Origin of the sequence: Brevundimonas pishanensis, assembly GCF_022750635.1 — a bacterium.
Taxonomy (GTDB): Bacteria; Pseudomonadota; Alphaproteobacteria; order Caulobacterales; family Caulobacteraceae; genus Brevundimonas; species Brevundimonas pishanensis.
In genome coordinates this window covers 280,850-338,520 of record NZ_JAJKBG010000004.1, presented here as the reverse complement: position 1 = coordinate 338,520, position 57,671 = coordinate 280,850, and the positions used below count along the sequence as shown (strand labels likewise).

Sequence of the window (57,671 nt, the reverse complement as noted above, 5' to 3'; positions counted from 1 at the left end):
CTCGTCGCTTTACGGGGGCTATGGCCTGCGCCGCGTCTATTACTCGGCCTTCAGCCCCATTCCCGATAGTTCGGCGATTTTGCCCGTCTCGCGTCCGCCCCTGATGCGCGAGCACCGCCTTTATCAGGCGGACTGGCTGATGCGTTTCTATGGTTTCACCGCCCCCGAGATTGCCGAGGGAGCCGAAGGCGGCATGCTGGATCTGGCTATCGATCCCAAGCTGGCGTGGGCGCTTAAGAAGCGGGAAGTCTATCCCGTGGACGTGAACACGGCCCAGCGCGAAGACTTGCTGCGGGTACCTGGTCTGGGCGTGAAGGCTATCGACCGCATCATTTCGGTGCGGCGCTACCGGACGCTAAGGCTGGAAGATGTGGCGCGACTGACGCGGTCCATCGATAAGGTCAGGCCGTGGATTACGGCGCTGGATTGGTCGCCGGGCGGGCTGACAGACGCCATCGATCTTCGCGCGCGATTGGTGCCGGAAAAACAACCCCAGCAGTTGAGCCTGTTCTGATGCGGACCGTCCATCTGGCGGGGGAAACCGATTTCGACAGCTGGCGTGACGCGGCGCGCAATCTGAGACTGGAGGGTGTCGAGCCGGCCCGGGTCAGGTTCGTCGTCGGCAATGGACGGGATGGCCTGTTCGGTGACGAACCCATACCGCCGAGGTCTAGCAATCGCTCGTTCACAGTGTCGAAGGCGTTTGTCGATCTGGCGCGCGAAGTGATGCTGCATCGGGATGCAGATCGATATGACCTGCTTTACCGACTGCTGTGGCGACTTCAGGATGAGCCGAACCTGATCAAGGTCACCTCGGATCGGGACGTGGCCCGCGCCGTCGAAATGGCCAAGAATGTCAGCCGCGCCTCGCACAAGATGAAGGCCTTCGTGCGTTTTCGCCAGCAGGGCGAGGGCGACAACGAGCACTGGATCGCCTGGTTCGAGCCCGCGCACCGCGTGCTGGAAAAGACCGCGCCTTTCTTTGCGCGCCGCTACGCCAATATGCGCTGGAGCATTCTGACGCCTGACGGTGCAGCGCACTGGGATTTGAAGACCCTCACCTTTGGGCCGCCCGCCCGAAAGGAGGACGCGCCTCAGGAAGACGAGATCGAAGACTTCTGGAAAACCTATTACGCCTCGACCTTTAATCCCGCACGGCTGCGTAGCAAGGCGATGCAGGCCGAGATGCCCAAATCCTATTGGAAGAACCTGCCCGAGGCCGACCTTATCGCCGGAATGATCGCCGATGCGACCGGACGCACCGAGCAGATGGTCAATGCCCCCGCGCCAGAGCCCAATCGACGCTTCGATCAGGTCAAGGCGGCAGTCGTCGATCGTGCTGTCACCGATGATGTGGTGCCCGAAAATCTGGATGACCTGAATGCTGCGCTTGCGGGGTGCCGCCGCTGCCCGCTGTGGCGCGACGCAACGCAGCCTGTATGCGGGCGGGGGCCTAAACGTTCGCGTCTTATGATTGTGGGCGAGCAGCCCGGAGATCAGGAAGATATCGCAGGCACGCCCTTTATCGGGCCAGCAGGCAAGGTGTTGGACAAGGCAATGCTCGAAGCGGGACTGGAGCGCGACACCGTCTATCTGACCAATGCGGTCAAACATTTCAAACACACGGTGCGTGGCCGACAGAGACTGCACAAGTCGCCGTCAGCCGCAGAGATCGATCATTGTCGCTGGTGGCTGGATCACGAGCGCGCCCTGGTTCAGCCCGAGTTGATCGTCGCAATGGGGGCTAGCGCCGCGCGCGGCATTCTGGGCCATACCGTCAGCGTCAACGACCTGCGCGGACGCATCGAAGAGAGGCCTCAGGGCGCGCTGCTGTTAACCTATCACCCGGCGTATATCTTGCGGCACCCTGACCCTAACGAACGGATACGGGCGCAGAAAGCGTTCTCGACCGATCTGTCGCTGGCGGCCGCGTATTTGAAGAGTACCGGTAAGGTCCTCTCCTAGCGTACACCTTCCCACTGACAGGGAAGGGCGGCGATAACCTCCTTCACCGCTTCGTGCAGGGCAGGATAGCCGGATTGATCGGCTGTGACGCCGCTCACAGCCAGACGCCTGGCAGGGATGTAATAGGTAACCGTGCCCCAGAAGCCGGAATGCCAAAATCCCTTGTTTCGCCAGTCCGGCTGTTCCGGTGTTGCCATGATTCCCAGCCGGTATGACGCTCCGCCATCATGTGGCAGGAACCGCGTCATCTCCGACAGGGTGCGCGGGTGGTCGAAGACCTGATCCTCGAACAGTGCTGCAAAGAAGATGGCCAGATCGCGGGCGGACATAATCAGACCGCCTCCGCCGTACATGTCGAGCGAGCCGTGAAGGCGGTCGATATCGTGACCCTTCCAGAGCTGACGCGCCTTGGGTTGGCTCGTCGAGGGCGCGGTTTCGGCGACCTCCCACCACGTGCTGTTAAGGCCGAACTGTTCCAGCTTTAGCTGTTCGCGAACCGCCTGATGAAGAGGCTGGCCCGTAATCTGCTCGATGATGTCACCAAGTATGATGTAGCCGGTATCGGCATAGGCAAAGCGCGTTCCCGGCGAATGCAATGGTCCGCTGAAAGAAGCAGACAGCTCCACCTGTTCCTGACGGGTCCAGTGGTGGTCAGGATTGTCCAGCCACATCTGCTGATATCGGGTATCGGACGCATGGTCGTATAGACCGGAGGTGTGGTTCAATAGGTGGCGAACTGTGATGGCGTCCACGTCGTATCCAGCCTTCACCAGCGGAGCCATCAAACTGGCCGACGCCAGTTCGGACATTGGCGCATCCAAATCGAGCCGCTGTTGCTCCCACAGCCGCATTATCGTGGCGGCGGTGAACGTCTTGGTGATGCTGGCGGTCCGAACGGGGCTGTTCTCGTTGAGGGGAGCGGTCTGGGCCGTTGGGTGCGTTCCAGCGGCAGTGAGGGCAAGGCCTTCGGGTACGCAGCCGCCAATGACGTAAACGACGGATGGCTGGGGCAGGTAGGCGACGGCGGCATTCAACGCCGTCATATCCAGACCCGTCGTAAAGTTGCCAAAGGCCAAGGCCGTCAGGGCGAGTGGGGTACCGCTCATTTGTCGGCTCTCGAGGTGTCAGGTGTCAGTTGTTCAAAGACCAGTCGCCATCCGTTATCGGTGCGCTGGAATAGGTTTACGCCCTGGCCGCCGCCGCTGAGGGCGCGGCCGTCGGCCATTGTGCCGCGATAGGTGTAGATGAAGGTGCAGGCGGCATGTTCATCATCCGAGAACAGCCACCGCTCGTGGGTCATCGAATAGGTTTCGTCCGGCAAAACTATCCACGTCTGGCGAAAAGCCGCTCGCACCGCGTCCAGCCCGTCGTGCCGCTTGTCTGCAAAGACAAACACAGGGTGGGGGCCCATCACCGTCTCGGCCAGCAACTCGAAATCATGCCGATTGATCAGGTCGCGATAGGCTTCGAAGGCCGCCTGCGGGCTGGGCAGTGCCATGGCCGGTGACGCCGCCACAACCAGTGCTGACGGCATAATCGCCATACTACGTTTGGCGGGATCAAGCCATGGCATAGTCACGTACCCGCCGGACTTCAGTGGGGAGATTGGCGAGGCGGACCATCTCCATGCGTTGAATGCGCGGGCTGGCACCGAAGCGCTTGAACGCTTTGGCGACAGGCGAGTTGGAAGGCTCGTCGCCCAGACTGATGCGGCGGCCACGGCTGCGGGCCGCCAGAGAAGACACCAGTCCTTCGGCTGACGATGCACACTCCGCCACCGCGTCAACCAAGTGGGTCAGGCCCGAGCGGTTTTGTTCAACCGCATAGGCAGCGATACCGTTCGGACCGCGCCAACCCAGAATGGTCAGGTGATCGCGTTCAACGGCGCGCATGACGCCCGGCAGTTCCCGCTGCCACGGTGCGGCGCTGACACCCACATGAAGTCTTTGATGCAGGGCGGGCAGGTCCTCCAGCGGCACCACCTCCAGTGGGTCCGCAGAGTTGCCCACGGCTGGACTGTTGAAGCTGTGGAGGCGACGGCGATCCACATAGCCCGAGTTCGCATACAGACGGCGGGCGCGGTTGGTGGTGATCACTTCCAGTCGGCTGTTGCGGATACCGCGTTGGTCAAACTCGCGCGTTTGCGAGCGGAGCATGGCAAGTCCGATCCCGCAGCGGCGATGCAAAGACGCTATGCCAAAGCCGCCGATCCAAGCTGTATCACCGTCGCTGCCTGCCAAGGAGAGCCCCACCGGCTGGTCGTCGGCGAGCGCGATTTGGGAGAGATCGAGGCAAATGCCGGACATGCGGATGAAGCGATCCAGTTCGTCCTCGGTGAAGGGCAGCGGCACGGGATAGTTGGAATAAACATCTCGCCACAGCAGCGTCAGTTTGCTCATCAGCAACGACGAGGCAGGCTGAAAGGCAAGGATGGGGCTTCTCACGGCGGGCTCCGTTCAATCAGGGGAAATATTCGATTGAGCGCGTCGGTATACTCCGACGATCACCGTTATATCCTAGTTGCAAACGGAACTAGGAAAAGTGAATTCGCTGTAACGGCCAAGCCATAATTATATGATTACGCTTAAGTAATGTTCTGTCAGGCGAAAGAAACACCAGCATACTGAACGCCTCGCGCTACTTGTGCGCACACATTGTCGTCCCGCAACCTCCATCGCGTCAGACGTCTTCGATCAAAGCGTTCAGACGGCTGTGCAACTGATTTATCGACGGAAAATCCGGGACGCTCCTTCCTGAGCGGATCAGGCCTATCGTGCGCTCGAAGTCATATCCGACAATGCCGATCTGGCGCATTTTAGGGGTCATCAACGACAGGGGGGCGGTCGTGATGCCCAACCCGGCCTCGACCATCCCAAGGCACAGGGCGTCGTTATCGGAGCGTAGGGCAAAGCGCGGACGAACTCCGGATCGGGTGAAGAAGCGGCTGGTATCCTGAAGCCTTTCGCAAGCGCGACGGGCAATCATGACTTCACCGGCCAATGCTTCGGGATGCACCACGCTGTCGGCCAGATGGTGCCCGTGGGCGGCCAGCATCACATAGGGTTCGGTGAAAAGTGTTCGGGAGAGCTCCGTATGGTCATCTGGTTTGAGAAGAGTGATCGCAGCATCAAGGCGTCCGCCGGACAGGCCGGTCCTCAGTTCGTGACCTGATCCTTCAACCAGTTCCAGATCGCAGTCCGACCGGAGCGTTTCGACGGCAATCTTGACCATCTCGGGGGCTAGGGTACGCAGGACACCCAGCCGCATAAGGCGAGAGCCTCCGCGCGCGGGGGCGTTCAGGCTCTCGGCGGCGCGAAAGCCCTGTTCCAATTGTCGGGCGATGGGAAGCAGCCGCGCTCCCGCCTCGGTCAGTCGCACGTGTTTTCGGTCGCGGATGAACAGCTTGGCCCCGACCGTCTTTTCCATCTCTGCGATGCCGACGGACAAGGTGGGCTGGGTGATGCGAACGCGCGCGGCGGCGGCGGTAAAGCTGCCGCTGTCGACAACAGCAAGGAATTGGCGAACGTGTGAGCGCTTCAGCATAGAAAATACCTATCTGAATCTTCACGAACTTTCCATTTATCGAAAGCTGAGCGGCGTCGTACCCTTCGCGCAACGAGGAAACGCATCCCAGAACAAGGACAAAGTCCAATGCGCGCTACGCCTGATTTCGATTTCCGTCTGACTGAATCCGCCAACATGATCCGCGAAAGCGCGGCCCGCTTTGCCGACGAGCAGATCGCGCCGCTGGCGGCCAAGGTGGACGCGGAGGACTGGTTCCCGCGCGACCTGTGGCCGGCCATGGGCGAGCTGGGCCTTCACGGCATCACGGTCGAGGAAGAGTGGGGCGGTCTGGGTCTTGGCTATCTGGACCATGTGATCGCGGTCGAAGAAGTCTCCCGCGCCTCGGCATCCGTGGGTCTGTCCTATGGGGCGCACTCCAACCTGTGTGTGAACCAGATCCGCCGCTGGGGCACCCAAGAGCAAAAAGACAAATACCTCCCCAAGCTGGTGTCGGGCGAGCACGTTGGCTCGTTGGCCATGTCGGAAGTGAACGCAGGCTCTGACGTTGTCAGTATGAAGCTGCGCGCCGAGAAGGTGGACGGCGGCTATCGCCTGAACGGCACGAAGTTCTGGATCACCAACTCGGCCTATGCCGACACTCTGGTGGTCTATGCCAAGACCGACATGGACGCAGGCAGCCGCGGCATCACCGCCTTCATCATCGAGAAGGACTTCGCCGGTTTCTCCATCGGTCAGAAGATCGACAAGATGGGCATGCGCGGCTCGCCGACGGCGGAGTTGGTGTTCGAGGATTGCTTCGTGCCGGAAGAGAACATCATGGGACCGCTGAACGGCGGCGTCGGTGTTCTGATGTCGGGTTTGGACTATGAGCGTGTGGTGCTGTCGGGCATCCAACTGGGCATCATGCAGGCCTGTCTGGATACCGTGATCCCTTATGTTCGCGAGCGCCAGCAGTTCGGCAAGGCGCTGGGCACCTTCCAGCTGATGCAGGCCAAGGTGGCGGACATGTATGTCGCCCTGCAGTCGGCGCGTGCCTACTCCTATGCCGTGGCGCGGGCCTGCGATGCGGGCCAGACCACCCGTTATGATGCTGCTGGCTGTGTGCTGCTGGCGTCCGAGAATGCCTTCCGCACGGCAGCCGAGGCTGTCCAGGCGCTGGGCGGTGCCGGTTACACCAAGGACTGGCCGGTCGAGCGTTATCTGCGCGATGCCAAGCTGATGGATATCGGCGCGGGCACCAATGAAATCCGTCGCATGCTGATCGGCCGCGAGCTGATCGGCGCACGCTGAGGATAGGCTTATGACGGCTCCTGTTCTGACCTCCATGGTCAATGTCGATAGCGCCGAGGCCAAGGCGCGGGCGGCGTTCAACCGCCAGCTTGCCGAAGAGCTTCGTGCCAAGGTCGCCAAGGCGGCGCTGGGCGGTGACGAAAAGTCCCGCGAGCGCCACGTGGCCCGCGAAAAGCTGTTGCCGCGCGAGCGGGTCGAGCGCCTGCTGGACCCCGGCTCGTCCTTCCTCGAGATCGGCCAACTGGTCGCCAACGGCCTCTATAATGACGAGGTGCCGGGTGCAGGCATGATCTGCGGTATTGGCCGTGTGTCGGGCCGTCAGGTCATGATCGTGTGCAACGATGCCACCGTTAAAGGCGGCACTTACTTCCCGATGACGGTGAAGAAGCACCTGCGCGCCCAAGAGATCGCGCTCGAGAACCATCTGCCGTGCGTCTATCTGGTCGATAGCGGTGGGGCGAACCTGCCCAATCAGGCCGAGGTCTTCCCGGACCGCGACCACTTTGGCCGCATCTTCTTCAATCAGGCCCAGATGTCCGCAAAGGGCATCGCCCAGATCGCCTGTGTGATGGGCAGCTGTACGGCAGGTGGGGCCTATGTTCCGGCCATGTCGGACGAGACTGTGATCGTGCGCGGCAAGGGGACCATCTTCCTTGCCGGCCCGCCGCTGGTTCAGGCCGCAACGGGCGAGGTCATCAGCGCCGAGGATCTCGGTGGTGCCGAGGTCCACGGTCGCAAGTCCGGCGTGGTCGACCACGTCGCCGACAATGACGAACACGCCCTGACCGTCGTGCGCGACATCGTCGCCACCTTGCCGCCGCCGGTGTTCGCCAATGTGAACCTGCAAGAGCCGGTTGAGCCGAAATATGCGGCCGAGGACCTCTATGCCATCGTGCCGGAGGACGTCCGTGCGCCCTACGATGTGCATGAGGTGATCGCGCGCATCGTGGATGCCTCAGAATTCCACGAGTTCAAATCGCTTTACGGCACCACGCTGGTTTGCGGCTTCGCTCACATCCACGGGATGCCGGTCGCTATTTTGGCTAACAACGGCGTGCTGTTCAGCGAAAGCGCCCAGAAGGGTGCGCACTTCATCGAACTGGCCTGCCAGCGCAAAATTCCGCTGCTGTTCCTTCAGAACATTTCCGGCTTCATGGTCGGCGGTAAGTACGAGTCTGAGGGCATCGCCAAGCATGGTGCCAAGCTGGTGACGGCAGTGGCTACGGCCAATGTGCCCAAGATCACCGTCCTGATCGGCGGCAGCTTTGGCGCGGGCAACTATGGCATGTGTGGCCGGGCCTATTCCCCGCGCTTCCTGTTCACCTGGCCCAACAGCCGCATCAGCGTGATGGGCGGCGAACAGGCGGCCAGCGTTCTGGCGACTGTGCACCGCGACGCCGCCAAATGGACGCCGGAAGAGGCGGAAGCCTTCAAGGCTCCGGTGCGCCAGAAATACGAGGACGAGGGCAATCCCTATTACGCTACGGCCCGCCTGTGGGACGACGGGGTGATCGACCCTGTGCAGACCCGCGACGTGCTGGGTCTGGCTCTGGAGGCCGCGCTACAGGCCCCGATTGCCGATCGTCCTTCCTTTGGCGTGTTCAGGATGTAATGCGATGATGAAATCTGTTCTGATCGCCAATCGTGGCGAAATCGCCTGCCGCGTCATCCGCACCGCCCGCCGTCTGGGTATCCGCACGGTGGCCGTCTATTCGGACGCTGATGCCGATGCGCTGCACATCCGCTTGGCCGACGAGGCTGTGCACATTGGCCCTGCGCCGACGCGCGAATCCTATCTGGTCGGTGACAAGATCATCACCGCCGCCAAACAGACTGGAGCCGAGGCCATCCACCCCGGTTATGGCTTCCTGTCCGAGAACGCCGAGTTTGCTCAGGCCGTTATGGATGCGGGCCTGATCTGGGTCGGGCCGCTGCCGAAATCCATCACGGCGATGGGTCTGAAGGATGCTGCCAAGAAGCTGATGGCCGATGCCGGCGTACCCGTCACGCCGGGCTATATGGGCGAAAATCAGGAACTCGATCACCTGAAGGCGGAAGCCGACAAGATCGGCTATCCGGTGCTCATCAAGGCCGTCGCCGGTGGTGGCGGCAAGGGAATGCGTCTGGTCGAACAGGCGGCGGATTTCCTTGACGCTCTGGCCTCGTGCAAGCGCGAGGCGGCGGCTTCGTTTGGCAATGACCATGTGCTGATCGAGAAATACATCCTGTCGCCCCGCCACATCGAGGTGCAGGTGTTCGGCGACAGCCACGGCAATGTCGTCCACCTGTTCGAGCGTGATTGTTCGCTACAACGCCGCCACCAGAAGGTGGTTGAAGAGGCTCCGGCCCCCGGCATGGACGAGGCGACCCGTGCTGAGCTTTGCGCCGCCGCCGTTCGTGCCGCCAAGGCCGTAGACTATCAGGGCGCTGGCACCATCGAGTTCATCGCCGATGGCTCGGAAGGCCTGCGCGCCGACCGCATCTGGTTCATGGAAATGAACACCCGCCTGCAGGTCGAGCACCCTGTGACCGAAGAGATCACGGGCGTTGATCTGGTGGAATGGCAACTGCGTGCCGCCTCGGGCGAGCCGCTGCCCAAGCGTCAGGACGAACTGTCGATCAACGGCTGGGCCATGGAGGTTCGCCTCTATGCCGAGGACCCGACTAAGGGCTTCCTGCCGTCGATTGGTCGTCTCGATGTGTTCGACTATCCGGACCATCTGGTGCGCGTCGATACCGGTGTGGAAGAGGGCGCGGAAATCAGCCCCCACTATGACCCGATGATCGCCAAGCTGATCGTCCACGGCGATACGCGCGAAGAGGCGATTGCCGACCTGCGCTTTGCGCTGGATGAAGGGGAGTGCGGCCCGCTTATCACCAACGCGGGTTTCCTCTATCGCGTGCTGGGCGACGAACAATTTGCCGCGGGCACGGTTGATACCGGCCTGATCGGTCGCAAGCTGGAAGAACTGACCACGCGACCCGAGCCGTCGGTCGAAGGTCTGGAAATGGCTGCCGCTGCGCTTATCGGCGGTGGTCGCGGACCGTGGGCGTCGTCTGCGGGTCTTCGTCTGAACGCACCCGGAAAACGCCAGATGCGTCTGGCCGATCAGTTCGGCCGCGATTTCACCGTTGAACTGGGCGAGCCTATGGACGGCCCGCCGCGTCGCGAGATCGCTCTGAACGAAGGCGGCGAGCGCTTGGTGCTGAAGCCGTGGCGTGCGGTCGGTGGTGCAGACGGTGGTGTCGGCTCTGGCTCCATCCTCGCCCCCATGCCGGGTAAGGTGATCGCGGTTGAAGTCGCTGCGGGCGAAACCGTCACCAAGGGCCAGAAGCTGCTGACGCTCGAAGCCATGAAGATGGAACACAGCCTGACCGCACCGTTCGACGGCGTGGTTCAGGAGGTGAACTGCACCGCTGGCGATCAGGTTCAGGTCGACGCCCTGCTGGCCAAAATCGACACCGAGTAACTTCGGTCCAGTTTTTGTGAATCAGGAGCCTCTCCGAGAGATTGGAGGGGCTCCTTTTTATGTGCATTCACAACCTAAAAGGGTAATCATTGTGCGGTGCAGCGGAGCAAGTGTCAGTTTTTACGGTGAATCATACCTGTTGACTCAACTGTAGATTGTGGAATCCTTTCATCGACCTCAATCAGAGGTTGTAAGTGGGAGGAAACATTCCATGAAACGCATCATCGCTTCGTTCGCAGCTATCGCTGCCATCGCTGTTGGCGCTCCGGCCTTTGCTGGCGACCAGAACTTCCAGCCGCACGGCACCTATCAGAACCTCGTCACGAACTCGCTGACGGGCCAGCTGAATGTCCGTCAGACTGTGAACCTGAACTGCAACGCCGACTTCCAGCTCTATTTCGAGAGCGACGGTAAGAAGGCCTGGCTGACCAGCGCCAGCCTCTCGGGTGGTACTCTCGGCCTGTGCGGCCTGGTCAGCTTCCCCGGTCTGGCTCATGAAGTGCAGATCGTCACCCCGGATGCCAGCAGCTCGGGCGTTGCCACCAAGATCCGCATCATCAATCTGACGGTGAACACCCTGACCAGCACCTGCCAAGGTACGGTCGAAGCGGACTGGGACGATGTGAACAAGATCGCCCTGTTCAACAACGTCGTGCTGCCGGGCGTCGGCAGTGCAGGCGACTGCTACATCAACGGCGACCTGCAAGCCGGTTCGGCTGTCACCATCAGCCGCACCTAAGGCACTGTGCCGCCGGATCCTGCCAGATCCGGCGGCATGAGTCTGACCATGTTGCGATTATCCGACGTCACACATGGCTATGGGCCGGCCCGGTCCAGAACGATGGTTCTGGATCGGGTTAGCCTGTCTATGTCCTCGGGTGAGATGTGGGCCTTAACTGGATCGTCGGGGTCCGGAAAAAGTACGCTATTGAACCTGATCGGTCTTTTGGACCGCGCACAGGAAGGCGAGATCGAGCTGGCGGGCCAGCGGGTTTCCGGTCTGGATGCCTACGAAGCGGCCAAGGTTCGTAACCGCCTCATCGGTTTCGTCTTCCAGTCATTCCATCTGCTTCCCCGTTTAACGGCATGGGAAAACGTCGCTCTGCCCTTGGTCCACCGCGCTGTTGGACGGCGGGAGCGGCGCGATGCCGCGATGGCCCAACTCGAACGCGTGGGGCTGGCCGATCGCATTCACCACCGACCGGACGAACTCTCAGGTGGCCAGCGACAGCGCGTGGCGATCGCCCGCGCTCTGATCACCCAGCCGCGCCTTCTGCTGGCCGACGAGCCGACCGGTAATCTGGACAGCGAGAGTGGAGGCCGGGTGATGGAGTTGTTGCGCGACATAAACCTTCGCAACGGCGTCTCGATATTGATGGTGACGCACGACGAGAATTTGGCCGGTACCTGCGACCACCGTGTGGTCATGCGCGACGGGCGCATCGTTTCCAGCGTGGAGCGGTAAGCTAATGGCGCGCATAGGGGGAGGGGTTTGGATCGAGCTAACCCGCGAGGCGATTTCCAGCCTGCGCGCGCAGGGGCGGCGCTCTTTGCTGGCCCTGCTGGGTGTGATGATCGGATCGGCCTCTATCGTGGCTCTGATGAGCTTTTCACACATCGCCCGCTCCGAGGTGATGGCGCGGTTCCAGCAGGTCGGCGTCGACACCGTTCAAATCAGCCCTGAAAACGCAGCTCAGGATTGGTTGTCTTCCGAAACGCTCGACGCGGTGGTGAGGGCCGATCCGCGTGTTCTCGCCTCCGCGCCAATGGCCGTGGGCCGCTCCACCTTGCGTATCGCGGGTCAGACAATGTCAGTCTCTGTGGCTGCGGTGTCGGTCGACGCTCTGGAGATGTTGAAGCTGCACGCCGAGCGCGGTCGGGACCTGTCGTCCGTCGATGGCTGTAACGGGGCCACCGTTTTGGGCGCACGCGCCGCGAAAGAGACAAGGGCCAAGGTGGGCGATCTGGCCTTTATCGACGGATATGGCTTCAACGTCGTTGGCATTTTGCCGCCTGTATCCACTCAGGCCTTGAACCCAGTGTCTCCGGACGAGGCTGCGCTGATCGGCCTGTCATGCGCTCGCCGGGTGATGACCCGTACGGGTTTCAGCCATGCCCTGGTGAAGGTGAATGCAGATACGGATCCGTCAGACTGGGCCGTCGGCCTTCAGCGCCAGATGCTGTCACGCGGTCAGGCCATTAAGGCACTGACTCCCAAGGAAATGATCGCTGCGATGAAAAGCCAGATGAACCTGATGTCGGCCATTTTGGTCGCCATTGGTTCGGTGTCGCTGTTGGTCGGCGGGGTAGGCGTGATGAATGTCATGCTGATGTCGGTCATGGAGCGTCGTCGCGAGATCGGACTGAGGGCCGCCATAGGGGCGACGCCGTCCGAGATCGTTTTCATCTTCATCGTCGAAGCCGTGGCCCTGTCTGTGGGCGGGGGTCTCCTAGGCGCTCTGGCGGGGGTTGGGTTGACGGCGCTGGGGTGTTTGGTTCTTCCCATCAGCTTTGCGTTCGATCCGATGGTTCTGGTTTGGGGGACGGGTATCGCAGGCGCGGTGGGGCTTGTTTTCGGCATCCATCCGGCGGTTTCGGCTTCGCGAATACTTCCTGTGGAGGCGTTGCGTGCGGATTAGTGTGTTGGCGCTGTTGTTTGCGGGGGTGGCGTTGTGTTGCCCGCCTCATGTGTACGCTCAACCTGTGCCGCCCGACGTCTCGGCGCGGGCAGGGGCGACGCTGGATCTGACGCTGGAAGAGGCAGTCGCGCTGGGTCTGCGTGACAATAGGGATCTGCGTTCGTTACGGATGATGCGCGTAATCGACCGCTTCGATCTGTTCCTCGCCCACCGGTCTTACTGGCCGAGCGGCGGCGTGGCGGTCTCGGCTGTGCAGCGCAAGACAGACGGCAGACCCGTGACCGGAGAACTGAGCATCTCGCCCAGCGTTAACTGGACCAGTCCGGTCGGCACCTCCGTTTCGATGGGGTGGAGCCGGTACGAACCTCTGGACGGGAGCGGCGCGGCTAGCACGGGCTTTTCCCTGAATGCCAGACAGCCACTGTTGCGCGGTGCCGGATGGGACGTGAACACGGCCCCCTTGCGACAGGCCCACATCGGGGCCGAACTGGCCCAGCTTCAGGAAGAGACCGCCGTCGTCGATTTGATCGACCAGATCACCTATGCGTATCGCAATCTTATCCAGACGCAGGAGCGGCTTGAGCTGTCGCGAATGGCGCTGGAGCGCAGTCGCCAGCTTCTGGAGGTCAACCAGTTCCTGATCGACGCTGGAAGGATGGCGGCGGCCGACATTGTCCAGACCCAGTCCGACGTCGCCAATCAAGAGGTAAGCTTGTTGGAGACGGAGCGGGCGCTTACGGCATCGCGGGCCCAACTGCTGACCTTGTTGGCGCTTGATCCCAACACGCCGATCCGCGCCATCGATGCGGTTGAAGTCGAGGCGCTGGATATCGATCCAGATGCGGCAGTGCGTACAGCCATGGCGAACCGCCGCGATATCCGCGCGCAGCAGTTAGGTCTGGAGCAGGTCGAGATGGGCGAGCGGCTGGCCCGCAATGGACGGCTTTGGGATGTCTCGGTGGTCGCTGGGTTTGATCGCTTTACGACCGACGGTATTGCTGGCGACCTGTCATCCCACTCTGTCGGTATCCAGTTGAATGTGCCGATCGGCGACTTTTCGGGGCGACGCAACGTCATGGCTGCAAAGGCGCAGGTCCATAGCGCGCGCCTTCGCTACGAGGGGAATCTGGAGCGTATCGAGCGCTCTGTCCGCGATGCGGTAGCAGAGGTGGGGTCGCGCTGGCGTCAGTTGGAGGCGGCCTTGCGCGCCAAGGAGTTGGCCGCGCGGAGCCTTGAACTTCACAACGAGCGGCTGCAGGCCGGGCGGGCCAGCAATTTCGAGGTGCTATCCCTTCAATCCACCCTGCGCAGTGCGGATGCACAGGCTCTGTCTGCCCGCATCGCCTATGCGAACGCGATTACCGCCTTGGATCAACAGTTAGGTAGGACGCTGGAAACATGGCAAATTTCCTTGGAACACTAAGGCGTCGCCCCAAGTGGTTGTTAGCAGTCGCCGCGGCATTGTTGGTGGGCCTGATGCTGCTGGCGTTCAGCCGCTCCGACGACAAGGCGGCGGTTGACGGGCCGATGGCGACCTATCGCGTCGTCGACGAACCCTTTGTGATCCAGCAGTCCTTTTCCGGCCGGATCGCCCCAGGCGAGCAGGTCGAAGTCTTGTCGCCGACCGACGCCACCGTCTTGGAGATAGGCTTTAACTTTGGGGATCGCGTCGATGCGGGGCAGGTCTTGTTCCGGCTGAACCCCACCGATGTGTGGCGCAAGGGTGCCGAAGCGCAGATTGCCTATTTGCAGGCCCAGGACACCGCGCAGAAAATGGCGAGTTGGTCCAGCGGGCCCGAGGTTCGTCGGGCCGAGCGCGGGGTAGAGGCTGCCCGCCAACTGCTGGAAGATGCCAACAGCCGTCGTGATGAAGGGGCGCGCCTGTTTGCGCGGGGGCTCATTGCCCGCACCGAGATGGAAAGTCTGGAAAGCGCCCTCCGACAAGCGATGCAGGGCGTGACAGTGGCTGAAGAGGAACTGGACGCCACCCGCGCGCGCGGAGTGGGTGTAGAGCGGCGTGTGACCCAAATCCAGAGCGGGCTGGCGGCGACCCGACTGCAGGAGGCAACCGCCGGTGCAGGTGCGATTATCACGGCTCCCCGTTCAGGCGTGATGGTGCGCGTTCAGTCCGGTGGCATGGGGCAGGACAACGGACCCAAGGTCGGCGGCAAGCTGAACACCGGTCAGAGTTTGGGCGTGATCGCCGCGCTGGATGGTTTGGATGTCCTGTTCAAGATCGACGAAGCCGATCTGGCTTTGCTGGCGATAGGCACGCCTGCCACGGTCACGGGGCCTGGATTTACGGGCCGTACTTTGCCGGGACGTTTGATCGGCGTTGCGGGCGAGGCTGACAGCGCATCCTCGGATAAGACCCAGTTTGCGGCGCGTGTCCGCCTTGAAGGCTTGTCGCCCGAGGACGCGGCGCTGGTGCGCATCGGTATGACCGCAAGTGTCAGTCTGAAGCTTTATGAAAAGCCCAAGGCCATATCAGTGCCTGTCGCCGCCTTGGTGAACGGCGGGCCTCAGGTGCAGTTGCGCAAAGGCGATGGCAAGGTCGAGACGCGTCAAATCACATTGGGCCGTGTTGGGCCCGATCGGGCAGAAGTTCTTTCGGGATTACAGGTCGGGGACACGGTCATCTGGCCCCTTGGCGTACCGTCAGCCCGGTGATTTCCAAGTGCCCGTCGCGCTGCCGTCATAGGCGGTGGCTTCATAGACGCCGCGGGCGATGGCGCGGGCCAGCACGTCGGCGGCGATATTGCCGAGGCGACTGACAGCGATGTTGCGCTGGGCCGGATCGTCGATGGTGATCTTGCCTGTGGACAGGACAAAGACCGTATCGCCATCGAACGGCGCATGGGCGGGGCGAATGGCGCGGGACAGGCCGTCCTGCGCCATGATGGCAAGGCGTTGGCACTCCACGCGGCTGAGCGCGACGTCGGTGGCTACGCAGGCGATGGTGGTGTTCTCGCGCGGGCGCGGATTGAATTTGGCGCTACCCCAGTCCTCGTGCGCGGCGGACAGGTCGGCGGTGCCGAGGGCGCCGAACTCGCCGTCAATCTCGAAAGGCGCGGCCCAGAACTGTTTGCTGTCCGGCGCGATGACCGAGCCGACGCTGTTGACCGCGGCGATGGCCCCGACGGTCCAGCCATCAGAGGTTACAGCAGAGGCCGAGCCGATGCCGCCCTTCAGTCCACCCGCCTGTGCGCCGTAGCCTGCGCCTGCGGTGCCGAGGGCGAAAGCATCACCTGCGCCCTCCAGTGCTTCAACGGCCAATTGGCGATAGGGCGGGTCCATGCCCCACTGTTTGTCGCCGCCATTGGCGAGGTCATAGAGGCAGGCGGCGGGCACGATGGGCGAGGGTGGCACGCCCGCTCCTCCGCCCATGCCATAGCCACGACCGCGCATACCCATCCATGCGGCAATGCCGTCCGCCGAGGCAAGGCCGTAAACCGAGCCACCCGACAGGACGATGGCATCCACCTCCTGCACCAGATTTTCGGCTTTCAGTACATCTGTTTCGCGGCCCGCGGGGCCACCGCCGCGCACATCGACGGCGGCGACGGCGGGCTTTTCGCACAGGATGACGGTCACGCCGGTGCGGGCGTTCGCGTCCTGTGCCTGACCGATCTTGATGCCCGCCACATCGGTAATCAGGTTGCGCGGGCCGGTCTTGCCCTTGGGCTTCGCGGCTTTTGCGGAGGCAGTGCTGGCGGTCGCGGCAGCGGCTCCGATCAGGGCGCTGCCGAGGACAGTGCGGCGGTTCATGCGGTCGGCTCCGTAATCAGGCGCGGCGTTGCGGCGACCAGCCTTTGTGTGGCGGGATGAGCGGGATGTGCAAGAACTGTTTCGCTCGGGCCTTGCTCGACGATCTTGCCCGCCTCCATGACGACGACCCGTTCGGTCAGGCGGCGCACGACCTCCAGATCGTGGCTGACGAACAGCAGGGCGATATCGAGCCGCGCCGACAGATCGGCTAGCAGGTCGAGGATGCGGGCACGAACCGTAACGTCGAGCGCGGATACCGCTTCGTCCATGACGATCAGATCGGGCTGGGTGATGATGGCGCGGGCCAGTGCGACGCGCTGTTTCTGGCCGCCCGACATCTGGTGCGGCAGGCGGGTGGCAAAGGTGGCGGGCAGGCCGATCTGTTCCAGAGCCTCGGTAATGCGGGCGTTGGCTTCGGTCGGGCTGAGCGGTGTTTCCAGCAGGTGCAGTGGCTCGGCCAGAGAGCGGGCCACGGTCCAGCGCGGATCAAGGCTGGCCCCCGGATCTTGAAACACGGGCTGCACGCGGCGGCGCATGGCCTTCTTTTGGGCGGTGGGGGCGGTGGCCCAGTTCTGACTGTTCAGCAGAACCTGTCCGCCTTGTATTGGCTCCAGCCCGATCAGGGCGCGCAGCAGGGTGGACTTGCCACAGCCGCTTTCGCCGATCAGGCCGACGCGTTCGCCCTTCCGGATGCTCAAGGTTACGCCATCGACGGCGCGAACGGACGGGGATTTTGCGAACAGACGACGCGGGCCGTCATAGAGGCGGGTAACGTCGATGGCCTCGGCGACGACGAGCACATCGGTGGGTGTGCTTGGCCCATGATCCGGCGCATGGACGGCGTCGCGGATCAGTCCTTGGCCGTATTCGCTGGCGAAGGCACGGGGCAGGTTGTGAGCGGGGACCGTCTCGACCCACTGGCCACCACGGATCAGCACCACGCGGTCGGCGCGTTCTTGTGCCACGGCCAGATCGTGCAGGATCAGCAGCAGACCCATGCCACGCTCGCGCGCCATGCCGCACAGCAGGTCCAGCACCTTGGCCTGATTGACGGGATCGAGCGCGCTGGTGGCCTCGTCGGCGATCAGCAGGCGCGGCTTTAGCGCGGTTGCCATGGCGATGGCGACGCGCTGGCGCTGGCCACCCGATAGCTGGTGCGGATAGAGGCTGAGGCCGAAACGCGGGGCGGGTAGACCTGCCGCATCCAATGCCTTGCGGGCGGCGGCGAGGCCATCCTTGCGCGAGCAGCCGGTGTGGATGCGTACCGTCTCGGCCACCTGATTGCCGATGGTCATAACGGGGTTCAGCGCCGTCAGCGGCTCCTGGAACACCATGCCGATCTTGGCACCGCGCACCTTCTGCATGGCGGTGTCGGACAGCGGGATCAGGTCCTGGTCGTCCAGCAGGATTTGGCCGGAACGTTCGGCTCCATCAGGCTGTAACCCGAGGATACTCATGGCCGTCAGCGACTTGCCCGAGCCGCTTTCGCCAACGAGGGCGACGACCTCGCCCGCATCAACCGACAGGCTGATGTCTTGCAGCAGAGCCGTGCCATCCAGCGTCAGCGACAGGTTGCGGATATCCAGAAGCGGCATCCTCACACCTCCCGCTTCAGGCGCGGATCAAGGCGGTCGCGCAAACCGTCGCCCGTCAGGCTGAGTGCCAGTACGGTGACGAATATGGCAAGGCCGGGGAAGATGGCCAGCCACGGCGCGGTGCCGATCAGGGTCTGGCTCTCGGCCAGCATGCGGCCCCAGCTGGGAGCGGGTGGCTGTGCGGCAAGGCCGAGGTAGGAGAGGCCCGCCTCAGCGGCGACGCCGACCGAGAACTGCACGGCGGCTTGCACCGCGAGCAGGCCGAGCAGATGCGGCAGAATATGCTGGATGGAGATGGCGACGGTGCCACGTCCGGCGGCTCGCGAGGCGGTGACATAGTCGCGCTGCCATAGGCCACGGCCCGCGCCGCGCACCACGCGCATGAAGACGGGGATGTTGAACACTCCCAGCGCAAGAGCGGCGTTGAAGGCGCTTGGTCCTGTCGCGGCGGCCAGCATGACGGCGGTCAGCAGGGACGGGAAGGCAAAGATCAAGTCTCCGCCACGCATGACGACATCGTCGCGCCAGCCGGAACGGCCTGCGGCCCAGAGGCCCAGCGGCACGCCGAGGAACAGGCCCAGCGCGACGGCGCTGCCCGCGACCCACAGGCTATTGGCGGCGGCGGCCATGACGAGCGAGAGCACATCGCGACCCAATGCATCCGTGCCAAACGGATGAGCGAGGGAGGGCGCGAGCAAGCGCTGCGAAAGGTCCTGTGCCAGTGGATCGGCAGGCGTCCAGATCAGCGCCAGCAGGGTAATCGCGCAGACGGTCAGCGTCAGGCCAAGGCCGATTTTCAAAGATAAGGGACGGAGGCGAGCCATTATGAGCGGCCTCCGCTGCGTTGGCGCGGGTCGGCGACGGCATAGGCGATGTCCACGATCAGGCTGACCAGAACGACTACGGCCACCAGAACCATCACCACGCCCTGGACCACGATCAGGTCACGCTGGCTGACGGCTTGGAAGGCCAGTCGGCCAAGGCCTGGCAGGGAAAAGACGTTTTCGATCACCACGCCGCCCGCCAGAAGGAAGGGCGCTTGCAGACCCAGCACCGTCAGCACCGGAATCCACGCATTGGGCAGGGCATGGCGCATCAGGGCGGCATTGCGCGACAGGCCCTTGGCGCGGGCGGTGCGGACGTAGTCGTCGTTCATGGTGTCGAGCAGGGCCGTGCGCAGCACGCGCGCCAGAATGGCCGCTTGCGGGGCGGCCAGAGCGAGGGCGGGCAGGATGAGCGAGGTCCAGCCGCTATACCCGCCCGCCGGAAACCAGCCTAGGGTGACGGCAAAGAGCAGGATGAGCAGCAGGCCCAGCCAGAAGTTCGGGATGGCAATGCCGGTTTGCATCACCGCGATCAGCCCACCGTCCAGCAGCTTTCCGCGATGGCGGGCGGCCAGCACACCGATGGGAATGGCAACCACCACCGACAGGACCAGCGCCGCGATGGCCAGCGGAAGCGACACGGCGAGCCGCTCGGCAATCAGGTCGCTGACGGGAGTTTGATAGGTGTAGCTGGTGCCGAAATCACCGCCCAAGAGGCCGCCGATCCACGCGAAGTAACGCACGACCACGCCGCCATCGAGGCCCAGTTGCTCGCGGAGGGTGGCGATGGCTTCGGGGCTGGCGTTTAAGCCCATCATATATGCGGCAGGGTCACCGGGCAGAACTTGCAGAAGACCGAAGATGACCACCGAAGCGGCCAGCAATGTCAGGGCATGTCCGAACAATTTCTTGGCCGTCCAAGCTGCACCCAGCCGATAGGTGGAGAATGCGAGCAGGGCGATAAGCGCGGCAAAGCCTAACCAGCCCCACGGCAGGCGATTACTGGCACTCGTAGAAGCGGCCGAACTCGCACCATCCAGCCACACGCCCGTCATGTCATTGGCGGCGATGGGCGCGTTTATCCACAGGCCGTGGACGCCCGTCTTGGCGACGCTGACGCGCGAGGACTGGAACAGGAACACATTGACGGCATCGTCGGCGATCAGCCGTTGCAGATCACCCAGACGAGCACTTCGCGTGGCCTCGTCCGTTGCTGCGTTCACCTGTGCCAGTAGGGCGTCGAACGCCGCGCTGTCATAGCCGAAATAGTAGTCCTTGCGGCCATAGATGTCATAGTCCATCGGCTCGACGTGCTCGACGATGGTCAGGTCGAACTGCTTGCGGCCGAATACCTGATCGAGCCACTGCGCCCACTCAAGTGTCTCGACTTTGACGCGCACACCGACCTGCGCCAACTGGCTGACCAGAACCTCGGCGCTGCGGGTGGCATAAGGGCGCGGCGGGATACGCAGGGTCACATCCAGCCCGTTCGGATAGCCTGCATCAGTGAGCAGTTGGCGGGCTTTTTCCACATCGTGTGGATAAACGGCGGTCAGGTCGACATAGCCGTCGGCTTGTCGCGAATAATGGCTGCCGATCGGCTGGCCGAAACCGAACATGGCCCCGTCGATGATGTTTTGGTGGTCGATGGCATAGGACAGGGCGCGGCGCACGCGGATGTCGTTGAACGGCGCGCGGGCGTTGTTCATCGCCATGATGACCTTGCCCTCGGACAGCCCTTGTGTGACGCGCAGCGCCGGATTGCGCTTCAGTTCGCCCACAGTCTCTGGTGCCGGATAGTTAGGGAAGGCATCCACATCGCCTGCGCGAATGGCTGCAAACGCAGCAGCGGGATCACCGATAAAGCGAAACACCACACGGTCGGTGCGCGGGGCGCGGCCCCAGTAGTCTTCGCGGCGGGCCAGCTCCAACTCGCCCCCACGCTGCCAGCGGGCAAGGCGATAGGGGCCGGTGCCGACAGGGGCGGTGCCGTTGGTGGCTGCGCTGGCGGGTGACACCATAGCCGCATCGCCCCAAGCCAGCAGATAGGGCAGGTTGGCCATCGGTCGCGACAGGTGGATGGTGACGGTGTGGTCATCCACCACATCCACGGCGTGGATAGGCGCAAACAGGGCCTTCTGCGCATTGGTCGAACCGTCGGCCACGATGCACATAAGCGAGAAGCGCACGGTGGCGGCGTTGAAAGGGCTACCGTCGCTAAACTTCACATCGGGGTGCAGGCGGAAGGTCCATGACAGGCCGTCAGGCGACGCACTCCAGCTTTCCGCCAACGCAGGCGCAACCGTGCCATTGGGCGTCAGGCGCGTTAGCCCCTCGAACACATTGGCATAGACGATCTCGTCCACCGCCGCCGCCGCCCCCGTCGTCGGGTCCAGATGCGGCGGCTCCAGCGGCACGCCGACGACGATCCGGCTCTGGGGCGCGTCGGCTACGGCCACAGGCGCGACCATCAAGGCCAGCACCGCCACCAATGCTTTGGCCACACGCACCACGCCAGATTTTGCATTGAAAAATGCCAAGCGGACCTTACTGGACTGATTAGTCGTGTAAATTTTGGAAGTGTACGCCCTATTTAGCGCGTGTAGGATACCCTTCTTTGCATCGATTGAAAGAATGTTAATGGAAGTATAATCTTGATTGTTTATAGCAAATCGTAAATGGGCTAAGGGGGGATTGTGCATTGTTTAGAAAATTTATTGGAATATATTTAGGTATTATTGTTATTGCGCTGTCATATGCGTATGCAGGGATTCATTATTTGATTTACGGTATAGTAGACGGTTTAGGATCTATTATATTTGGTATCATATTTTTTATCGGTGCTGCCATTTTTGCTGTGAGCGCTATATATATTGTTTTTAAGTATATTCAAAACGTTGGAACTAAGGCTTCAGGTGCAGTTAAAGTGTTTGGAGAGCGTAAGCAGGCAACGCGTCCGATGTTTGCCGTACAAGCAGGCGTATCAACTGCTGATGAGTTACAAAAATGGGCCGTTCTTTTGGAGAAGGGGCTGATCAGTACCCAAGAGTACGAGAATGCTAGAAAAGAGCTTTTGCGTCCTACTGCGACAGATGCAGGTGTGCAAAAGTAAAAAAGGCGGCCCGCCAAGGCCGCCCTTTCCATTTAAAAATCCACGCTCAACCTCACGCCCACGGTGCGGCCTTGACGGGGGCTGGTGGTGGGGCGGGAGGAGGAGTTGAAGCCGTTGCGGGTTTCTTCGTAATAGGTGTCGAACAGGTTGCGCGACCACAGCGAGACGCGCCAGTTGGCGTCTGACGGGCCTGCGGTCAGGTTGGCGTTGAACAGCCAGTAGTCGTCGATGATCGAGGATGCGGTGACGGAGTAAAGCTCGTCGCGGTAGTTGTAGTTGGTCTCGGCGCGCAGGTCCCAGCCTTTGAACATCCAGTCGTAGGCGACCTGACCGCCATAGTTCAGCTTGGGAAAGCCGAGGCGTTCGCCCGAGCGGTCATTGGTGATGATGATGTCCCACGGGCCGTCCACCGGATTGGCGGCGTCGGTCGCGGTGCCGTCGATGGCGTCATACTTTTCGTATTTGCCGGACTTGTAGCCGAGGTTTTGGGTAATGCTTAGGCCATCGACCGGCACCCACGTCAGCTCGATCTCGCCGCCATAGATGCTGGATTCCGGCACATTGGTGATCTTGCCCAGACGGCCTGTCTCGCGGTCGTATTCCAGACCTTGGACCTGCTGGTCGCGGTAGTCGTAATAGAAGACCGCGCCGTTCAGGCGAAGGCGGTTGTCGAACAGGTCCGACTTGATCCCCGCTTCATAAGCGATGACGGTTTCGGGCTTGAAGGGCGTCGCCGAAGTCGCGTTATAGGTGGTGAAACCGCCCGACTTCACGCCGCGCGAAATGCTGGCGTAGAGCATGGCGCTGTCGGTCAGGTCGTATTCCAGACCGAGGCGGCCCGAGAACTCCGACAGATCGGTTTCATAGCGTGTCGGCGCAGGGGAGATAGCCGGTGCGGTCACCGTGCCGGCGCTCAGCAAGGTGCGCTCTTCGGTTTCCCAGCGCAGGCCCGCGATCAGGTTCAGACGATCCGATACCTGCCAGCTGTTGTGGGTGAACAGGCCAAACGCTTCGACGTCCTGCGCATAGGCCGTGTTGATGAGGCCCCCGATGCTACGGAAGCGGGTGTAGAAACCGCCGTCATTGCTCTCATTGGCATAGTGGGCACCCACCATCCATTGCACGGGCCCGCCGATGTTGGAGGACAGGCGCAGTTCCTGCGAGAGGACTTCGATCTCGTTGTAGAAATAGACGTCGGACTCGGCAAAGCGGGTGCCGTCCCAGTCATTGTATTCGTTGCGCTCGAAGGTCTGATAGGCGCTGATCGAGGTCAGGTCGGCAAACCCGAGGTCGGACTTGATACGCAGCGACAGGTCAAAACCATCGTTGTCGCGTTGCGGCTTGGCATCGAGGCCAAGGCCTGCGACGGCGGCCATGTCCGGCGCGATCTGCCAGGCGGTAATGCGCCATGCGGTATCCGCCGGATAGGTGATCGAGCCATCGGCCACGCGGTACGGGCCCAGCAGGCGGAAGCCGAGGCCGTCGGAGTTGTCCTGTTGCCATGTGGCGGACAGATCGACCGTGGTGTTGTCCGTCGCATCCCACGTCAGGCGGCCACGGATGGCCAGCTTATCGGCTTCGCCCAAGGCTTCGCCCGTGTCACGGTGATACTGCCATGCGCCGCCCTGTTCGGTGGTAGCGACGAGGCGACCCAGCAGCTTTTCGGTGATCGGGCCAGAGACGAAGCCCTCGACCTTATAGCGGTCATAGCTGCCGTATTCGGCGTTGAAACCGCCGGTCAGATAGTAGGTCGGGGCGTTGGTAATGACGTTCACTGCGCCGCCGGTGGTGTTGCGACCATAGAGCGTGCCTTGCGGGCCGCGCAGAACCTCCATGCGGGCCACGTCGAACAGAGCGCCCTGCGTTGTCACCGTATAGGGATGGGCGACTTCATCGACATAGACGCCGACGGTGGAGGCATTGTTGGACGAATATTCACGCGCGCCAATGCCACGGATGCGGAACTGGGGCTGGCCGCCGCCGAACTGGCTGTCGACCTCCATATTCGGCACGGCGTTTTCGAGGTCGTTGACGACGCTGATGGCACGTTCGTCCAGCGTCTGGCCGCCGATGATGCTGAGCGAGACGCCGACGTCCTGACTGGCCTGTTCGCGGCGCTGGGCGGTGACGACGATGTCCCCCACGCGGGTGGCTTGCGGATCATCCAGCGCAACCTCTTCGGCATGGGCGACCCCGCTGAAGGCGAGGGCGATCAGGCTGGCGGTCGAGGCAAGAAAGGCCTTGGTCATGGGCGTCTCGAAAAATTGCACGCAGGCACGATGGAGGTCGGGCGCGCAACGCTGCGCGCGGAGCCATCAGGGCCGAATGAAGGGATTGGATCGGCGTCTAACGGACGGGATGGACCGCGCTCGATCCATCATTGACACAAATGTCAGTATTCGCAATGCACAACCGGACATTGCGGTGCAAAACAGCCGCACGTCAATCCAAGAATTCGCTAACTTTGCTATTAGCCCAGTGCATAGGGAATGACGCCGCGCTGGTGCGGCGGAACGTGGAGCGTGCGGTCGATCGGCGGGAAGGCCCGCTGCTGGCAGTCGGTGCGTTCGCAGATGCGGCAGGAAACGCCCATCCGCGTCGGCGGGCCCTTGAGGTCAAGCCCTGCGGCATAGACGAGTTGGTCGGCGTGTTCGATTTCGCAGCCGAGGCCCAGCGCATAGCGACGGTCAGGCTCAAGGTACGATCCGCCCGGTTTGGACACGCTTTTGGCGATGCAGATGTATTTCGCGCCGTCCGGCATTTCCGACAGGTTCACCAGAATGCGGTCGGGCGAACTGAAGGCTTCATGCACGTTCCACAACGGACAGGCCCCGCCGAAACGGGCGAACTGGAAGCGGGTCGCGCTGTGGCGTTTGGTGATGTTGCCTGCCATGTCCACGCGGGCGAAATAGAAGGGCACGCCGCGCCAACCGGGGCGCTGTAGCGTGGACAGTCGCTGGCACACCTGTTCGAAGCTGGTGTGGAAGCGTTGGCGCATCAGATCGACGTCGTGACGCAGTTCGCGGGCGCTATCGAGGAAGCGACGATAGGGCATCAGGATCGCCCCCGCCGCATAGTTGGCCAATCCAACGCGGCACACATCGGTCGCAGCGGGCGTCTCGAAATTGGCGCGAACGAGTTCGTCCTCGATGGTGTCGGTAAAGACCAACAGCGCCAGTTGGTGCGCCATCTGGAAACTGCGCGTCGCGGCGGGCAGGGCAGGGTCGATATAGAGGATACGCGCCTGCGGATCATACCGCCGCATCAACCCCTCTCCATAGGCCACACGTACCCCGCACAGATCGCCAAGGGCATGTTCCAAAAGGCGTTCCGGGTGGTTGCTGGCACCGATGGCCAGCCTTTCGGCCAATTGCTCTGCGGCCTGATCCAGCGTGTCGATATAGTTGTCGCGATAGTGGAAGAAGTCGCGCACCGCCTCATAGGGGAGGACAGGAGCCGAGACCTGTTTCTCGTCGCGGCCCAGCGTCTCGTTCAGGGTTTTCAGCCGGTCATCAAGGCGACGATAGTTTTGGTGCAGGCTCAGGAACTGACGCGCCAGACGCGGCGCATTGGTCACGGCGTGTTTCAGTTCGGCTGGAGTCGGCACTTCGCCTGATCCGGCGACGTCGCTCACCGCTTCGCGCAGGTCGGCGATCAGGCGGGCATCACCCTCCAGATCGAAAATACTGGCATCCACGTCAAAGGCACGGGTCAGGGAAATCAGCACCCGCGCCGTGGCCGGTCGCTGGTTCGTCTCGATCTGCGAAAGGTAGGAAGGCGACAGCGCCAGACGCGACGCGCAATGGTCCAAAGTCCAGCCCTTGGCCTCGCGCAGTTTACGAACCTTGTTACCGAGAAACAGTTTTTCGCCCATTTTGCAACTTCGCAAAACACCCCTGAACCCTTGGCAAACTCACACAGTTCCGCACGATTTGCAAAGTTGCGATTGCCTTTTTGCAAGGATCGCTGTTTTTTCCTGAAACATTTCGTGAGGGAGTCGTATTTCCATGACCCAGGCCATCCTCGAGGAACTCGAGCGTCGCCGCGCTGCCGCCCGTCTGGGCGGGGGGGAAGCGCGTATTGCGTCGCAGCATGCCAAGGGCAAGCTGACCGCACGCGAGCGTATCGATGTGCTGCTAGATGAAGGCAGCTTCGAAGAGACCGACATGTTCGTGGAGCACCGCTCCCACGACTTCGGCATGGACAAGCAACGCATCCCGGGTGACGGCGTGGTCACCGGTCGCGGCACTATCAACGGCCGTCTGGTCTATGTCTTCTCCAAGGACTTCACCGTCTTTGGTGGTTCGCTGTCGGGCGCGCACGCGGCCAAGATCGTCAAGCTGCAGAAGATGGCACTGACGGCCGGTGCGCCGATCATCGGCCTGTTCGATGCCGGCGGTGCGCGTATTCAGGAAGGCGTTGAATCGCTGGCCGGTTACGCCGACATCTTCCTGCAGAACACGCTGGCTTCGGGCGTTATCCCGCAGATTTCGGTCATCATGGGCCCGTGCGCCGGTGGTGACGTCTATTCGCCCGCCATCACCGACTTCATCTTCATGGTGAAGGACACGTCTTACATGTACGTGACCGGTCCGGACGTGGTGAAGACCGTGACCAACGAGGTCGTAAGCCACGAGGACCTCGGCGGTGCCCGCGTTCACGCTGGCAAGTCGGGCGTTGCTGACGGTGCGTTCGAGAACGACCTTGAGGCCCTGTCCGAAGTTCGTCGCCTGATCGGCTTCCTGCCGCTGTCGAACCGTGAAAAGCCGCCGGTGCGTGAAACCTATGACGAGGCCGACCGCGAGGAATCCTCGCTAGACACCCTCGTTCCGGTGAATCCGAACCAGCCGTATGACATGAAGGAACTGATCCTGAAGGTCGTCGACGAGGCGGACTTCTTCGAGATCGGTGCCGACTTCGCCAAGAACATCATCTGCGGCTTTGGCCGTCTGGATGGCCAGACTGTCGGCATCGTCGGCAACCAGCCGCAGACCCTCGCGGGCGTTCTGGACATCGACTCCAGCCGCAAGGCCTCGCGCTTCGTGCGTTTCTGCGACGCCTTCAACATCCCGCTGGTCACCTTTGTGGACGTTCCGGGCTTCATGCCGGGCACCAAGCAGGAATACGGCGCACTGATCAAACACGGTGCCAAGCTGCTTTTCGCCTATGCCGAAGCCACCGTGCCGAAGCTGACCGTCATCACCCGCAAGGCTTACGGCGGTGCATACGACGTGATGTCGTCCAAGCACCTGCGCGGCGACGTCAACTATGCATGGCCGACCGCTGAAATCGCCGTCATGGGCGCCAAGGGTGCCGTGGAAATTATCTTCCGCAAGGAAGCGGGCGATCCTGAAGCACTGGCCGCGCGTGAAGCCGAATACAAGGAACGCTTCGCCAATCCGTTCGTGGCGGCTGGCCTCGGCTATATCGACGACGTCATCATGCCACACGGCACGCGACGCCGCCTGATCAAGGCCCTCGGCACGCTGAAGAACAAGGTCCAGGAAAACCCCTGGAAGAAGCACGACAACATTCCGCTGTAAGGCCCAGAAACATGTTCGATAAAATTCTGATCGCCAACCGCGGCGAAATCGCTGTTCGTGTCATCAAGACCTGCCGCAAGATGGGCATCAAGACGGTGGTGGTTTACTCCGACGCCGATGCCGGTTCGCTGGCGGTCGAGATGGCGGATGAAACCGTTCACATCGGTCCGTCGCCAGCCAACCAGTCCTATCTGATCCAGGACAAGATCGTGGACGCAGTGAAGCAGACGGGCGCACAGGCTGTGCATCCGGGCTTTGGCTTCCTGTCGGAAAACGCCAGCTTTGCGCGTCGTCTGAAGGAAGAGGGCATCGCCTTCATCGGTCCGAACCCAGAGGCGATCGACGCCATGGGCGACAAGATCACCTCCAAGAAGTTCGCAGCCGAAGCGGGCGTCTCTACCGTTCCGGGTCACATGGGCCTGATCGAAACGACCGACGAGGCCGTGAAGATCGCCCGCGAGATCGGCTATCCGGTCATGATCAAGGCGTCCGCTGGCGGTGGCGGCAAGGGTATCCGCGTCGCCCACTCGGACGAGGACATGGCCGAGGGCTTTGCCGCCGTTAAGGCCGAGGCTCTGAACGCCTTTGGCGACGACCGCGTCTTCCTCGAGAAGTTCATCGTCGATCCGCGCCACATCGAGATTCAGGTGCTGGGCGACAAGCATGGCAACGTCATTCACCTGTTCGAGCGCGAATGCTCGATCCAGCGCCGTAACCAGAAGGTCATCGAAGAGGCCCCGTCGCCGCTGCTGGACGAAGCGACCCGTCAGGCGATGGGCGCACAGGCCGTCGCACTGGCCAAGGCCGTGAACTATGACAGTGCTGGCACCGTCGAGTTCGTGGCCGGTCAGGACAAGTCGTTCTACTTCCTCGAGATGAACACCCGCCTTCAGGTCGAGCATCCGGTGACCGAACTGATCACCGGCGTCGACCTGGTGGAACAGATGATCCGTTCCGCATGGGGCGAGCATCTGAACCTCAAGCAGGATGAGCTGAAGATCAACGGCTGGGCCATCGAGAGCCGAATCTACGCCGAAGACCCGTACCGCGGCTTCCTGCCGTCGATCGGCCGTCTGGTCCGTTACGAGCAGCCGGAAGAGGGCGAGCAGGACGGCTATATCGTGCGTAATGATAGCGGCGTCCGCGAGGGCGACGAGATCAGCATGTTCTACGACCCGATGATCGCCAAGCTGTGCGCGTGGGGCGAAACCCGCGATGCCGCCATCCGTGGCATGGCGCGGGCCTTGGAAGACACCCACCTTGCGGGCCTTGGCCACAACGTGCCCTTCCTGGCGGCGGTTATGGATCAGGAACGTTTCCAGTCGGGCAAGCTGACCACCAACTATATCAAAGACGAGTTCCCCGACGGCTTTGACGGTCTGGCCGCAACGCCGGAACAGGTGAAGCTGATGGTCGCCTCGGCTGTGGCCATGAACGAAGTCATCGCCGAGCAGGATGGTGACCCGTCCGAGCGTTCGGAATGGACGGTTCTGGTCGACAAGGACGCCTACGAGGTCGAGGTCGGCTATGACGAGGCCGAAGACCTGAACGTCATCATCAATGACGAGGTGGTGGTGCTGTCGGAAATCGACTGGCGTCCGGGCCTGTCGCTGTTCCGCGCCGTGATGGACGACGAGGCGTTTACGCTGGAAGTGAAGCGCGCCGCCGATGGCTTCGACATTCGCTCGCGCGCCACCAAGGCCCGTGTGCGTATCGTCCGCCCGGAAGTGGCCGAGCTTTATGCCCTGCTGCCCGAGAAACAGGCCGCCGACACGTCCAAGCTGACGCTTTCGCCGATGCCGGGCCTCGTTGTCGATATTCCCGTCGTCGAAGGTCAGGAAGTTAAGACGGGCGAAACCGTCGCCATCATCGAAGCCATGAAGATGCAAAACATCCTCAAGGCCGAGCGTGACGGCAAGGTGAAGTCCGTGAAGGCCAAGGCCGGTGACCCCGTCGCCGCCGACGACGTTCTGGTGGAGTTCGAGTAATGTCGGCTGAGCTCACGCTCAGCCAGAAGCTGTTTAGCTTTAATGGCCGGATGAGACGCCGAGATTATTGGCTAACCACTATTGGTTTGCAAGTGGTGGTCTTTTTCGGCTTCGACATCGCTATGGGAGCGATTTTTGGCCCAGACTTCTCGCTTTTTACAAGCGGTGGAGCGGGGGTCAGAAATCGCCTCTCGCACACGCCATCAGTCGCTATTGAGGCTGTTCTGAACTTTTGTCTCGTGTGGCCTGCCTGCGCGCTTGCTGCGAAGCGGGCCCATGATCGGGACAAGAACGCGAAACCCATTATCGCTCTCGTGATCATGACATTTGTTCTGGCGTGGGGGCGAAGCCTATTCGGCCTCGGCTATATCGTTGGAAGTGGGGCCTTCTGGACGTTCTATCTGCTTGGGATGGCAATCTCTTTTTATCTGTTCGTGGTCGTCGGCATCCTTGACGGCACCCGCGGTCCAAACCGCTACGGGCCTTCCCCTAAGGGCCTAGAATTTGCGAAGGTCTCCGAATGAGTTCCTCGAGTTTTAAGACCCCGACCCCGCTTGAATGGCGCGATGCCGCGATCAAGGCGCTGAAAGAGCGCCCGCTGGAAAGTCTCGTCCATCTGGATGCGGACCAGTTGGCGACCCGACCGCTGTATGGCACGGCTAATGCGCAGGGCGCGGTGTTCGCACCGCGTCCCAGCGACAGCGAAGGCCGCGCGTGGGACCTGCGCACCATCAACGAGGGCGGGGATGCCGCCGCCATGAACAAGGCGGTGCTGACCGATCTGGAGAACGGGGCCGCGTCGGTCCTGTTGTCCGGTCCGGTGGTGAAGGATGCCTCCGCACTGGCAGCCGCGCTGGAAGGCGTGGCGCTGGAGCTGGCGCCGGTCGCGCTGGATGCCGGTTTTGACGGCGTAAAGGCGGGCGAGGCGCTGGACGCCGTGGCCAAGGCTTCGCCGCGTGCCAAGCTGTCTTTCCACCTCGACCCGATCTCGGCCTATGCCCGTTCGGGCGGTGCGCCGGAGGACTTTGCCAAGATCGTCAGCGAAGCGGCGCAAAAGGCCGCGGGTTGGTCGAACACCTATCCGGAAGCACGCCTGTTCCTCGCATCGGGTCAGGTCGCCCATGAGGCGGGTGCATCGATCGGTCAGGAACTGGCCTTCGCCCTGTCGTCGGCGGTGCTTTACGTCAAGACGCTGGTGACGGCTGGCGTGTCGGTTGAAAAGGCACTGGCCTCGGTGACGCTGGGCGTCGCAGTGGACCAGCAGTATTTCGACAGCCTGTCCAAAATCCGCGCCCTGCGTATCCTTTGGTCGAACGTGTCCAAGGCTTTCGGCTATGAGGTTCAGGCCCAGATCGAGGCCCGTTCGTCGCGCCGTATGCTGGCCTCGCGTGATCCGTGGCCGAACATGCTGCGCCTGACCGCTGCCGGTTTCGCAGGCAGCGTCGGCGGTGCCGATATCGTGGTGCTGGACGGCTTTACCCGCGCCGCAGGTCTGCCCGATGATTTCGCCCGCCGTCAGGCCCGCAATACCCAGCTGATCCTGATGGAAGAGAGCAATCTGGGCCGCGTCGATGATCCGGCCTCGGGTAGCTGGTATCTGGATGCCCGCACGCGCGAGCTGGCCGAGGCGGCATGGACCGAGTTCCAGGCCTATGAGGCCGAGGGCGGCATCGTCGCCTTCCTCGAGGGCGGTCTTGTGCAACAGCGCATCGCCCGCGCGCGAGAGTTTACCGAAAAAGTCTATCAGAACGGCGCGGCGCAGATCGTCGGCGTCACCAAGTTTGTGGACCCCGACGCGCGCGGCGTGATCGTCAGCCAAGCCGATGACGAGGTGCCGACCTATGGCGCGTTCGAGCCGCTGAAACCTGTCCGTATTGCCGCCGCGTTTGAGGAGGCAGGCCAATGAGCTTCCCTGATTTCTCCAAGCTGAAACTGGAACTTGGCCAAACGGGCCAAGGCCCCGCCCGCGAGGCATGGACCACGCCAGAAGGTATCACCGTCCAGCCGTCCTATGACGCCTCGGCCATCGAGGGCCTCGACTTCCTCGAGGGTCTGCCCGGTTTTGCGCCGTTCGTGCGCGGTCCGTACCCGACCATGTACGCCGGTGCGCCGTGGACCATCCGCCAGTATGCGGGCTTCTCGACCGCCGAAGAGTCGAATGCCTTTTATCGCCGCAACCTCGCGGCGGGCCAAAAGGGTCTGTCGGTCGCCTTCGACCTTGCCACCCACCGTGGCTATGACAGCGACCACCCGCGCGTGAAGGGCGATGTCGGCATGGCCGGTGTGGCCATCGACAGCATTCTCGATATGCGGACCCTGTTCGATGGCATCCCGCTGGACAAGATGTCGGTGTCGATGACCATGAACGGCGCGGTTCTGCCGATCCTCGCCCTCTATGTCGTGGCGGGCGAAGAGCAGGGCGTCGAGCACGCCCAACTGACCGGAACAATTCAGAATGACATTCTGAAGGAGTTCATGGTCCGCAACACCTACATTTATCCGCCGTCGCCCTCGATGCGGATCATCTCGGACATCTTCGAGTGGACCTCGAAGGAGACGCCGAAGTTCAACTCAATCTCCATTTCCGGCTACCACATGCAGGAAGCGGGGGCGTCTGCGGATATCGAGCTGGCCTATACGCTGTCGGACGGTATCGAATACCTGCGCGCGGGCAAGGCTGCGGGCATGGCGGTTGATACCTTCGCGCCGCGCCTGAGCTTCTTCTGGGCCATCGGCATGAACTACTTCATGGAAGTAGCCAAGATGCGCGCCGGTCGCCTTCTGTGGGCCGAGGCCGTGAAGAAGGAAGGCGGCGTTAATCCCAAATCACTGTCGCTTCGTACCCACTGCCAGACTTCGGGCTGGTCGCTGGCCGCGCAGGATGTGTTCAACAATGTGCCGCGCACCATGATCGAGTGTATGGCTGCTGCCGGTGGCCAGACCCAGTCGCTGCACACCAATGCGCTGGACGAAGCGCTGGCTCTGCCGACCGACTTCTCGGCCCGTATCGCGCGTAACACGCAGATCCTGGCCCAGTCGGAAACCGGTCTGACCAAGGTCATCGACCCGTGGGGTGGCTCGCACTATGTCGAGCGCCTGACGCAAGAACTGGCCACCAAGGCCCGCGCCCTGATGGAAGAGGTCGAGGCCTACGGCGGCATGGCCAAGGCCATTGAAGCCGGTATTCCGAAGCTGCGTATCGAAGAGTCGGCGGCCCGCACTCAGGCGCGCATCGACACCGGTCAACAGACCGTGGTCGGCGTGAACAAGTATCTGAACCCTGTCGTTGACGACATTCCGATGCTGAAGGTCGACAATGCCGAGGTTCGCGCCCGCCAGATCGAGAAGCTGCAACGTCTGAAGGCAGAGCGTAACGATGCTGATGTTCAAGCCGCGCTTAACGCCCTGACCGAAGGGGCCAAGGGCGGCGAAAACCTGATGGAACTGGCGGTTCGTGCCGCACGCGCCAAGGCTACCGTGGGTGAAATCTCGGATGCGTTGGAGGCCGCCTTCGGTCGCCACGTCGCCACCGTGAAAACCGTCTCGGGCGTCTATGCCAAGGAAGCGGGTAACGATCCGAAGGTCGCCCGCGCCCGCGATATGGTCGCCACCTTTGTCGAGAACGATGGTGGTCCGCCGCGCATCCTGATCGCCAAGCTGGGCCAGGACGGTCACGACCGTGGCCAGAAGGTTGTGGCAACCGGCTATGGCGACATCGGCTTTGATGTGACGGCTGGTGCTCTGTTCCAGACGCCTGCGGAAGCGGCCCGTGATGCCGTTGAAAAGAACGTGCACGCGGTGGGTGCATCCTCGCTGGCAGCCGGTCATCTGACGCTGGTGCCGGAACTCAAGGCCGAACTGGCCAAGCTGGGCCGTGAAGACATCATGATCGTGGTCGGCGGAGTTATCCCGCCGTCGGACGTACAGCCACTGCTGGATATGGGCGCTGCTGCTGTCTATCCGCCGGGTTCGGTGATTGCCGACACGGCGGCTGACCTGATCGAGAAACTCAACGAGCGTCTGGGCTATGCCCAGCCTAAAGCGGACAACAAGTGATGATCGGTAATCTGAACCACGTCGGCGTGGCGACGCCTTCGATCGAAGGGTCGATCAAGCTCTATCGCGACATTCTGGGCGCGACCAAGATCGGCGAACCGTTCGATCTGCCGGCCCAAGGTGTGAAGGTCTGCTTCGTCGATACCCCGACGGCACAGATCGAACTGATCGAGCCGTTTGACGAGAACAGCCCGATTTTCGGCTTCCTCGCCAAGAACCCCAAGGGCGGCCAGCACCATGTGTGCTTCGAGGTCGAGGACATCCACGCTGCGGTCGCTGAAATGCGTGCCAAGGGCGTCACCATCCTCGGCACCGGCGAGCCGCGCATCGGTGCCCACGGCACGCCTGTCGTCTTCCTTCACCCGAAGGAGATGGGCGGCGTCCTGATCGAACTGATGGAAACTCCGAAGAGTGACCACCACTAAAAGAAAAGGCCCGCAGTTCGCTGCGGGCTTTTTTCTATCCGACAAAAGAGAAGGCCCGCTGTTTCCAGCGGGCCTTTCGTTTTTAGAAGATGATCTTGCGGAAGTTGATCCGGAACGTCCGGCCCATCGGGTCCATGTAGTCTGGCTGATAGGCGGGAGGCGTGTTGCCGAGCGCGTCGCGCACTTCGATACGCTCGTCGAACAGGTTCTCGATACCGATCGAGACGCGCGAACCGGTGAGCCACGGGAACTTCTCGACCAGTTTGGTGCGCTGACCCAGATCCGCGAACATATTCAGGTTCACAGTCGTCAGGTCAGAGAAGTTCAGGTCGCCCGAGTTGCCACCCGAGACGCGCGTTCCTTCCGCCCAGTTGGCGTTCAGGAAGGCACCCATGCCGCTCTTGAACACCCCAGCCTGAAGCTGAAGCTCGTTACGCGACTGGCCACCGCGCGCGCCCGTCGCACCGCCATCCAGCAAGTCGATGACCGGAAGACCCTCGCGGATCGTCAGCTCATCGGTCATGCGATAGGTGTGATACAGGCTGACATTGAAGCGTCCCTGACCCGGTTGCATCTGACCGCCACGGCCACCGCCGCCGCCCATGCGCGGGCCACTGCCGCCGGCCCCCATACGGGGACCGCCGCCCTGACGGCCGCCTTGAGCGGCACCAGGAGGCGGGCCTTCACCGCGCGGACCACCCATAGGCGGGCGACCTTCGCCACCCTGACCGGCCTGACGCGCCATGGCCGCCGCGTTCGGCTTGCCGAACGGCGTGGAGAAGTTCAGGCCCCAGCGGATTTCTTCTTTGAGGCTGTTCTCGAAGTTCAGCGGGCGGGCATCGATCTCGATCAGATTGCCGGCCAAATCACGGGTGAAGCGCTCGGGAAGGGCAGCTTCGAGAGCAGGCGTGATGGTCGGGAAGGAGGCGATAATGCCGTCGGTTTCCGTGCGGGTGTAGTTGGCCGTGAAGCGCAGGTCTTTATCCTGCAGCGGCTTCCAGTTCACGCCTAGACGCAGGACCGACTTGTCCTCGGCCGACAGGCCGCGGTTGCCGCCTTCGACACGGTTGATGATGACGCTTTGGCCGGTTGCGAAGTCATAGACCGGAACGTTCGGCGTATTCAGCACCGGATCGTTCAACTGGGCCATCGACGGGGCCGATTGCTCGTCCGCATAGGAGGCGGTGAAGTTCAGGGCGTCGATCGGCGCATAGTTCAGACCGACGGTCCATTTGTTCAGACCACCGAAGTCCGACAGGTCTTCATACTGAAGGTTCAGGTTTGCCGATAGATTGCCCAGCTTGCCGATACCTTCCATGTCGCTGCTGAACAGCGGCATGTTGAAGTTACCGGACGCACTGAACCGGTCACGCGACAGGCTGCGCTCGGAATAGACGCCGCCGCGCAGATTTTCGGCTTCCTGCTTCTGGGTGTCGAAGCCACCCTTGAACGTAGCGTTCAACGCGCCGGCCGGAGCTTGCCACAGGGCACCATTGATAACCCCTTCGACATTGGCCGAGGTGTTGATCGACTTGGACACATCATCAGGATTGAAGGCCAGAGCCGACAGGTCGCCAAACGGGTCGATGGTACCGTCGCGGACACCGGCGCTGAATGCCGTGGTGTTCAGACCTCGCATGGTGGTGGTTTCGGTTTCGCTACGCTTCACGCCGCCGCTGACCGTCCAGCGCCATTCGCCCATATAGCCATCGGCCAGAGCGTTGATGTTGGCCGATAGGCTGTCGGCGTCGCGCGACAGCGGGCCTGCCGTGCCGAGGAAGCGCTCGACCCGCACATCTTGCGGCGACGAAGCAAACGGGCTGGAGGCGGGCAGGGTGACAGAGACACCGGGCAGGCCGAGATAAGACAGTCGGTTGTTCTGTTGAACGTTGCCGCTGACCGTCAGGCCGATACCGCTTTCCAGATCGCGCTTGTACGAACCGCTGACCTCATAGCCGCGACGGCGCGGGTTCAGCGTTTGATAGGCGACGCGCTCTTCGGGCGTTGCACCAATGCCGTTGGCTTGGCGGACGATGTCACGCTCGGTTTCGTACAGCGGGCTGTCCGCCTGATATTCGAGGTCCAGCGTCCAGCGCTGCGTGCCGCCGATACGAACGATGTTGGTTTCCAACTCGCTCTGGGTGCGGCCACCGTCGAACGGACGCTTCACCTGGCCTTGCAGGGCGACCGAGCGGAAGTTCTCCTTCAGCACGAAGTTCACCACGCGCTGGTCGGCGGTATAGCCGTACGACAGGGCGGTTTCCTCGGGTAGGATTTCAGTGCGTTCGATCGCTTCGGGTGGGATGCCGCGGATTTCCTGGAAGCCGGAGATGCGGCGACCATTGACGAGGAAGACCGGCGAGCCACCGCGCGACGAACGGGTCAGCGGCTCCAGCAAGGTCATCAGTTCTTCGATGGTACCCGCGCCATAGGCCTTGAGCTGCTCGGCATCCAGAACTGCCTCGGGCTCATAACCTCCCAGAGCGGCACCGCGACGCGACACCGCGGTCGCAGTGATGGTGCCGAGGTCATAGGTGTCTTCTTCGTCAACGGTCTGCGACGACTCCTGAACAGGAGCGTGGGCAGGGGTCGGCGTTTGCTGAACGGCAGGGTTGGCTGCAGCAGCGGAAGCAGCGGCTTCCGGTGACATCGAGGCCAAGGCAAGCAGAAGAGTTACGGGCGACATATCAGTCCTGAGGGTTACCGACCGACGGGGAGGCCAGTCGGCTTTATTGTTGTTATCGGCTTAGAACTGCAGCGGTGAACGCTGGCTGAACCGCAGTTTAAAAATCCGGCCTGACCATGAGGTCGATCGCAAGAAAATCGTTCCATGAACGTCAGGTGTTGGAAGGTTCAACGCAAAGAGGGGCGGAATCCGTCGATCCCGCCCCTCAACTTTTTGGAATGTTGGAGTGAGTGTGGCTTTAGAAGCGCACGCGCACACCGGCGGTCACACCGCGTCCACGGATCGGAGCGCGTTCGCCGAGGAACGAGGCGTGGCTCCAGGCCTTTTCGTCCAGCAGATTGGTGCCGCGTACGTAGATTTCGGCATCGGCCTTGTCGGCGATGTTGAAGCCGTAGGCAGCGGTTGCGCTCAACAGGTCATAGCCGGGGGTCTTGTCTTCATAGTCGGCGACCTTGGCCTGTTCGAAGACGTGGCTGTAATCCAGTTCACCCGACCACGGGCCATGATAGCCCGACAGGCGAGCGCCCAAGCGGCCCGCGGGGATGCGGGGCAGGTTATCGCCGCTGTCCAGCTTGGCGCGGACATAGTCGCCATAGACGGTTGCGCTCAGAGCCGGCGTGATCTTGGCGGTCACCTCGGCGTCGATGCCGGTGAATTTGGCGTCCGCCTGCTCGTAGCGGATCAGGCGGAAGTCTTCGTGCTGATCCAGAGTGTTGGCGAAAATGTAGTTGTCATAGTCATAGCTATAGACGCTGACGGTACCGGTCAGGCGACCCTCGGCCTTGCGAAGGGTCAGTTCGGCGGACTTGGCGGTCTCGAGGTTCAGCGAAGCGGTGCCCAGCTCATAGGTGTTGGTCGCCAGGTGGACGCCGCGTGCGAACATTTCCTGCGCGGTAGGTGCACGCTGCGAACGCGCCAGCGACAAGGCGACCGTCCATTGCGGATTGAAGTGCCACAGGGCGGACGCGGAGACAGACAGCGGATCGTGATCGACCGACGCACCGTTCAACACGGAGGTTTCGGTCCAATCCTTGCGCACTGCGCTTTCCAGATGCCAGCCGCCCAGTTCGTACTCTTCCATAACGAAGAGGCCGGTGGACTGGGTTTCGGTCGGGCGCAGATAGGACTCAAGACCTACCGCACCGAACTCGGTCTTGCTGATCTGAACACCACCGACGCCGCGCAGGCCGTTCCATTCGGAGTGCTGGACTTCGAGGCGACCGTCATAGCCCTTGTTGCTGAAGGTGGTCAGGACCTCGCCTTCTTCCACTTCCTTGTGCTCGTAGTCGGTGTAGCCAGCACGCAGACGGATGCGTTCGATGCCCTGCATCGGGTTGCGCAGTTCACCGCGCAGATCGACCCGTTGGCTTAGCAGGCGCACTTCCGGTGCTGCGTGGTCATGGTCGTGGTCGTGATCGTCGTCGTGATCGTCGTGGTCATCATGGCCATGGTCGTCATGACCGCCGCAGTGCAGCGAGGTGCCGTGCGGATGGCACGAGGCGAACTCGTGGCTGTGGCCCGACAGGCCGTAGGTGCTCTTCTGCTGGGTGAAGGCCGCACCCAGATAACCCTTGTCGCCGATCCAGGAGGCACCGATCGTGCCGGTGAAGGTGTTATTGTAGCTGCCGTCGAGGCGGTCTTCGTCGCTGTCGGGGATGCGATAATCATCGCTACGGCGACCCACAGCTTCGAGGCGCAGGGCAAACTGGCCCGCGCCAACCGTCAGGCCGACAACCCCGGCGTCTTCGTTATCCACGCTGCCGTGGCGGTATTCGACCACACCCTCACCACCGTTCAGCGGGATGCGGGTCGGGATCTTCTTGTCCAACAGGTTAACGGCGCCGCCTATGGCACCACCACCATAGAGAAGGGCCGACGGGCCGCGCAGGATTTCCACGCCTTCCATCAGCAGCGGTTCGCCCGAAACGGCGTGGTCGGGGGAAACCTCCGAGGCGTCGATCAGGCCAGCGCCTTCGCTGAGGATTTTGACGCGCGGGCTGGTCTGGCCACGGATGACAGGGCGGCTGGCACCGCCGCCAAAGGCGTCCGAGTTCACGCCGGGAAGGCTGCTGAGGGTGTCACCCAGCGTCGAGGTGCGGCGCTGGACGAAGGCTTCGCCGCTGAGCAGCGAAACGTGGGAGGCAACGTCGTCACCGGAGCGGCCCAGTGGCAGGGCGCGGACGACGATTTCCTCAACCTCGGTGACATGGTCGTGGGGATCGCCGCTAGCTTGCTGTGCGTGGGCCGCGCCCGCGCAAAGGGACAACAGCGAGACGGAAAGAAGCAGAGACTTGTTCGTCATAAACACCACCATAAGACCTGATGGAGCGACGTGATATGTTATATTATATCACTTCGCAACCGCTTTCCGTTCAAAGCGTCGGAGCCGCGCATGCTTTGTGGCGTTTAGGTCATATCGGCTGGCCATCGGGCGGCTCCAACAGCGGGGAAACCACCATGCGGATGATCAAACTGGGCGTGATCCTGCCCTTGCTTGCGGCCTGTCAGCAGCAGGCCACGCCTCAGGAAACGAGCGGGGGGCTAAAACTGGATCCCGCGATGGCCTCGCAGGTCGTGACGTATTCCTGCGGCGAGGGGCAGCCTTTGACGGTCAGCTATGATCAGGGGGGGCTGGCGCATATGACGCTGAACGGCAGCGAGGTCCGGATGACCGCCCGTGGTGCTCAGCGCGGCATAGAATACAGCGACGGGCGTGTGAGCTGGCGTCTGGTCAACGAGGACAACAAGGATGTCGGCACGCTGACCCAAGCTGACGGAGAGGCGCTTCAATGTACGCGCGTCGCCAATACGGCGGCTCCGGCACCGACCCTGACGGCCTGCCGTGCAGATCAGCTTGAGTTGGAAACCGGAGAGATGGACGCCGGTATGGGCCATCGCCATTTGCCGGTCACTCTAAAGGTTAAGGGCGCGACGGGCTGTCTTCTGCCGAAGTGGCCCGAACTCAGACCCGTTCAGGACCAGACCAGTGCCCTGAAAGTCCAGCGCACGACGGACAGCTACTTTGCCTCAGTCGAGGGCAAGGACCGTATCGAACTTAAGGCGGGAGACACCGCCCGGTTCTTCATCGGCTGGTCCGTCATCCCCAATGAGGCGCAGGGCGAGACAGTCTGTCCGAAGGTGAGGGGATGGTATGTCTATGCACCCGGTGGCGGCGCTCTGCCGACCATTCCGGCCGACATCGAGGCCTGCGGCGGCAAGGTCACGCTCTCGGCCTTTACGGATGCTGCGGAACGAGGGAATACTCCGCCCAAGGCCCCGTAAGAATAGGGGTTTAATCCTGCGGAAAAACGGCGTAGCGAGCAAACATGACCCAATCTGCGAATCCTGCATTCTACGAACGTGTTTCGGCTGAACTGGCTGATATCGACGCACAGGGCCTCACCAAGCCCGAGCGCGTGATCGCCTCGCGCCAAGGGCCTGTGATCTCGGTCAATGGCCGCGACGTGCTGAACTTCTGCGCCAACAACTACCTCGGCCTGGCCGGTGACGAGCGCGTCACCCAGGCCGGTATCAAGGCGCAGGAAAAGTGGGGTGCGGGTACCGCATCGGTTCGCTTCATCTGCGGCACGCTGGAAATCCACAAAGAGCTGGAACGTGCCATCGCCGACTATCTCGGCTTTGAGGACACCATCCTGTTCGCCGCCGCCTTCGACGCCAACGGTGGCATCTTCGAGCCGCTGTTCAGTGCAGAGGACGCGATTGTTTCGGACAGCCTGAACCACGCCTCCATCATCGACGGTGTGCGTCTGTGCAAGGCCAAGCGCTATCGCTTTGCCAACTCGGACATGGCCGATCTGGAAGCCCAATTGAAACAAGCCCGCGCAGACGGTGCCCGCGACATCATCATCGCCACCGACGGTGCCTTCTCGATGGACGGCTACATCGGCAAGCTGGATGAAATCCGCAAACTGGCCGACCAGTATAACGCCCTGATCATGGTCGATGACTGCCACGCCACGGGCTTCCTTGGTCCCAAGGGCCGCGGCTCGTTCGCGCATAATGGAGTGAAGGTCGATTTCGTCACCGGCACCTTCGGCAAGGCGCTGGGCGGCGCAATGGGCGGCTTTATCTGTGCCAATGGCGATGTGGTTTCGTTGCTGAAGCAGCGCGCCCGTCCGTACCTGTTCTCGAACGCGCTGGCCCCTGCGGTTTGCGGTTCGTCGCTGGAAGCTATCCGCATCGCGGCGGGCGAGGAGGGCGACAAGCTGCGCGAGCAACTGTTCGCCAACGCCCAACGCTTCCGCTCGAAAATGGCAGACGCAGGTTTCGACCTGCTGCCGGGCGAGCACCCGATCATTCCGGTCATGCTGGGCGATGCCAAGCTGGCGCAGGACATGGCGGCGCGACTGCTGGAACTGGGCGTCTATGTGATCGGATTCAGCTTCCCGGTCGTACCGCGTGGTGCAGCCCGCATCCGCACCCAGATGTCGGCGGCTCACACCTTCGAGCAGATCGACCAAGCGGTCGCCGCCTTCACCCAAGCGGGTAAGGAACTGGGCGTCATCGCCTAAGGGCGGACATAATACCGGATCATCACAGGTGTCCCGAGAAAGGCCGTGATGATCCGTTTCAGGATTTAAACTGCTCTTTTAAGGGCAGGCGAAAAACACTCAGGGAGTGAAACGATGGCCGATACTATGCAGGCGCTGGCCAAGACCCAGCCCGCTGAAGGTCTGGAACAGATCACCGCGCCGATCCCGGAATATGGTCCGGAAGACGTTCTGATCCGCGTGCGCCGCACGGCGGTTTGCGGCACCGACATCCACATCTGGAACTGGGACGAGTGGTCGCAAAAGAACGTGCCCGTTCCGATGATTACCGGTCACGAGTTCGCTGGCGATATCGTTGCCATCGGTGCCGAAGTGGACCGCCCGCTCAAGATCGGCCAGCGCGTCTCGGCGGAAGGTCACGTCATCGACCTGAACTCCGAGGCCGCCCGCGCAGGTCACTTCCACCTCGATCCGCACACGCGCGGTATCGGCGTGAACCGTCAGGGCTGCTTTGCCGAATACGTGGTGGCTCCGGCCTTCAACGTGATCGAACTTCCGGATGATGTGCCGTACGAAATCGGTGCCATCCTCGACCCGTTCGGTAATGCCGTTCACACCGCGCAGCAGTTCGACCTGCTGGGTGAGGACGTTCTGGTGACGGGCGCAGGCCCGATCGGCGTCATGGCCGCCGCCGTGGCCCGTCACGCCGGTGCGCGTACCGTGGTGCTGACCGACATCAACGACTTCCGTCTGGAGCTGGCGCAAAAGGTCGTGCCGGGCGTTCGCACCGTGAACACCACCAAGGAAGACCTGCACGACGTGATGAAGGAACTGGGCCTCAAGGTCGGTTTCGACGTGGCGCTGGAAATGTCGGGCTCGCCGATTGCCTTCAAGCAATGCGTGGACACCCTGATCATGGGCGGGGGTCTGGCGCTGCTGGGCATTCCGTCCAAGCCGACCGAGACGGACTGGGGCCAGATCATCCTTAAGGCCATCAACATCAAGGGCGTCTATGGCCGCGAGATGTTCACCACCTGGCGCAAGATGCTGGGTCTGCTGAAAGCCGGTCTAGACCTGCAGCCGCTGATCACCCACCAGCTGCACTATTCTCAGTATCGCGAAGGTTTCGAGGCGATGAAGTCCGGCCAGTCCGGCAAGGTCATCCTCAACTGGGACTAAGGTTTACCAACCCCCGTCAGAAATGACGGGGGTTTTATGCGAGGGGGAGAAAATGGTCGACTGGTTAACGAAGTACGTGTCAGTTGCTCAATTCGTTGCGTACGTATCTTTGACAGTCGGTACCTTTACCGTTTCGCTATTGTCACTGATGTTTTCATTCCGTCAGCAAATGGGGTGGAGGCCTATAGTTGTATTTAAAAGCTATGGGGTAGAATCTGGAAATATTAATTCTGATGATCCCAATATTTTGGGTTCTAATGGTAAATTGTACTGCTCAATAGAATTTGAAATATGGAATAGAAGAAAATATCCTATTGTTATCAATGTTGTTGATGTCTCATTCAGTGGACATTTTATTGATCATTCCGGTATTTTGTTGAATCAGAAAGAAAAAACTGGAGTGCAAGGGGGAGCTCAGCAGTTAGCCGAAAACGTGTGGTGGTCGGTGGTGGAGAACATCTTTCATTTAAATTGGTATCTAAGATTAAAGATGGAACGTTGTTAGATAATTTGCAAGAATCTGTTGTAGTGATATTCAGCTGCTTAGATCCGGTAAGGGCTAAATACTTTAAGGTTACCGCTGAAGAGCTATACGGGTTTTCTGAGCGACCTAAGTTAGCTGCCTACAAATCGTTTTTCTTTAAGCGTAGTCGAAGGTTCGCGATCCACTCCTGACCAGCATCACCGCCCCACAGATGCCACGCGATATAGCCCGCTGACGGCTTGGTCGGGTGGCCCCAGAACTTGCCGCGTTTGTCGACGGCGTGGCGGGCGAACCATGCGTTCATGACCTTGATGTCGCGATCACTGACCCGCTCGCCCGAGGACAGGCGACGGGCGCGTTCCAGACCCACCTCCGTGCCGCCGCGCCCGTGCTCGCGGCGAAGGGCGATGCCATAGTTGGCAGCTTCGATCACGGCGTCGGTCGGGGTGCGTTCCTCGTCGCTGATACTGGGGTGATCGATGAACATCGACGGTTTTCCTTGACCTTGGCCCCGCGTCAGGAGACGAGCGCCTTTATGAACTATCGCCACAGCTTCCACGCCGGAAATTTCGCCGATCTCGTCAAGCACGCTCTGGTGCTGTGGCTGATGCAAAAGATGCAGGCCGATGGCCCGCTGCACGTGCTGGATACCCATGCGGGTGCAGGCTTGTACGATCTGTCGGGCGATGCGGTTCGCTCCAAGGAAGCCGAGGCGGGCGTGGCGCGTCTGATGACCGCCGACAACCGTCCTGCGCTGATTGAGGCTCTGGCCGATGAAGTGGCGCAGTTCAATCCGCAAGGTGGCGTGCGTTTCTATCCCGGCTCACCTGTGCTGATTGCGCGGGCGCTGGCCAAGGGCGGCACCTATCGCGGGTTCGAGTTGAACCCTCCGGTCAAGGCGCTGCTGGACGAAGCCTTGGCAGACTATCCGAATGCACAAGGGTTCCAGGGCGATGGCTATGACCTCGCCACCAATGCTGCGCTCAAGTCTAAAGGCCCGCTGGTACTGATCGACCCGCCTTTCGAGCGCGGGGATGATTATATCCGCTCCGCCGACACGGCAGCGACCATCGTCAAGCGCGACCCCAAGGCGGTGGTGGCCATCTGGACCCCGCTCAAGGACATGGAAACCTTTGACGGCTTCATCCGTCGTCTGGATCAGGCCAAGGCTCCGAATGTGGTGGTGGCCGAGGCGCGTCTTCGCCCGCTGACCAATCCGATGAAGATGAACGGCTGCACCATGACGGTGGTCAATGCGCCCGCTGGAACCGAGGCTGCGGCCAAGGAAATCTGCGGCTGGGTTGCCTCTACGCTGGGCGACGAAAAGGCCAAGGCAGAAATCTGGACGCTGTAATCAGGGTTTAGAAACCCTGATGGCTTCATCAGCTTTCCTGAGGGTTGGAGGCATTGCCTAAAGGCATGGAGCGGGCCAGTGTGCCTGTCCCCAGTGCGTACCGGATCAAGCCTACCGATGAAGCCGATTGCCATCCTCGAGACAGGGTATCCGCCCGAAGCTCTCCGCGACTCCTTCGATGACTATCCGGCACGGTTTCGCGCGCTTCTGGGCGAAGACGCCCAGACGGTCCGCTTTGATGTGCAGCAGGGGCATCTGCCGGATGACCCTTCAGCCTACGCGGGCTGCATCGTTACCGGATCGGCGGCGGGGGTCTATGAGGACCATCACTGGATCCCGAAGCTGACAGAGTGGTTGCAGGCGGCGCGCGGTAGGACGCGTCTGTTGGGCATATGCTTTGGCCATCAGGTTATGGCCCACGCCTTTGGAGGACGGGTCGAAAAGTCCGACAAAGGCTGGGGCGTCGGCCTTCACCGCTACGACGTGTTGACCGAGGAGCCATGGATGCATCCGCGCTCTGACAGCATCGCCATCGCGGTATCGCATCAGGATCAGGTCATCGCCATTCCGGATGATGCCCGCGTTATCGCCCGCTGTGATTTCACGCCGTTTGCCGGACTGGCCTATGGCGAAAACGCAATCAGTTTCCAGTGCCACCCCGAGTTCCAGCCCGCCTATGCCGCAGCCCTGACTGAGCTTCGTCGCGGCACACGCATCGCCGATGAACTTGTGGACGCAGCGCTGGACAGTTTGAAGCGTCCCAACGACCGTGCCGTCCTGACGGCATGGGTGAGGGCGTTCCTGCTGTTGACCCCGCCGCCGGTTGAAGGCGACGGCTCGGGTATTTGATTTCTGCTAAGGCTTGGGAAACCTGAATCCGGCATAAGCCCTCGCGGATTGGCCAATGGGTGTGGCTGATCCCCTCGGGGGGCTTAAGTGTTCGACGTCTGTAATGGTCTGAAACCTGCGACGCTTCGCAGTTGGGCCGCCATGTTTGCAGCGGCTGCCATCGGGCTCACGCCGCTAGTGGCCAGTGCAGCAAGCGCTGAAGGCGCTGATAATGCGCGCACAGAACTGCTGTTGGCCCATGTCGAAAAGCGAGCCTCGGCCACCAGCTTTGCGGCGCTTGAAGATTTCGGACACGAGGCGATTGCCCGCATCGATGTGGACGGATTGCGCCGTGTCCAACACGTACTGAATATCTATCTGAATAACAGTGAACTTGAGAGGGCCCGCTTCTGGAACGGGCATCTGGCGTCCAACGCCGCGCTGATTGACAACCGCCGGTACAAGAAGCTCGCCGAGTTGAACGAGATGATGATCGCCTACCGGCAGGGTGATCGTAGTCAGGCGGCCCGTATGCGGCAGGTGATGGATAGCACCTCGGACTGGTATGTCCGCTTGAACGCCGTGCGCTATTTTGCCGTGACCCGTTTTGACGATCACCAGGTCGGTGAGGGCCTAAAGCTTCTCTCGACTGTTCAGGCCCAGATACCGGCCAGCGACCCCGAGACGTTAGCGGCCCGCGCCGGCGTGTGGGAAGTGATCGGGATCGGTCTGATGTCGCTCCACGACGTGGAAGGGGTGACCGATGCCTTCACCCAGTACGAAACCAAATTCAGTCATGATGACTGGCCGCGACCGGACTTCAGCACCCTCTATAATCTGGGCCGTATGGCGATCTTCATGGGGGATACCGAAGCGGCACAACGCTTCTTTGAGTCTCACGATCGGCTGACCCAAAGAGCGGATCTGCAGGGGCTGGCGGCCCACAATGCCCTGATGTGCGCCCGTGTGGCCCGCATTCAAGATGACATGCCACGCATCCTGACCTGCCTCAAAGACCATGAGACCCTGATGGATGACGTCTATCAGCAACAGCGGGCCTGGCCGCTGTTGGCAATGGCGCTGGCGCGACAGGGCGAGCCGGCCAAGGCCGAGGCAATTCTTGCCCGCTGGGAACAGATCAACACCAGCCGTCCAGGCAGTGCGCACAGCAATCTGGCCTTGAACGCGCGGGCCGAGATCGCCTTTGCGAAAGGGCGCTATTCCGAGGGCATGGCCCTGTTGCGCCGTTATACCCTGTTGAATGCCCGCAACGATGCGCGTGCCTATAGTGAAGGCATCAATCAGGTCACGCAGGACATGCAGCAGCAGCTGTCCCAGCGGCGTCACCAGCTGACCGTCGAACAGGCCAACGTGCGCCTGCAGGGGGCCATGATACGGGCACAGACCTGGATTGTGGGCGTGACCCTGTTCTTCCTTGTGTGCGGGACATTGTTTGCGATCTGGCTGTGGGTGCAGGCGCGCGAGCTTCGTCGGGCGCGCTTGCGGGCAGAGCAGGCCAACTCCGCCAAAACCCGCTTCCTTGCCAATATGAGTCACGAGATTCGCACGCCATTGAATGGCGTGATTGCGATGGCGGATGCCTTGGCGCAGCGGCCTCTGGCCAAGCATGACCGCGAACTGGTCCAGATCATCCGCACCTCGGGCAAGACGCTGGAGGGTCTGCTCAGCGATATTCTGGACAGCGCGCGGATCGAGTCCGGCGAACTACGTCTGGAGCAGGCACCGTTCGACCTGAAGGTCATGCTGAATGACGTCATTGAACTGTGGGGAGCGCGCGCGGAGGCCAAGGGCGTCAGCATCAATCTGGTCTGCACCGACGGTATTGATCGCAAGGTGATGGGCGACGTCGTGCGGTTACGGCAGGTGCTCAACAACCTAGTGTCGAACGCGCTGAAGTTCACCGAGGCGGGATCAGTGACCGTCGAAGCCCTGCTATCCGAGCCGGACCGTGTCTATTTCTGCGTGACCGATACCGGTGTCGGATTTGATGACAAGGTGCGCCAGCGCATCTTCGCCCGCTTCCAGCAGGCCGATGAATCCATCACGCGTCGCTATGGCGGTTCCGGTCTGGGGCTCAATATCTCGCAAGAGTTGATCGGTTTGATGGGTGGTCAGATGGACTGCGCCAGTATTCCGGGCCAGGGCGCAAAGTTCTGGTTTGAAATTCAACTGCCGCGTGTACACTCTGATCCTGTTGTTGCCGACAAGAGGGACCTGATGGCCGACCACTCGGTTGCCACCTCGACGGGACTGGGGCTGAAAGTTCTACTGGCGGACGACCATGCGGCGAACCGTAAGGTCGTGGAGGTTCTGCTCGCGCCGCTGGATGTCGAAATCGTATCGGTCATGGACGGCGAGATGGCCGTGGCCGCCTTCACGGTTGATCACTTCGATCTGGTCCTGATGGATATGCAGATGCCGGTTATGGATGGCCTGACAGCGACCCGACGTCTGCGCGAAATCGAGCGTCGCGACGGGCGCGTGCACACGCCGATTGTGATGCTGACGGCCAACGCCATGGCCGAGCACGTCGAGGCCAGTCTGGCAGCAGGGGCCGATGCCCACCTGACCAAACCGCTGACCGTGCAGTCGCTCATGAACAGCATCAACAGCGTGCTCGACGTCGCCGCCTAAACGAAAAAAGCCCGCTTCATGTCGAGGCGGGCTTTTTGTCTGCTCAGGCGCGGTGGCTTAGGGCCACTTCACCAGTGGCGGCATCGAGGACAGGATCGACTCGGTGTTACCGCCGGTCTTCAGGCCGAACATGGTGCCACGGTCGTACAGCAGGTTGAACTCGACATAGCGGCCACGGCGGATCAGCTGCTCTTCGCGCTGTTCCTCGGTCCACGGCTCGTGCATGCGGCCCGCCACGATGTCGGAATAGACCTTCAGGAAGTTCTTCCCGACGTCCTGCGTGAAGGCGAAGTCCTCCTCGAAGTCACCGGTGTTGTGGTGGTCATAGAAGATGCCGCCCGTACCGCGCGGCTCGTTGCGGTGCGGCAGGAAGAAGTACTCGTCGCACCACTTTTTGTACTCCGGATAGTATTCCGGATCGTACTTATCGCACGCGTCCTTCATCGCCGCGTGGAAGGCGATGGTGTCCGGGTGATCGTCGCGGCGGTCTGCGTTCAGCACCGGCGTCAGATCGCCGCCGCCGCCAAACCAGTTCTCGGTGGTGGCGATGAAACGGGTGTTCATGTGCACAGCCGGAACATTCGGGTTCACAGGGTGGCAAATCAGGCTGATGCCGGTCGCGAAGAAGCGCGGGTCCTCAGAAGCACCGGGGACATTCTTGGCGTAGTCAGTCGGAAACTCTCCGAACACGGTCGAGCAGTGGACGCCCACCTTTTCAAACAGGCGGCCCGACATCATGCCCATGACGCCGCCGCCGCCCGCAGCGCGGTCCCAAGGGGTGCGTACAAAACGGCCAGCGGTCTCGCCGTACAGTTCGGCAGGGGCGGCGTCTTCCAACGCCTCGAAACCGGCGTGGATCTGATCGCGCAGGCTTTCAAACCAGACGCGGGCGCGTTCGCGACGCTCGTTCATCAGCTCGGGAGTAATTTCGGTCATGAGGGCTTCAACCACGATGCAGGCTCGGTGAACAGTCCGAGGATGCGCGTCTGATGCCGCAGGTGATCAGTTTCCACCTTGATCTGGATCAGACAAGGTTTCGCACGCGGGCAGTTTCCTCGGAGGCGTGGCTGTGCCAGCGTGCGGGCCAGTGATTTTATGGAGGGGATACCCATGATGCGCAAACTGATGATGGTGGCAGCGGCCACCGCAGCGCTGTTGCCGGCGATTTCGGCCCAGGCCCAGACGGCACCTGTGCGCAGCGACGCTGCGACGGAAGCTCATGTGCGCCAGATTTTGCGCCGAACGCCGCTGATCGACGGCCACAACGACCTGCCGTGGGCCTTCCGTCAGGGCTATCAGAATGATGTGCACGGGGTAGACCTGACGAGTGATCTGTCGATGAGCACCCGTTTGCATACCGACATTCCGCGCCTTCGCGAGGGCGGTGTAGGGGGCCAGTTCTGGTCGGTCTATGTTTCGGCCAACATGAGCCAGCTCGAAGCGGCCAAGGCGACGTTCGAGCAGATCGATACGGTCAAACGCATCGTCGCGGGCTATCCGCAAACCTTCGAGATCGCCACCACGGCAGACGACATTGTGCGCATCCACCGTCAGGGCAAGATCGCCAGCCTGATTGGTATGGAAGGCGGCTATTCCATCGACGACAGCCTTGGCCTGCTGCGCGAGTTCCGCCGCGCGGGCGCGCTGTACATGACGCTGACCCATTCCAAATCGACCAATTGGGCCGACTCGGGCACGGACGCGCCGAAGTGGGGCGGGCTGAACCCGTTTGGCGAAGAAGTCGTCAAAGAGATGAACCGCATTGGCATGATGGTGGACCTAAGCCACGTCTCGGCAGAGACCATGCGCGATGCCCTGCGCGTTTCCGAAGCGCCGGTTATCTTCTCGCACTCGTCGGCGCTGGGCGTGACGGCACACCCGCGCAACGTCCCCGACGACGTTTTGGCGCAGATGAAGGACAATGGCGGCATCGTCATGGTGACCTTCGTACCCGGCTTCATCAGCGAGCAGGTCCGCGAATGGAGCTCGCGCCGTGCGGCAGAGGATGCCCGTCTCAAGAGCCTGAACCCCGGTGATCCAGATCGGGTCAAACGCGAGATGGATCAATGGATCGCGGCCAATCCGATCCCGCGCGCGACGCTTCAGGACGTTGTGGCGCACATCCAGTACGTCCGCGACAAGGCGGGTATCGACCACGTCGGTCTGGGCGGTGATTTCGACGGCGTGGACAGCCTTCCGGTGGGGGTAGAGGCGGTGGATGCCTATCCGCGTATTCTGGCCCAGCTGATCCAGAACGGCTGGACCGATGCCGACATCCGCAAGATTTCCGGCGAGAACATGCTGCGCGTCATGCGTCAGGTGGAATCGGTTGCTGCCCGTAAGCAGGGCGAGCGTCCAAACCTGTCTCGCCTGCCGCAGCAGTAAGGGCGGGGATATGGGAAACGCCGTGACCAAGCTATGCGCCATTAGCGCGCTGATTGGTGCCGCATCCGTTGTTGCGGCGTGCGCTACAATCCCTGCAAAGCAGAGGGTCGAAGGCTATGTGGACATCGAGTGCACCTTGGCTCCGGACCGAAAGCCTGTCGATTGTGTCGTGGTAGAGGAAAACCCGAAGGGTTACGGTTTCGGTGCCGAGGCCATGGCAGTCATTATGCGCGGCACTCTGAGTTCTGCTTCTGCCTCGAGCGTGGGGCAGAAGTTCCGTACGCGGATTAGAATTTCGACCGATGTCGAAAACCACGAATCGACGGGTAGGGCAGAAGGCCGATAGCGCGTCCGAGAAATCCATCGGCAAGGCTCGCCTGCCGGATAATGATTTTTTTGTTGAGCGTCCCACGATGAAAAAGGGAGCCTGATTTCAGGCTCCCTTTCTTACTTCGTGGATTGGAAATGTCCGGTCTGGCGAAGGCCTTCCCAAAGGGTGATGCCCGCGGTGACCGACAGGTTCAACGAGCGAGCATTGGCCTCCAGCGGGATGATAATCCGCTCGTCCGCAGCATCGTGGACGTAGTCGGGCGCACCCGCACTTTCCTTGCCGAACAATAGGATATCATCGTCTCTAAAGGCGAATTCGGCCATCGACGTCGCTCCCTTGGTCGTCATCAACAGCAAACGACCCGGCGGCTTGTCGCGCAGGAAATCGTCCCAACTGTCATGACGGGTCATGTGGGAGAGGGGACCGTAATCGAGCGCAGCGCGCTTCATTGCACGGTCGTCAAAAGTGAATCCGGTGGGCTCGATCACGTGCAGTTCGACGCCGAAACAGGCGCTGAGACGGATACATGCCCCCACATTCTGCGGGATATCTGGTTGAAAAAGGGCGAGACGCATTCTAAGGCCCACTCATACGCGCGGGAGAGGGCCTTGTCGTGTCTTTTGTTGCGACCGCTTCTCAAGTTGCTTTTGCGACTTGAGATTGGGGTGGTCTAAACCAAGGCAGGATGGCAAAGCTTTGTTTTCCGCTTGTGAAGGTTCATGCCGACTGGACGTCCCGCATGCGTGCGGGAGGCTGATCGGATTGCAGAGGTGATACGCGTGGCCGAATCGGTCGTGAATCCTGAGGGCCCTGAAGGCCAAAACGGTGGTGGCGAAGCTACTCGCCGCGACTTCATTCATATCGCTGCGGGCGCTGCCGCGGCGGGCGCAGGCGCGATGATCGCCTGGCCGCTTATCAACCAGATGAGCCCGGCTGCCGATACGCTGGCCTTGGCATCGATCGAATTCGATCTGTCCAAGGTTCAGGAAGGCCAGCAAGTGGTCATCAAGTGGCAAGGCAAGCCGGTGTTCGTGCGCTATCGCACCCCGGCCGAGCTGGCCAAGGTCACCTCGGAAGGTGCCGTTGGCTCGCCGCCGCAGACCGACGTGGAGCGCACCAAGGCCGGTCACGAGAAATATCTCGTGGTCGTTGGCTCGTGCACCCACTTGGGCTGCGTGCCGACCTTCAACGCCGGTGATTACGGCGGTTGGTTCTGCCCGTGCCACGGTTCGCACTACGATGCATCGGGTCGTATCCGTAAGGGTCCGGCACCGCTGAATCTGGTCGTACCGAACTACGAATACCTGTCCGATACCCGCGTTAAGATCGGCTGAGGACGTACCGAGGACCCATGAGCAATCACGAATCCACTTACGTCCCTAAAACCGCGATTGAGCGGTGGCTGGACACCCGTCTGCCGATCGTCCGTTTCGGCATGGACTACGCAAATCTTCCGACGCCACGTAACCTGAACTACTGGTGGACCTTCGGCGGCATTCTGGCGATCTGCCTGATGACGCAGATCATCTCCGGTATCGTTCTGGCGATGCACTACACCCCGCACATCGGCCTGGCTTTCGCCTCGGTCGAGCGCATCATGCGCGATGTTCCGGGTGGCTGGCTGATCCGTTACGTGCACGCCAATGGCGCGTCGATGTTCTTCATCGCCGTTTACCTGCACATGCTGCGCGGCCTCTACTACGGCTCGTACAAGGCACCGCGCGAGATGATCTGGATCATCGGTTGCGTGATCTTCTTCCTGATGATCGCCACCGCCTTCCTCGGCTACGTTCTGCCGTGGGGCCAGATGTCGTTCTGGGGGGCTGAGGTCATCACCAACCTGATCGGTGCTATCCCGGTTGTTGGTGAGCCGATCCTGATCTGGCTGCGTGGCGGTCCGGCGATCGACAATGCGACCCTGAACCGCTTCTTCTCGCTGCACTACCTGCTGCCGTTCGTTATCGCGGGTTGCGTGGTTCTGCATCTGTGGGCTCTGCATGCTGCCGGTCAAAACAACCCGGTCGGCATCCTGATCCCGAAGGACCGCGAGAAGAAGGACATGCTGCCGTTCCACCCGTACTTCACGGTCAAGGACGGTTTTGCCATCATCCTGTTCTTCATCCTGTTTGCCGTGTTCGTGTTCTACAACCCGAACGCTCTAGGCCACGCCGACAACTACATCCCGGCTAACCCGCTGCAGACGCCGGCCCACATCGTGCCGGAGTGGTACATGCTGCCGTTCTACGCGATCCTGCGCGCTGTTCCGGACAAGTTCGGCGGTGTCGTGGCTATGTTCGCAGCTATCGGCATCCTGTTCGTCCTGCCGTGGATCGACCGTTCGTCGGTACGTTCGATGCGCTACCGTCCGACCATGAAGATCTTCTTCGTGATCTTCCTGTTCGTCTGCTTCGGCCTCGGCTGGTGCGGTGCACAGCTTCCGGACGCTCCGGTCATCCCGGGCATGCCGAGCTTCACCCTACTGGATGGCAAGCTGAACTCGTACCTGTGGCTGACCCGTCTGTTCACCCTGTACTACTTCGCCTTCCTGGGTCCGATCATGTTCTTCGTTGGCCTGAAAGAGAAGCCGCTGCCGATCCCGGCATCGATCTCCGAACCGGTCCTCAAGACCGAAGCTGAGAAGGCCTGAGCCCGATGAGCAAAGAGAAAAAGATCGTGTCTTTCCGTAAGATCCTCGTCTCGGCCATTGCGGCTGCGGGTATCGTCGCTGTGGCATCTCCGGCGCTGGCCGCCGGTGGTGCCAAGCACCCGCGCGATGGTGGCTTCAGCTTCGAAGGTCCGTTCGGCACCTTCGACCAGGGCCAGCTGCAACGCGGCTACAAGGTCTATCGCGAAGTCTGCGCGTCCTGCCACGGCATGGACCACCTGCACTTCCGTAACCTTGGCGACAAACACGGCCCGTTCTGGAATCCGAAATACCCGAACCCGAACGACAACCCTGTCGTGAAGGCTCTGGCCAAGGAACTGCAGGTTGCCGATATCGATTCGGAGACCGGCGAGGCGCTGATGCGTGACGCCACGACCGCAGACAAATTCCCGAACCCATATCCGAACGCCACGGCGGCTGCGGCTGCCAACGGCGGTGCGGCTCCGCCGGACCTGTCGGTGATGGCCAAGGCCCGTCACGACGGTGCCAACTACATCTACTCGCTGCTGTCGGGTTATGTGGCTCCGCCCAAGGGTCTGAAAATGGCTCCGGGTCAGAACTACAACCCGTACATGGCCGGCGACCTGACCCCGTTCTGGGAAGGCGAAGGCCATGCACCTCCGGGCGGCTTCATTGCCATGCCGGCTCCGCTGCGCGCCGGTCAGGTGAGCTACGATGACGGCACCGAAGCGACCGTCGACCAAATGTCGAAGGACGTTGCGGCCTTCATCATGTGGGCTTCCGAGCCCAAGATGGTTGAGCGCAAGCAGGCTGGTTTCGGCGTACTGATCTTCCTGATCCTGTTCGCCGGTATCACCTACGCTTCGTACCGCAAGATCTGGAAGGGCGTGGCTCACTAGGCCACCCGCTCCGGTGAAAAGATTGGCCCCGCTGACCGTCCGGTTGGCGGGGTTTTTCTTTGCCTTTGCGCCGACTGCGCTTAACGTCCCGCCATCTTATTGTTGCGGAGGGTAGGCCCCATGCGCCTGTTTACGACGGTTGCCAGCTTGGCGTTGAGCGCGGCTTTAATGTCGGGAGGTGCGATGGCGCAGTCGGTCTTCGACACCGCCCGTATATCCGAAGACATTCGCATCCTATCGGACGACAGCTTCGAGGGCCGCGGCATCGCAACGCCCGCCGAGCAGAAGGTCATCGATTTCCTAAGCCAGCGCTTTGCCGATGCCGGTTTTGCACCAGGCGGCGAAAACGGCGGCTGGACGCAAGCTGTCACCCTGAACCGTATCGCGTCGTCGAACGTGCGCGCTGCGCTGAAGCAGGGCGGGGAGGTCACGCCGCTGACGCAGGGCCAGCAGGTCACCATCAGCTCGCGCCTGCCGGGTAGTGATGTCGAACTGAAAGACGTCCCGCTGGTGTTCGTCGGCTATGGCGTGAATGCGCCCGAGCGCGACTGGAACGACTTCAAGGTCGATGTGCGTGGCAAGATCATCGTCGTGCTGGTGAACGATCCGGATTTTGAAGAGCCGGAACTCAACACCTTCGGCGGTCGGGCCATGACCTACTATGGCCGCTGGACCTACAAATATGAGGAGGCCGCCCGCCAAGGTGCCGCCGGCGTCCTGATCGTCCATGAGGACAGGCCCGCTGCCTATGGCTGGACGACGGTCGTCAACTCCTGGACCGTGCCGCAGTTCGACATCGTGCGCGCCGATCCGGCCAAGGAACGCGTTCCGGTCGAAGCCTGGATCCAGCGCGATGCTGCTGAAAAACTGTTCGAGGCGGCAGGCGTCGATTTCGAAGAGCAGAAGAAGCTGGCCCGCAGTCCCGATTTCCAGCCCGTCGACCTCAAGGCGACGATGGACGTCAGCTTTGACGTCGCTTCCAGCCAGATCGTGACCCACAACATCGTCGCCCGTCTGGAAGGCTCCTCGCGCCCGAACGAGACGATCCTTTACGGCGGTCACTGGGACCACATCGGCATCGCAACCGATGAGGGCGTAAACGGCGACAAGATTTTCAACGGTGCCGTGGACAACGCCTCGGGTACTGCTGCGTTGATCGAACTGGCCCGCCAATATGGCGCAGGTCCGAAGCCGGAACGCTCGATCGTCATGGTCGCGTTCACGGGCGAAGAATCGGGTCTGTTGGGTTCGGAGTATTATGCGGCCAATCCGCTCTATCCGCTGGAGACGACGGTCGCAGGCTTCAACATCGACGCCGCCAACGTCTATGGCCGCAAGGACAAGCTGAACATCACGGGCTTCGGTCACTCCGATCTGGATGACCGCCTCACGCAGGTCGCAGCCGCGCAAGGGCGCGGGATTGTGCCGGATGCAGGTGCTGCGGCCGGTATCTATTTCCGTTCGGACCACTTCCCGCTGGTGCGTCGCGGTGTGCCGATGGCCTATGTGAACTCGGCCGGTGACTACGTCGACGCGCCGATCGAGCCGCGGATCGCCGCCGCTGCCGAGTACGGCCGTATCGGCTATCACCAGGTTGCCGATGAATGGAGCGCGGACTGGGATCTGCGCGGCATGGCGCAAGACATGGAAGTCGTTTACGAGGCGGGCAAAGCACTGGCGAATTCGACCGACTGGCCGCAATGGAAGCCCACGTCGGAGTTCGCCGCTGTTCGTGCCCAATCCGAGGCGCAGCGTCCCTGACCGGACGTAGAAATATCGCAGGGCAGTTCGTGGGGGACTGTCCTGCAACCGAACCGTTCGCCTTGGCGCGGTTGTGGCATTGCTAGGAGGCCAAATGCCCAAATCCTTTCTTCGTGGCGTAGCGCTTGCCGCCCTCGTGTTCGTATCGGCTCCGGCCTTCGCGCAGGACTTCGAGGCGCAGCGTCTGTCGGACAGCATCCGTTTGATCAGCGCCGATGACTTCCAAGGCCGCAAGCCCGGCACCATTGGCGAGGAAAAGACCCTCGCCTGGCTGCAGGCCCAGTATGAAGCCATGGGCATGAAGCCGGGTGGTCGTGATGGCCAGTGGCTGCAACAGATCGACCTGCTGCGCCTGACCCCGAAGGCCGACGCTGTTGTGTCCGTTTCCAGCGCAGGCGGTGCGGCGACCTCGATTGCGCCAGCTGATGGCCTGACCGTCCGTGCCATCAACACGGCGGGTCTGGCGGACGTTGCTAATGCTCCGGTTGTTTTCGCCGGCTACGGCATCACCGCTCCCGAGCGGGAGTGGGACGATTATGGCGATACGGATGTGACCGGCAAGGTCGTAGTCGTCATGAGCGGCTCGCCGTCGTTCGGTAGCGAGTATCGCCGCTTCTATGCTCAAGAAGCGTACAAGGCCGACGAGGCGTTCCGCCGTGGCGCGGTGGCGATCATTACGGTCCAATCGGACTTTGCCCGCTCGCTGTCGCGCGCAGGTCGCCAACAGACCCTTAGCCCCGGTTCGGCTGAACTGCAATTCAAGGGCCAGTTGTCGGCTGAGCTGGCCAAGAGCTGGGGCATCGGCACCGTTGCAGAGGAAGCGCTCGATGCAGGTGCATTCAAGGCCCGCGCCCTGCCGCTGACCCTCTCGGTGAAGGCCGAGGAAACCAAGGACATTCTGGTCACGCACAACCTGCTGGCGCGACTGGAAGGCACCGAGTTCCCTGACGAGACCATCGTCTTCAGCGCACACTGGGATCACGTCGGCACCAACGATCATCCGGGCGACAACGTCTTCAACGGCGCATGGGACAATGCCTCGGGCACCGTCGGCGTCGTAGAAATGGCCCGCGAGTTCGCCAAGGCCGGCCCGTCCAAGCGTTCGGTCGTGTTCCTGCACGCCACCGCCGAGGAAATGGGTTTGCTGGGTGCCTATGGCTATGCGGCAGACCCCATCTATCCGCTGGCGACTACCGTGGCCGATATCAACATCGATATGTTGCCGCTGTCTGGTCCGACCCGCGATGTGCCGATCTTCGGCAAGGGCCAGAACACGCTGGAAGACATGCTGGACGTGTTGGCCAAGGCCGAGGGGCGCTACGTCTCCGACGACGGCCAGCCGCAGCAGGGCTTCTACTACCGTTCGGACCACTTCCCGTTCGCCCGCGCGGGTGTTCCGGCTCTGATGCCTTGGCACGGTGTGGACTTCGTGGACGGTGGCATCGAGGCTGGCAAGGCGGCTTGGCAGGAGCGTTTCGCTCGCGTCTATCACAAGCCCACCGACGAATGGTCCGAGGATCTCGACTTCACATCGGCGGTCGAGAACCTGACCCTGTTGTATCGTTTGGGCCGCGAACTGGCTGATAGCCGCGTCTGGCCGACGTGGAAGCCGGAGTCGGAGTTCGGTCAGGTGCGGGCACGCACCGACGCCGAGCGCGCCGACCGCCGCTAAGGCCATCTGCAGACGAAGAAGCCCTCCGCCAGATCGGCGGAGGGCTTTTCATGAGCGGCCTAGATCAGGCTGCGCTCAGCGCCTGTTCCAGATCCGCGAT

General features: G+C 61.8%; 46 protein-coding genes (2 of these 46 running past the window's edge). 30 read left to right on the top strand and 16 right to left on the bottom strand.

Features of this window, described 5'->3' with window-relative positions:
- Together LOX95_RS10260 and LOX95_RS10255 are read left to right on the top strand one after the other, a co-directional pair.
- Positions 1-514, top strand: the end of a protein-coding gene (locus tag LOX95_RS10260) for a putative DNA modification/repair radical SAM protein (RefSeq protein WP_242914386.1). 728 nt of this gene lie to the left of the window's left edge; 514 of the gene's 1,242 nt are visible here — the last part of the coding sequence; its start codon lies beyond the left edge, outside the window; its stop codon occupies positions 512-514.
- A complete protein-coding gene (locus tag LOX95_RS10255) occupies positions 514-1,965 on the top strand; it encodes a UdgX family uracil-DNA binding protein (protein WP_242914385.1) in 1,452 nt (483 codons plus the stop codon). The genes LOX95_RS10260 and LOX95_RS10255 overlap by 1 nt, the downstream gene beginning before the upstream one ends.
- On the opposite strand, the gene LOX95_RS10250 is transcribed toward LOX95_RS10255, so the two are convergent.
- From LOX95_RS10250 to LOX95_RS10235, 4 genes are all read right to left on the bottom strand, one after another.
- Positions 1,962-3,071 carry a serine hydrolase domain-containing protein gene (locus tag LOX95_RS10250; protein ID WP_242914384.1) on the bottom strand — a complete coding sequence of 370 codons (1,110 nt, stop codon included), beginning with the start codon at positions 3,069-3,071 and terminating at the stop codon, positions 1,962-1,964. The genes LOX95_RS10255 and LOX95_RS10250 overlap by 4 nt on opposite strands.
- The gene (locus LOX95_RS10245) at positions 3,068-3,508 is read right to left on the bottom strand and encodes a YybH family protein (protein ID WP_242914383.1); all 441 of its coding nucleotides are present in this window, start codon (positions 3,506-3,508) and stop codon (positions 3,068-3,070) included. Before LOX95_RS10245 ends, LOX95_RS10250 begins: the two co-directional genes overlap by 4 nt.
- Positions 3,509-3,524: 16 nt before the next feature.
- The gene (locus LOX95_RS10240; protein WP_242914382.1) at positions 3,525-4,364 is read right to left on the bottom strand and encodes a GNAT family N-acetyltransferase; all 840 of its coding nucleotides are present in this window, start codon (positions 4,362-4,364) and stop codon (positions 3,525-3,527) included.
- A gap of 280 nt (positions 4,365-4,644) precedes the next feature.
- Positions 4,645-5,508 carry a LysR family transcriptional regulator gene (locus tag LOX95_RS10235; protein ID WP_242914381.1) on the bottom strand — a complete coding sequence of 288 codons (864 nt, stop codon included), beginning with the start codon at positions 5,506-5,508 and terminating at the stop codon, positions 4,645-4,647.
- A 108-nt stretch (positions 5,509-5,616) separates the two neighbouring features.
- On the opposite strand from LOX95_RS10235, the gene LOX95_RS10230 reads away from it, so the two are divergent.
- From LOX95_RS10230 to LOX95_RS10195, 8 genes are all read left to right on the top strand, one after another.
- Positions 5,617-6,780 carry an isovaleryl-CoA dehydrogenase gene (locus tag LOX95_RS10230; RefSeq protein ID WP_242914380.1) on the top strand — a complete coding sequence of 388 codons (1,164 nt, stop codon included), beginning with the start codon at positions 5,617-5,619 and terminating at the stop codon, positions 6,778-6,780.
- 34 nt (positions 6,781-6,814) lie between these two features.
- Positions 6,815-8,392 carry a carboxyl transferase domain-containing protein gene (locus tag LOX95_RS10225; RefSeq protein WP_242914400.1) on the top strand — a complete coding sequence of 526 codons (1,578 nt, stop codon included), beginning with the start codon at positions 6,815-6,817 and terminating at the stop codon, positions 8,390-8,392.
- Positions 8,393-8,396: 4 nt separating this feature from the next.
- The gene (locus LOX95_RS10220; protein ID WP_242914379.1) at positions 8,397-10,250 is read left to right on the top strand and encodes an acetyl/propionyl/methylcrotonyl-CoA carboxylase subunit alpha; all 1,854 of its coding nucleotides are present in this window, start codon (positions 8,397-8,399) and stop codon (positions 10,248-10,250) included.
- A 211-nt stretch (positions 10,251-10,461) separates the two neighbouring features.
- Positions 10,462-10,989, top strand: a complete 528-nt coding sequence (locus LOX95_RS10215) for a hypothetical protein (protein WP_242914378.1) — start codon at positions 10,462-10,464, stop codon at positions 10,987-10,989.
- Between the two features lie 36 nt (positions 10,990-11,025).
- Positions 11,026-11,715, top strand: a complete 690-nt coding sequence (locus tag LOX95_RS10210; protein WP_427846582.1) for an ABC transporter ATP-binding protein — start codon at positions 11,026-11,028, stop codon at positions 11,713-11,715.
- Positions 11,716-11,719: 4 nt separating this feature from the next.
- Complete coding sequence (locus LOX95_RS10205; RefSeq protein ID WP_242914377.1) at positions 11,720-12,889, top strand: ABC transporter permease; 1,170 nt, start codon at positions 11,720-11,722, stop codon at positions 12,887-12,889.
- Positions 12,890-12,938: 49 nt separating this feature from the next.
- Entirely contained in the window at positions 12,939-14,312 is a 1,374-nt protein-coding gene (locus LOX95_RS10200; protein WP_242914376.1) for a TolC family protein, read from the top strand.
- A complete protein-coding gene (locus LOX95_RS10195) occupies positions 14,288-15,559 on the top strand; it encodes an efflux RND transporter periplasmic adaptor subunit (RefSeq protein WP_242914375.1) in 1,272 nt (423 codons plus the stop codon). Before LOX95_RS10200 ends, LOX95_RS10195 begins: the two co-directional genes overlap by 25 nt.
- On the opposite strand, the gene LOX95_RS10190 is transcribed toward LOX95_RS10195, so the two are convergent.
- Genes LOX95_RS10190 through LOX95_RS10175 form a run of 4 tightly spaced genes read right to left on the bottom strand, consistent with a single transcriptional unit; the run spans position 15,548 to position 21,616 of the window.
- On the bottom strand, positions 15,548-16,657 hold the full coding sequence (locus LOX95_RS10190) for a P1 family peptidase (protein ID WP_242914374.1): 1,110 nt from the start codon (positions 16,655-16,657) through the stop codon (positions 15,548-15,550). The two genes, LOX95_RS10195 and LOX95_RS10190, sit on opposite strands and share 12 nt — an antisense overlap.
- Entirely contained in the window at positions 16,654-18,252 is a 1,599-nt protein-coding gene (locus tag LOX95_RS10185; RefSeq protein ID WP_242914373.1) for a dipeptide ABC transporter ATP-binding protein, read from the bottom strand. The genes LOX95_RS10190 and LOX95_RS10185 overlap by 4 nt, the downstream gene beginning before the upstream one ends.
- A 2-nt stretch (positions 18,253-18,254) precedes the next feature.
- Positions 18,255-19,076 carry an ABC transporter permease gene (locus LOX95_RS10180; protein ID WP_242914372.1) on the bottom strand — a complete coding sequence of 274 codons (822 nt, stop codon included), beginning with the start codon at positions 19,074-19,076 and terminating at the stop codon, positions 18,255-18,257.
- On the bottom strand, positions 19,076-21,616 hold the full coding sequence (locus LOX95_RS10175) for an ABC transporter substrate-binding protein (RefSeq protein ID WP_242914371.1): 2,541 nt from the start codon (positions 21,614-21,616) through the stop codon (positions 19,076-19,078). The genes LOX95_RS10180 and LOX95_RS10175 overlap by 1 nt, the downstream gene beginning before the upstream one ends.
- 161 nt (positions 21,617-21,777) lie before the next feature.
- Here LOX95_RS10175 and LOX95_RS10170 point away from each other — a divergent pair, with 161 nt between their 5' ends.
- Positions 21,778-22,188 carry an SHOCT domain-containing protein gene (locus LOX95_RS10170; RefSeq protein ID WP_242914370.1) on the top strand — a complete coding sequence of 137 codons (411 nt, stop codon included), beginning with the start codon at positions 21,778-21,780 and terminating at the stop codon, positions 22,186-22,188.
- A 32-nt stretch (positions 22,189-22,220) separates the two neighbouring features.
- Here the strand turns inward: LOX95_RS10170 and LOX95_RS10165 are convergent, their stop codons facing one another.
- Together LOX95_RS10165 and LOX95_RS10160 are read right to left on the bottom strand one after the other, a co-directional pair.
- Complete coding sequence (locus LOX95_RS10165) at positions 22,221-24,437, bottom strand: TonB-dependent receptor (protein ID WP_242914369.1); 2,217 nt, start codon at positions 24,435-24,437, stop codon at positions 22,221-22,223.
- A gap of 221 nt (positions 24,438-24,658) precedes the next feature.
- The gene (locus tag LOX95_RS10160) at positions 24,659-26,062 is read right to left on the bottom strand and encodes a helix-turn-helix domain-containing protein (RefSeq protein WP_242914368.1); all 1,404 of its coding nucleotides are present in this window, start codon (positions 26,060-26,062) and stop codon (positions 24,659-24,661) included.
- Positions 26,063-26,195: 133 nt separating this feature from the next.
- Between LOX95_RS10160 and LOX95_RS10155 the strand changes: the two genes are divergently transcribed.
- Genes LOX95_RS10155 through mce form a run of 6 tightly spaced genes read left to right on the top strand, consistent with a single transcriptional unit; the run spans position 26,196 to position 34,200 of the window.
- Positions 26,196-27,731, top strand: coding sequence for an acyl-CoA carboxylase subunit beta (locus LOX95_RS10155; protein ID WP_242914367.1), 1,536 nt, complete (start codon positions 26,196-26,198; stop codon positions 27,729-27,731).
- 11 nt (positions 27,732-27,742) lie between these two features.
- Positions 27,743-29,719, top strand: a complete 1,977-nt coding sequence (locus tag LOX95_RS10150) for an acetyl-CoA carboxylase biotin carboxylase subunit (protein ID WP_242914366.1) — start codon at positions 27,743-27,745, stop codon at positions 29,717-29,719.
- On the top strand, positions 29,719-30,243 hold the full coding sequence (locus LOX95_RS10145; RefSeq protein WP_242914365.1) for a DUF805 domain-containing protein: 525 nt from the start codon (positions 29,719-29,721) through the stop codon (positions 30,241-30,243). Before LOX95_RS10150 ends, LOX95_RS10145 begins: the two co-directional genes overlap by 1 nt.
- Positions 30,240-31,625, top strand: coding sequence for a methylmalonyl-CoA mutase family protein (locus LOX95_RS10140; RefSeq protein ID WP_242914364.1), 1,386 nt, complete (start codon positions 30,240-30,242; stop codon positions 31,623-31,625). The genes LOX95_RS10145 and LOX95_RS10140 overlap by 4 nt, the downstream gene beginning before the upstream one ends.
- Positions 31,622-33,775 (top strand): methylmalonyl-CoA mutase, encoded by a 2,154-nt coding sequence (gene scpA / locus LOX95_RS10135; RefSeq protein WP_242914363.1) that lies wholly within the window; start codon positions 31,622-31,624, stop codon positions 33,773-33,775. Before LOX95_RS10140 ends, scpA begins: the two co-directional genes overlap by 4 nt.
- The gene (gene mce / locus LOX95_RS10130; protein ID WP_242914362.1) at positions 33,775-34,200 is read left to right on the top strand and encodes a methylmalonyl-CoA epimerase; all 426 of its coding nucleotides are present in this window, start codon (positions 33,775-33,777) and stop codon (positions 34,198-34,200) included. Before scpA ends, mce begins: the two co-directional genes overlap by 1 nt.
- Positions 34,201-34,282: 82 nt before the next feature.
- On the opposite strand, the gene LOX95_RS10125 is transcribed toward mce, so the two are convergent.
- Together LOX95_RS10125 and LOX95_RS10120 are read right to left on the bottom strand one after the other, a co-directional pair.
- Positions 34,283-36,886, bottom strand: a complete 2,604-nt coding sequence (locus LOX95_RS10125; RefSeq protein WP_242914361.1) for a TonB-dependent receptor domain-containing protein — start codon at positions 36,884-36,886, stop codon at positions 34,283-34,285.
- A gap of 238 nt (positions 36,887-37,124) precedes the next feature.
- The gene (locus LOX95_RS10120; protein ID WP_242914360.1) at positions 37,125-39,188 is read right to left on the bottom strand and encodes a TonB-dependent receptor domain-containing protein; all 2,064 of its coding nucleotides are present in this window, start codon (positions 39,186-39,188) and stop codon (positions 37,125-37,127) included.
- A gap of 155 nt (positions 39,189-39,343) precedes the next feature.
- On the opposite strand from LOX95_RS10120, the gene LOX95_RS10115 reads away from it, so the two are divergent.
- The 4 genes from LOX95_RS10115 (at position 39,344) to LOX95_RS10100 (ending at position 43,081) form a co-directional block, all read left to right on the top strand.
- Positions 39,344-40,168, top strand: coding sequence for a DUF4232 domain-containing protein (locus tag LOX95_RS10115; protein WP_242914359.1), 825 nt, complete (start codon positions 39,344-39,346; stop codon positions 40,166-40,168).
- A 44-nt stretch (positions 40,169-40,212) separates the two neighbouring features.
- Complete coding sequence (locus LOX95_RS10110; protein WP_242914358.1) at positions 40,213-41,418, top strand: glycine C-acetyltransferase; 1,206 nt, start codon at positions 40,213-40,215, stop codon at positions 41,416-41,418.
- A 114-nt stretch (positions 41,419-41,532) separates the two neighbouring features.
- Positions 41,533-42,576 carry an L-threonine 3-dehydrogenase gene (gene tdh / locus LOX95_RS10105; protein WP_242914357.1) on the top strand — a complete coding sequence of 348 codons (1,044 nt, stop codon included), beginning with the start codon at positions 41,533-41,535 and terminating at the stop codon, positions 42,574-42,576.
- Between the two features lie 148 nt (positions 42,577-42,724).
- Positions 42,725-43,081 (top strand): hypothetical protein, encoded by a 357-nt coding sequence (locus LOX95_RS10100; protein WP_242914356.1) that lies wholly within the window; start codon positions 42,725-42,727, stop codon positions 43,079-43,081.
- Between the two features lie 118 nt (positions 43,082-43,199).
- On the opposite strand, the gene LOX95_RS10095 is transcribed toward LOX95_RS10100, so the two are convergent.
- Positions 43,200-43,547: a hypothetical protein gene (locus tag LOX95_RS10095; RefSeq protein WP_242914355.1), complete on the bottom strand. Its 348-nt coding sequence runs from the start codon at positions 43,545-43,547 to the stop codon at positions 43,200-43,202.
- Between the two features lie 48 nt (positions 43,548-43,595).
- Here LOX95_RS10095 and rlmJ point away from each other — a divergent pair, with 48 nt between their 5' ends.
- The 3 genes from rlmJ (at position 43,596) to LOX95_RS14300 (ending at position 47,897) form a co-directional block, all read left to right on the top strand.
- Positions 43,596-44,414 (top strand): 23S rRNA (adenine(2030)-N(6))-methyltransferase RlmJ, encoded by an 819-nt coding sequence (gene rlmJ, locus LOX95_RS10090; protein WP_242914354.1) that lies wholly within the window; start codon positions 43,596-43,598, stop codon positions 44,412-44,414.
- Between the two features lie 117 nt (positions 44,415-44,531).
- Complete coding sequence (locus LOX95_RS10085; protein ID WP_242914353.1) at positions 44,532-45,263, top strand: glutamine amidotransferase-related protein; 732 nt, start codon at positions 44,532-44,534, stop codon at positions 45,261-45,263.
- Positions 45,264-45,350: 87 nt separating this feature from the next.
- Positions 45,351-47,897 (top strand): hybrid sensor histidine kinase/response regulator, encoded by a 2,547-nt coding sequence (locus tag LOX95_RS14300; RefSeq protein WP_242914352.1) that lies wholly within the window; start codon positions 45,351-45,353, stop codon positions 47,895-47,897.
- 57 nt (positions 47,898-47,954) lie between these two features.
- Here the strand turns inward: LOX95_RS14300 and hemF are convergent, their stop codons facing one another.
- Complete coding sequence (hemF, locus tag LOX95_RS10075; protein WP_427846584.1) at positions 47,955-48,809, bottom strand: oxygen-dependent coproporphyrinogen oxidase; 855 nt, start codon at positions 48,807-48,809, stop codon at positions 47,955-47,957.
- A 198-nt stretch (positions 48,810-49,007) separates the two neighbouring features.
- Here hemF and LOX95_RS10070 point away from each other — a divergent pair, with 198 nt between their 5' ends.
- The gene (locus LOX95_RS10070) at positions 49,008-50,282 is read left to right on the top strand and encodes a dipeptidase (protein ID WP_242914350.1); all 1,275 of its coding nucleotides are present in this window, start codon (positions 49,008-49,010) and stop codon (positions 50,280-50,282) included.
- Between the two features lie 447 nt (positions 50,283-50,729).
- Here the strand turns inward: LOX95_RS10070 and LOX95_RS10065 are convergent, their stop codons facing one another.
- Positions 50,730-51,188, bottom strand: coding sequence for a tRNA (cytidine(34)-2'-O)-methyltransferase (locus LOX95_RS10065; protein WP_242914349.1), 459 nt, complete (start codon positions 51,186-51,188; stop codon positions 50,730-50,732).
- Positions 51,189-51,392: 204 nt separating this feature from the next.
- Between LOX95_RS10065 and petA the strand changes: the two genes are divergently transcribed.
- The 5 genes from petA to LOX95_RS10040 all read left to right on the top strand — a co-directional run bounded on the left by petA (position 51,393) and on the right by LOX95_RS10040 (position 57,571).
- Positions 51,393-51,947, top strand: a complete 555-nt coding sequence (gene petA / locus LOX95_RS10060; protein WP_427846581.1) for a ubiquinol-cytochrome c reductase iron-sulfur subunit — start codon at positions 51,393-51,395, stop codon at positions 51,945-51,947.
- Positions 51,948-51,964: 17 nt separating this feature from the next.
- Positions 51,965-53,260 carry a cytochrome b gene (locus LOX95_RS10055; protein WP_242914348.1) on the top strand — a complete coding sequence of 432 codons (1,296 nt, stop codon included), beginning with the start codon at positions 51,965-51,967 and terminating at the stop codon, positions 53,258-53,260.
- Positions 53,261-53,265: 5 nt separating this feature from the next.
- Positions 53,266-54,138, top strand: a complete 873-nt coding sequence (locus LOX95_RS10050) for a cytochrome c1 (protein ID WP_242914347.1) — start codon at positions 53,266-53,268, stop codon at positions 54,136-54,138.
- A gap of 120 nt (positions 54,139-54,258) precedes the next feature.
- Positions 54,259-55,899, top strand: a complete 1,641-nt coding sequence (locus tag LOX95_RS10045) for a M28 family metallopeptidase (RefSeq protein WP_242914346.1) — start codon at positions 54,259-54,261, stop codon at positions 55,897-55,899.
- 94 nt (positions 55,900-55,993) lie between these two features.
- Positions 55,994-57,571 (top strand): M28 family peptidase, encoded by a 1,578-nt coding sequence (locus LOX95_RS10040; protein ID WP_242914345.1) that lies wholly within the window; start codon positions 55,994-55,996, stop codon positions 57,569-57,571.
- Between the two features lie 64 nt (positions 57,572-57,635).
- Here the strand turns inward: LOX95_RS10040 and LOX95_RS10035 are convergent, their stop codons facing one another.
- On the bottom strand, positions 57,636-57,671 hold the 3' end of the coding sequence (locus tag LOX95_RS10035) for an O-acetylhomoserine aminocarboxypropyltransferase/cysteine synthase family protein (protein WP_242914344.1). 1,242 nt of this gene lie beyond the right edge of the window; 36 of the gene's 1,278 nt are visible here — the last part of the coding sequence; its start codon lies beyond the right edge, outside the window; its stop codon occupies positions 57,636-57,638.

Coding starts and splice junctions, on each gene's coding strand:
- LOX95_RS10240 (WP_242914382.1), bottom strand. CDS start 4,364: ATGAGCAAACTGACGCTGCTGTGGCGAGATGTTTATTCCAACTATCCC.
- LOX95_RS10050 (WP_242914347.1), top strand. CDS start 53,266: ATGAGCAAAGAGAAAAAGATCGTGTCTTTCCGTAAGATCCTCGTCTCG.
- LOX95_RS10215 (WP_242914378.1), top strand. CDS start 10,462: ATGAAACGCATCATCGCTTCGTTCGCAGCTATCGCTGCCATCGCTGTT.
- LOX95_RS10165 (WP_242914369.1), bottom strand. CDS start 24,437: ATGACCAAGGCCTTTCTTGCCTCGACCGCCAGCCTGATCGCCCTCGCC.
- LOX95_RS10195 (WP_242914375.1), top strand. CDS start 14,288: ATGGCAAATTTCCTTGGAACACTAAGGCGTCGCCCCAAGTGGTTGTTA.
- mce (WP_242914362.1), top strand. CDS start 33,775: ATGATCGGTAATCTGAACCACGTCGGCGTGGCGACGCCTTCGATCGAA.
- LOX95_RS10155 (WP_242914367.1), top strand. CDS start 26,196: ATGACCCAGGCCATCCTCGAGGAACTCGAGCGTCGCCGCGCTGCCGCC.
- LOX95_RS10205 (WP_242914377.1), top strand. CDS start 11,720: ATGGCGCGCATAGGGGGAGGGGTTTGGATCGAGCTAACCCGCGAGGCG.
- LOX95_RS10160 (WP_242914368.1), bottom strand. CDS start 26,062: ATGGGCGAAAAACTGTTTCTCGGTAACAAGGTTCGTAAACTGCGCGAG.
- LOX95_RS10210 (WP_427846582.1), top strand. CDS start 11,026: ATGAGTCTGACCATGTTGCGATTATCCGACGTCACACATGGCTATGGG.
- LOX95_RS10045 (WP_242914346.1), top strand. CDS start 54,259: ATGCGCCTGTTTACGACGGTTGCCAGCTTGGCGTTGAGCGCGGCTTTA.
- LOX95_RS10255 (WP_242914385.1), top strand. CDS start 514: ATGCGGACCGTCCATCTGGCGGGGGAAACCGATTTCGACAGCTGGCGT.
- scpA (WP_242914363.1), top strand. CDS start 31,622: ATGAGCTTCCCTGATTTCTCCAAGCTGAAACTGGAACTTGGCCAAACG.
- LOX95_RS10220 (WP_242914379.1), top strand. CDS start 8,397: ATGATGAAATCTGTTCTGATCGCCAATCGTGGCGAAATCGCCTGCCGC.
- LOX95_RS10055 (WP_242914348.1), top strand. CDS start 51,965: ATGAGCAATCACGAATCCACTTACGTCCCTAAAACCGCGATTGAGCGG.
- hemF (WP_427846584.1), bottom strand. CDS start 48,809: ATGAACGAGCGTCGCGAACGCGCCCGCGTCTGGTTTGAAAGCCTGCGC.
- LOX95_RS10070 (WP_242914350.1), top strand. CDS start 49,008: ATGATGCGCAAACTGATGATGGTGGCAGCGGCCACCGCAGCGCTGTTG.
- LOX95_RS10235 (WP_242914381.1), bottom strand. CDS start 5,508: ATGCTGAAGCGCTCACACGTTCGCCAATTCCTTGCTGTTGTCGACAGC.
- LOX95_RS10145 (WP_242914365.1), top strand. CDS start 29,719: ATGTCGGCTGAGCTCACGCTCAGCCAGAAGCTGTTTAGCTTTAATGGC.
- LOX95_RS10190 (WP_242914374.1), bottom strand. CDS start 16,657: ATGAACCGCCGCACTGTCCTCGGCAGCGCCCTGATCGGAGCCGCTGCC.
- LOX95_RS10230 (WP_242914380.1), top strand. CDS start 5,617: ATGCGCGCTACGCCTGATTTCGATTTCCGTCTGACTGAATCCGCCAAC.
- LOX95_RS10095 (WP_242914355.1), bottom strand. CDS start 43,547: ATGTTCATCGATCACCCCAGTATCAGCGACGAGGAACGCACCCCGACC.
- LOX95_RS10150 (WP_242914366.1), top strand. CDS start 27,743: ATGTTCGATAAAATTCTGATCGCCAACCGCGGCGAAATCGCTGTTCGT.
- LOX95_RS10125 (WP_242914361.1), bottom strand. CDS start 36,886: ATGTCGCCCGTAACTCTTCTGCTTGCCTTGGCCTCGATGTCACCGGAA.
- LOX95_RS10225 (WP_242914400.1), top strand. CDS start 6,815: ATGGTCAATGTCGATAGCGCCGAGGCCAAGGCGCGGGCGGCGTTCAAC.
- LOX95_RS10140 (WP_242914364.1), top strand. CDS start 30,240: ATGAGTTCCTCGAGTTTTAAGACCCCGACCCCGCTTGAATGGCGCGAT.
- LOX95_RS10100 (WP_242914356.1), top strand. CDS start 42,725: ATGTTTTCATTCCGTCAGCAAATGGGGTGGAGGCCTATAGTTGTATTT.
- LOX95_RS10180 (WP_242914372.1), bottom strand. CDS start 19,076: ATGGCTCGCCTCCGTCCCTTATCTTTGAAAATCGGCCTTGGCCTGACG.
- LOX95_RS10065 (WP_242914349.1), bottom strand. CDS start 51,188: ATGCGTCTCGCCCTTTTTCAACCAGATATCCCGCAGAATGTGGGGGCA.
- LOX95_RS10110 (WP_242914358.1), top strand. CDS start 40,213: ATGACCCAATCTGCGAATCCTGCATTCTACGAACGTGTTTCGGCTGAA.
- LOX95_RS10250 (WP_242914384.1), bottom strand. CDS start 3,071: ATGAGCGGTACCCCACTCGCCCTGACGGCCTTGGCCTTTGGCAACTTT.
- LOX95_RS10185 (WP_242914373.1), bottom strand. CDS start 18,252: ATGCCGCTTCTGGATATCCGCAACCTGTCGCTGACGCTGGATGGCACG.
- LOX95_RS10115 (WP_242914359.1), top strand. CDS start 39,344: ATGCGGATGATCAAACTGGGCGTGATCCTGCCCTTGCTTGCGGCCTGT.
- LOX95_RS10040 (WP_242914345.1), top strand. CDS start 55,994: ATGCCCAAATCCTTTCTTCGTGGCGTAGCGCTTGCCGCCCTCGTGTTC.
- tdh (WP_242914357.1), top strand. CDS start 41,533: ATGGCCGATACTATGCAGGCGCTGGCCAAGACCCAGCCCGCTGAAGGT.
- rlmJ (WP_242914354.1), top strand. CDS start 43,596: ATGAACTATCGCCACAGCTTCCACGCCGGAAATTTCGCCGATCTCGTC.
- LOX95_RS10245 (WP_242914383.1), bottom strand. CDS start 3,508: ATGGCGATTATGCCGTCAGCACTGGTTGTGGCGGCGTCACCGGCCATG.
- LOX95_RS10120 (WP_242914360.1), bottom strand. CDS start 39,188: ATGACGAACAAGTCTCTGCTTCTTTCCGTCTCGCTGTTGTCCCTTTGC.
- LOX95_RS10085 (WP_242914353.1), top strand. CDS start 44,532: ATGAAGCCGATTGCCATCCTCGAGACAGGGTATCCGCCCGAAGCTCTC.